Annotated in this window: 57 protein-coding genes, 1 tRNA gene and 1 riboswitch; of the genes, 46 read left to right on the forward strand and 12 right to left on the reverse strand. The window is 71.5% G+C overall.

Features of this window, described 5'->3' with window-relative positions; genetic code table 11:
* The first annotated feature begins 864 nt into the window (after window positions 1–864).
* From fdh to ACFYPG_RS00050, 10 genes are all read left to right on the forward strand, one after another.
* Window positions 865–4,137, forward strand: a complete 3,273-nt coding sequence (gene fdh / locus ACFYPG_RS00005; protein ID WP_387349150.1) for a formate dehydrogenase — start codon at window positions 865–867, stop codon at window positions 4,135–4,137.
* Window positions 4,127–5,095, forward strand: coding sequence for a 4Fe-4S dicluster domain-containing protein (locus ACFYPG_RS00010; protein WP_387349152.1), 969 nt, complete (start codon window positions 4,127–4,129; stop codon window positions 5,093–5,095). Before fdh ends, ACFYPG_RS00010 begins: the two co-directional genes overlap by 11 nt.
* The gene (gene nrfD, locus ACFYPG_RS00015) at window positions 5,092–6,240 is read left to right on the forward strand and encodes an NrfD/PsrC family molybdoenzyme membrane anchor subunit (protein WP_387349153.1); all 1,149 of its coding nucleotides are present in this window, start codon (window positions 5,092–5,094) and stop codon (window positions 6,238–6,240) included. Before ACFYPG_RS00010 ends, nrfD begins: the two co-directional genes overlap by 4 nt.
* Window positions 6,241–6,253: 13 nt before the next feature.
* Window positions 6,254–6,349: transfer RNA gene (locus ACFYPG_RS00020), tRNA-Sec, on the forward strand.
* Between the two features lie 23 nt (window positions 6,350–6,372).
* Window positions 6,373–7,677, forward strand: a complete 1,305-nt coding sequence (gene selA / locus ACFYPG_RS00025; RefSeq protein WP_387349155.1) for an L-seryl-tRNA(Sec) selenium transferase — start codon at window positions 6,373–6,375, stop codon at window positions 7,675–7,677.
* Window positions 7,678–7,679: 2 nt separating this feature from the next.
* Window positions 7,680–9,458: a selenocysteine-specific translation elongation factor gene (gene selB, locus ACFYPG_RS00030; protein ID WP_387349157.1), complete on the forward strand. Its 1,779-nt coding sequence runs from the start codon at window positions 7,680–7,682 to the stop codon at window positions 9,456–9,458.
* Window positions 9,459–9,512: 54 nt separating this feature from the next.
* Complete coding sequence (locus ACFYPG_RS00035; protein WP_387349158.1) at window positions 9,513–10,262, forward strand: hypothetical protein; 750 nt, start codon at window positions 9,513–9,515, stop codon at window positions 10,260–10,262.
* Between the two features lie 58 nt (window positions 10,263–10,320).
* Window positions 10,321–10,518 (forward strand): hypothetical protein, encoded by a 198-nt coding sequence (locus tag ACFYPG_RS00040; RefSeq protein WP_238669770.1) that lies wholly within the window; start codon window positions 10,321–10,323, stop codon window positions 10,516–10,518.
* Between the two features lie 80 nt (window positions 10,519–10,598).
* Window positions 10,599–11,876: a hemolysin family protein gene (locus ACFYPG_RS00045; RefSeq protein WP_387349160.1), complete on the forward strand. Its 1,278-nt coding sequence runs from the start codon at window positions 10,599–10,601 to the stop codon at window positions 11,874–11,876.
* Window positions 11,877–11,949: 73 nt separating this feature from the next.
* Window positions 11,950–12,135 carry a hypothetical protein gene (locus ACFYPG_RS00050; protein ID WP_036410487.1) on the forward strand — a complete coding sequence of 62 codons (186 nt, stop codon included), beginning with the start codon at window positions 11,950–11,952 and terminating at the stop codon, window positions 12,133–12,135.
* Between the two features lie 5 nt (window positions 12,136–12,140).
* On the opposite strand, the gene ACFYPG_RS00055 is transcribed toward ACFYPG_RS00050, so the two are convergent.
* Complete coding sequence (locus ACFYPG_RS00055) at window positions 12,141–12,791, reverse strand: hypothetical protein (RefSeq protein WP_387349162.1); 651 nt, start codon at window positions 12,789–12,791, stop codon at window positions 12,141–12,143.
* 133 nt (window positions 12,792–12,924) lie between these two features.
* Between ACFYPG_RS00055 and ACFYPG_RS00060 the strand changes: the two genes are divergently transcribed.
* Window positions 12,925–13,128 (forward strand): hypothetical protein, encoded by a 204-nt coding sequence (locus ACFYPG_RS00060; protein WP_355007565.1) that lies wholly within the window; start codon window positions 12,925–12,927, stop codon window positions 13,126–13,128.
* Window positions 13,129–13,133: 5 nt separating this feature from the next.
* Here ACFYPG_RS00060 and ACFYPG_RS00065 read toward each other — a convergent pair whose 3' ends face one another.
* From ACFYPG_RS00065 to ACFYPG_RS00075, 3 genes are all read right to left on the reverse strand, one after another.
* Window positions 13,134–13,610: a hypothetical protein gene (locus ACFYPG_RS00065; protein WP_387349164.1), complete on the reverse strand. Its 477-nt coding sequence runs from the start codon at window positions 13,608–13,610 to the stop codon at window positions 13,134–13,136.
* Complete coding sequence (locus tag ACFYPG_RS00070) at window positions 13,607–13,819, reverse strand: phosphatidylethanolamine-binding protein (protein WP_088989541.1); 213 nt, start codon at window positions 13,817–13,819, stop codon at window positions 13,607–13,609. The genes ACFYPG_RS00065 and ACFYPG_RS00070 overlap by 4 nt, the downstream gene beginning before the upstream one ends.
* Before the next feature lie 99 nt (window positions 13,820–13,918).
* Window positions 13,919–14,800 (reverse strand): universal stress protein, encoded by an 882-nt coding sequence (locus ACFYPG_RS00075; protein WP_387349166.1) that lies wholly within the window; start codon window positions 14,798–14,800, stop codon window positions 13,919–13,921.
* Window positions 14,801–14,912: 112 nt separating this feature from the next.
* Here ACFYPG_RS00075 and ACFYPG_RS00080 point away from each other — a divergent pair, with 112 nt between their 5' ends.
* The 16 genes from ACFYPG_RS00080 (at window position 14,913) to ACFYPG_RS00155 (ending at window position 27,507) form a co-directional block, all read left to right on the forward strand.
* A complete protein-coding gene (locus tag ACFYPG_RS00080; RefSeq protein ID WP_387349167.1) occupies window positions 14,913–15,659 on the forward strand; it encodes an SAM-dependent methyltransferase in 747 nt (248 codons plus the stop codon).
* 71 nt (window positions 15,660–15,730) lie between these two features.
* Window positions 15,731–16,903, forward strand: coding sequence for a PP2C family protein-serine/threonine phosphatase (locus tag ACFYPG_RS00085; RefSeq protein WP_387349169.1), 1,173 nt, complete (start codon window positions 15,731–15,733; stop codon window positions 16,901–16,903).
* A gap of 56 nt (window positions 16,904–16,959) precedes the next feature.
* Window positions 16,960–17,421, forward strand: coding sequence for a MarR family transcriptional regulator (locus ACFYPG_RS00090; RefSeq protein ID WP_355007560.1), 462 nt, complete (start codon window positions 16,960–16,962; stop codon window positions 17,419–17,421).
* A gap of 293 nt (window positions 17,422–17,714) precedes the next feature.
* Complete coding sequence (locus tag ACFYPG_RS00095; protein ID WP_355007559.1) at window positions 17,715–18,347, forward strand: CDP-alcohol phosphatidyltransferase family protein; 633 nt, start codon at window positions 17,715–17,717, stop codon at window positions 18,345–18,347.
* Window positions 18,344–19,288 carry a DUF881 domain-containing protein gene (locus ACFYPG_RS00100; RefSeq protein ID WP_355007558.1) on the forward strand — a complete coding sequence of 315 codons (945 nt, stop codon included), beginning with the start codon at window positions 18,344–18,346 and terminating at the stop codon, window positions 19,286–19,288. The genes ACFYPG_RS00095 and ACFYPG_RS00100 overlap by 4 nt, the downstream gene beginning before the upstream one ends.
* A complete protein-coding gene (locus ACFYPG_RS00105; RefSeq protein WP_030327710.1) occupies window positions 19,285–19,617 on the forward strand; it encodes a small basic family protein in 333 nt (110 codons plus the stop codon). The genes ACFYPG_RS00100 and ACFYPG_RS00105 overlap by 4 nt, the downstream gene beginning before the upstream one ends.
* Window positions 19,618–19,628: 11 nt before the next feature.
* Complete coding sequence (locus tag ACFYPG_RS00110; protein ID WP_387349171.1) at window positions 19,629–20,633, forward strand: DUF881 domain-containing protein; 1,005 nt, start codon at window positions 19,629–19,631, stop codon at window positions 20,631–20,633.
* A 60-nt stretch (window positions 20,634–20,693) separates the two neighbouring features.
* Window positions 20,694–21,074, forward strand: coding sequence for a glycine cleavage system protein GcvH (gene gcvH / locus ACFYPG_RS00115; RefSeq protein WP_091397961.1), 381 nt, complete (start codon window positions 20,694–20,696; stop codon window positions 21,072–21,074).
* Window positions 21,075–21,288: 214 nt separating this feature from the next.
* Complete coding sequence (locus ACFYPG_RS00120) at window positions 21,289–21,741, forward strand: FHA domain-containing protein (RefSeq protein WP_007071101.1); 453 nt, start codon at window positions 21,289–21,291, stop codon at window positions 21,739–21,741.
* 50 nt (window positions 21,742–21,791) lie between these two features.
* On the forward strand, window positions 21,792–22,493 hold the full coding sequence (locus tag ACFYPG_RS00125; protein WP_355007556.1) for a MerR family transcriptional regulator: 702 nt from the start codon (window positions 21,792–21,794) through the stop codon (window positions 22,491–22,493).
* 185 nt (window positions 22,494–22,678) lie between these two features.
* The gene (locus ACFYPG_RS00130) at window positions 22,679–23,143 is read left to right on the forward strand and encodes a bifunctional nuclease family protein (protein WP_030327706.1); all 465 of its coding nucleotides are present in this window, start codon (window positions 22,679–22,681) and stop codon (window positions 23,141–23,143) included.
* 160 nt (window positions 23,144–23,303) lie between these two features.
* Window positions 23,304–23,900 (forward strand): MerR family transcriptional regulator, encoded by a 597-nt coding sequence (locus tag ACFYPG_RS00135; RefSeq protein ID WP_355007555.1) that lies wholly within the window; start codon window positions 23,304–23,306, stop codon window positions 23,898–23,900.
* A 258-nt stretch (window positions 23,901–24,158) separates the two neighbouring features.
* On the forward strand, window positions 24,159–24,557 hold the full coding sequence (locus ACFYPG_RS00140; protein WP_355007554.1) for a group 1 truncated hemoglobin: 399 nt from the start codon (window positions 24,159–24,161) through the stop codon (window positions 24,555–24,557).
* A gap of 2 nt (window positions 24,558–24,559) precedes the next feature.
* Window positions 24,560–25,741 carry a globin domain-containing protein gene (locus tag ACFYPG_RS00145; protein WP_355007553.1) on the forward strand — a complete coding sequence of 394 codons (1,182 nt, stop codon included), beginning with the start codon at window positions 24,560–24,562 and terminating at the stop codon, window positions 25,739–25,741.
* Window positions 25,738–26,433 (forward strand): cell division protein DivIVA, encoded by a 696-nt coding sequence (locus tag ACFYPG_RS00150; protein WP_355007552.1) that lies wholly within the window; start codon window positions 25,738–25,740, stop codon window positions 26,431–26,433. Before ACFYPG_RS00145 ends, ACFYPG_RS00150 begins: the two co-directional genes overlap by 4 nt.
* Before the next feature lie 114 nt (window positions 26,434–26,547).
* Window positions 26,548–27,507 carry an SAM-dependent methyltransferase gene (locus ACFYPG_RS00155; RefSeq protein ID WP_387349174.1) on the forward strand — a complete coding sequence of 320 codons (960 nt, stop codon included), beginning with the start codon at window positions 26,548–26,550 and terminating at the stop codon, window positions 27,505–27,507.
* 54 nt (window positions 27,508–27,561) lie between these two features.
* On the opposite strand, the gene ACFYPG_RS00160 is transcribed toward ACFYPG_RS00155, so the two are convergent.
* On the reverse strand, window positions 27,562–28,218 hold the full coding sequence (locus ACFYPG_RS00160) for an NAD(P)H-binding protein (RefSeq protein ID WP_355007550.1): 657 nt from the start codon (window positions 28,216–28,218) through the stop codon (window positions 27,562–27,564).
* A 100-nt stretch (window positions 28,219–28,318) separates the two neighbouring features.
* Between ACFYPG_RS00160 and ACFYPG_RS00165 the strand changes: the two genes are divergently transcribed.
* From ACFYPG_RS00165 to gcvP, 3 genes are all read left to right on the forward strand, one after another.
* Window positions 28,319–29,386: a MerR family transcriptional regulator gene (locus ACFYPG_RS00165; protein ID WP_387350847.1), complete on the forward strand. Its 1,068-nt coding sequence runs from the start codon at window positions 28,319–28,321 to the stop codon at window positions 29,384–29,386.
* Between the two features lie 97 nt (window positions 29,387–29,483).
* Window positions 29,484–30,326 carry an NAD-dependent protein deacetylase gene (locus tag ACFYPG_RS00170; RefSeq protein WP_387349175.1) on the forward strand — a complete coding sequence of 281 codons (843 nt, stop codon included), beginning with the start codon at window positions 29,484–29,486 and terminating at the stop codon, window positions 30,324–30,326.
* Between the two features lie 106 nt (window positions 30,327–30,432).
* A riboswitch (glycine riboswitch) is annotated at window positions 30,433–30,531 on the forward strand.
* Between the two features lie 73 nt (window positions 30,532–30,604).
* Window positions 30,605–33,427, forward strand: a complete 2,823-nt coding sequence (gcvP, locus tag ACFYPG_RS00175) for an aminomethyl-transferring glycine dehydrogenase (protein WP_387349177.1) — start codon at window positions 30,605–30,607, stop codon at window positions 33,425–33,427.
* Between the two features lie 149 nt (window positions 33,428–33,576).
* Here gcvP and ACFYPG_RS00180 read toward each other — a convergent pair whose 3' ends face one another.
* Window positions 33,577–33,777, reverse strand: a complete 201-nt coding sequence (locus ACFYPG_RS00180; protein ID WP_007460326.1) for a DUF5999 family protein — start codon at window positions 33,775–33,777, stop codon at window positions 33,577–33,579.
* Between the two features lie 123 nt (window positions 33,778–33,900).
* On the opposite strand from ACFYPG_RS00180, the gene ACFYPG_RS00185 reads away from it, so the two are divergent.
* Window positions 33,901–35,121, forward strand: coding sequence for a chorismate-binding protein (locus ACFYPG_RS00185; RefSeq protein WP_387349179.1), 1,221 nt, complete (start codon window positions 33,901–33,903; stop codon window positions 35,119–35,121).
* Window positions 35,122–35,153: 32 nt separating this feature from the next.
* Window positions 35,154–35,663 (forward strand): peptide deformylase, encoded by a 510-nt coding sequence (gene def / locus ACFYPG_RS00190; RefSeq protein WP_387349180.1) that lies wholly within the window; start codon window positions 35,154–35,156, stop codon window positions 35,661–35,663.
* 161 nt (window positions 35,664–35,824) lie between these two features.
* On the opposite strand, the gene ACFYPG_RS00195 is transcribed toward def, so the two are convergent.
* Window positions 35,825–36,595 (reverse strand): TSUP family transporter, encoded by a 771-nt coding sequence (locus tag ACFYPG_RS00195; protein WP_355007547.1) that lies wholly within the window; start codon window positions 36,593–36,595, stop codon window positions 35,825–35,827.
* A gap of 183 nt (window positions 36,596–36,778) precedes the next feature.
* Here ACFYPG_RS00195 and ACFYPG_RS00200 point away from each other — a divergent pair, with 183 nt between their 5' ends.
* The 5 genes from ACFYPG_RS00200 (at window position 36,779) to ACFYPG_RS00220 (ending at window position 42,264) form a co-directional block, all read left to right on the forward strand.
* Entirely contained in the window at window positions 36,779–37,558 is a 780-nt protein-coding gene (locus tag ACFYPG_RS00200) for an endonuclease/exonuclease/phosphatase family protein (protein WP_355007546.1), read from the forward strand.
* A gap of 111 nt (window positions 37,559–37,669) precedes the next feature.
* Window positions 37,670–38,470, forward strand: a complete 801-nt coding sequence (locus ACFYPG_RS00205) for an alpha/beta hydrolase (protein WP_387349182.1) — start codon at window positions 37,670–37,672, stop codon at window positions 38,468–38,470.
* Window positions 38,471–38,484: 14 nt separating this feature from the next.
* The gene (locus ACFYPG_RS00210) at window positions 38,485–39,267 is read left to right on the forward strand and encodes an MBL fold metallo-hydrolase (RefSeq protein WP_387349184.1); all 783 of its coding nucleotides are present in this window, start codon (window positions 38,485–38,487) and stop codon (window positions 39,265–39,267) included.
* Between the two features lie 109 nt (window positions 39,268–39,376).
* Window positions 39,377–41,485 (forward strand): M14 family zinc carboxypeptidase, encoded by a 2,109-nt coding sequence (locus ACFYPG_RS00215; RefSeq protein ID WP_387349186.1) that lies wholly within the window; start codon window positions 39,377–39,379, stop codon window positions 41,483–41,485.
* Window positions 41,486–41,577: 92 nt separating this feature from the next.
* Window positions 41,578–42,264, forward strand: a complete 687-nt coding sequence (locus ACFYPG_RS00220) for a fasciclin domain-containing protein (RefSeq protein WP_387349188.1) — start codon at window positions 41,578–41,580, stop codon at window positions 42,262–42,264.
* 6 nt (window positions 42,265–42,270) lie between these two features.
* On the opposite strand, the gene ACFYPG_RS00225 is transcribed toward ACFYPG_RS00220, so the two are convergent.
* Window positions 42,271–43,266: a tyrosine-type recombinase/integrase gene (locus ACFYPG_RS00225; protein WP_387349190.1), complete on the reverse strand. Its 996-nt coding sequence runs from the start codon at window positions 43,264–43,266 to the stop codon at window positions 42,271–42,273.
* On the opposite strand from ACFYPG_RS00225, the gene ACFYPG_RS00230 reads away from it, so the two are divergent.
* From ACFYPG_RS00230 to ACFYPG_RS00240, 3 genes are all read left to right on the forward strand, one after another.
* Entirely contained in the window at window positions 43,261–43,662 is a 402-nt protein-coding gene (locus ACFYPG_RS00230; RefSeq protein WP_387349192.1) for an AAA family ATPase, read from the forward strand. The two genes, ACFYPG_RS00225 and ACFYPG_RS00230, sit on opposite strands and share 6 nt — an antisense overlap.
* Window positions 43,663–43,708: 46 nt before the next feature.
* The gene (locus ACFYPG_RS00235; RefSeq protein WP_387349193.1) at window positions 43,709–44,239 is read left to right on the forward strand and encodes a hypothetical protein; all 531 of its coding nucleotides are present in this window, start codon (window positions 43,709–43,711) and stop codon (window positions 44,237–44,239) included.
* Window positions 44,240–44,593: 354 nt separating this feature from the next.
* Window positions 44,594–45,148: a DUF6193 family natural product biosynthesis protein gene (locus ACFYPG_RS00240; protein ID WP_387349195.1), complete on the forward strand. Its 555-nt coding sequence runs from the start codon at window positions 44,594–44,596 to the stop codon at window positions 45,146–45,148.
* On the opposite strand, the gene ACFYPG_RS00245 is transcribed toward ACFYPG_RS00240, so the two are convergent.
* Together ACFYPG_RS00245 and ACFYPG_RS00250 are read right to left on the reverse strand one after the other, a co-directional pair.
* Window positions 45,127–45,927, reverse strand: a complete 801-nt coding sequence (locus ACFYPG_RS00245) for an NAD-dependent epimerase/dehydratase family protein (RefSeq protein ID WP_387349197.1) — start codon at window positions 45,925–45,927, stop codon at window positions 45,127–45,129. The genes ACFYPG_RS00240 and ACFYPG_RS00245 overlap by 22 nt on opposite strands.
* Window positions 45,924–46,739, reverse strand: a complete 816-nt coding sequence (locus tag ACFYPG_RS00250) for an alpha/beta fold hydrolase (RefSeq protein ID WP_387349199.1) — start codon at window positions 46,737–46,739, stop codon at window positions 45,924–45,926. Before ACFYPG_RS00250 ends, ACFYPG_RS00245 begins: the two co-directional genes overlap by 4 nt.
* A 210-nt stretch (window positions 46,740–46,949) precedes the next feature.
* Here ACFYPG_RS00250 and ACFYPG_RS00255 point away from each other — a divergent pair, with 210 nt between their 5' ends.
* Complete coding sequence (locus tag ACFYPG_RS00255; RefSeq protein WP_387349201.1) at window positions 46,950–47,381, forward strand: hypothetical protein; 432 nt, start codon at window positions 46,950–46,952, stop codon at window positions 47,379–47,381.
* Between the two features lie 61 nt (window positions 47,382–47,442).
* Here ACFYPG_RS00255 and ACFYPG_RS00260 read toward each other — a convergent pair whose 3' ends face one another.
* On the reverse strand, window positions 47,443–49,041 hold the full coding sequence (locus tag ACFYPG_RS00260; RefSeq protein ID WP_387349202.1) for a beta-N-acetylhexosaminidase: 1,599 nt from the start codon (window positions 49,039–49,041) through the stop codon (window positions 47,443–47,445).
* A gap of 212 nt (window positions 49,042–49,253) precedes the next feature.
* Here ACFYPG_RS00260 and zwf point away from each other — a divergent pair, with 212 nt between their 5' ends.
* The 3 genes from zwf (at window position 49,254) to ACFYPG_RS00275 (ending at window position 52,393) form a co-directional block, all read left to right on the forward strand.
* On the forward strand, window positions 49,254–50,633 hold the full coding sequence (gene zwf / locus ACFYPG_RS00265) for a glucose-6-phosphate dehydrogenase (protein ID WP_387349203.1): 1,380 nt from the start codon (window positions 49,254–49,256) through the stop codon (window positions 50,631–50,633).
* Between the two features lie 213 nt (window positions 50,634–50,846).
* Window positions 50,847–52,271 (forward strand): OFA family MFS transporter, encoded by a 1,425-nt coding sequence (locus tag ACFYPG_RS00270; RefSeq protein WP_387349205.1) that lies wholly within the window; start codon window positions 50,847–50,849, stop codon window positions 52,269–52,271.
* Window positions 52,268–52,393, forward strand: a complete 126-nt coding sequence (locus tag ACFYPG_RS00275) for a hypothetical protein (RefSeq protein WP_355007533.1) — start codon at window positions 52,268–52,270, stop codon at window positions 52,391–52,393. Before ACFYPG_RS00270 ends, ACFYPG_RS00275 begins: the two co-directional genes overlap by 4 nt.
* Before the next feature lie 32 nt (window positions 52,394–52,425).
* Here the strand turns inward: ACFYPG_RS00275 and ACFYPG_RS00280 are convergent, their stop codons facing one another.
* Window positions 52,426–53,154, reverse strand: coding sequence for an SDR family oxidoreductase (locus ACFYPG_RS00280; protein WP_387349206.1), 729 nt, complete (start codon window positions 53,152–53,154; stop codon window positions 52,426–52,428).
* Between the two features lie 88 nt (window positions 53,155–53,242).
* On the opposite strand from ACFYPG_RS00280, the gene ACFYPG_RS00285 reads away from it, so the two are divergent.
* Window positions 53,243–54,076: a patatin-like phospholipase family protein gene (locus ACFYPG_RS00285; RefSeq protein WP_387349207.1), complete on the forward strand. Its 834-nt coding sequence runs from the start codon at window positions 53,243–53,245 to the stop codon at window positions 54,074–54,076.
* Between the two features lie 45 nt (window positions 54,077–54,121).
* Complete coding sequence (locus ACFYPG_RS00290) at window positions 54,122–54,583, forward strand: peroxiredoxin (RefSeq protein ID WP_355007530.1); 462 nt, start codon at window positions 54,122–54,124, stop codon at window positions 54,581–54,583.
* Window positions 54,584–54,662 lie beyond the last annotated feature (79 nt).

Consider the following 54,662-nt stretch of genomic DNA (forward strand, 5'->3'; position numbering starts at 1 on the left):
ATGCCAGGCACCATCCACCGGCAGACCCAAGATCCCTACCAACTGACACATGTATCGGGACTTCACCACTGACAGATGTCATGGGACTGAATAGTCACGTGCGAACGGAAACTGTCCAAGATCTCAAGGATTGTGGCCGAAGCGCGGCGCGACGGCGGGTGTCGCGGTCGTGAGACGACCGGCGTGCGGCGATGGAACCCCGCGGCAGGACGGTCCGGCGCAGCGGCGAGGCGTTGAGACCGCCCGCCGACCGCCGCAGACCACCGGTGGTACGGCGTGGTGACCGGCACCGCCACCATCGACAGCCGACAGGTCTGCTAGTTGGCCAGCGCGGGTTGATGCTTCCGCCTGCTCGGCCCGCCCCAACCGCACCGCCCGGTCGCCCGTGCCGCCCGCCCGTGCCGCCCGCCCTGCCCGCCCACGCTGCCCAGCCAGCCGACCGGCTAACGCCCGCCGGCGGCGCGGCGGGAGCGGAGCGGCCGCGGCGCTAAGGCACCAGGGCAGGGCAGCACGGCAGGGCGGCAGGGCGGCAGGGCGGCACCATGGCCGGGCCGCGGTCCGGCCGGGCGGGCGGCGATCGGATGGGTGGGTGAGGCGGGGTGCGGGAACAATGGCGGTGGCGGGCTGGTTGTGGAGGGTGTCGGTGTGACTCAGTGTCCCCGGGCCTCACCTAATATCGCCCTCGCGGAATACCGTTCGGCTGGAGCCGCGTCGTGCCACTCGCCGAGAGGCGACCTGCACACCGACACCAGCGCCGCCCCCGGCCCACCAGCCGGGGGCGGCGCTGTCGTGCGTCCTCGGTTCGCGAACCTGTCTCAGTTGACCTATCTTCAGAGGGTCGCTCGCGTGGGAGGGGGTGTCGGGGTGGGTCTACGGACCTTTATCGAGGGTTGGCCGGTCTATCGCCAGCTCACCGGCCCGGACCCGCTGGGCCGGGGCGCCGCGGCGAAGTCCGATGGGTCCCGGGCGCTGACCGCCCGCACCGATGACGCCGATTCGATGGCTCGTTCTGTCTGCCCGTACTGCGCTGTGGGGTGTGGTCAGCGGGTGTTCGTGAAGGACGGGCGGGTCAGCCAGATCGAGGGTGATCCGGACAGTCCGATCTCGCGGGGTCGGCTCTGTCCGAAGGGCGCGGCGAGCAAGAGCCTGGTGACCAGTCCGCTGCGGCAGACCAAGGTCCGCTACCGCCGGCCGTACTCGACGCAGTGGGAGGACCTGGAGCTCGACACGGCGCTCGACATGATCGCCGACCGGATCCTCGCCGCCCGCGAGCAGACCTGGGAGGACGTCGACATGCAGGGCCGGCCGCTCAACCGGACGCTGGGTATCTCCAGTCTGGGTGGGGCGACGTTGGACAACGAGGAGAACTACCTCATCAAGAAGTTGTTCACCGCGATGGGGGCGCTGCAGATCGAGAACCAGGCCCGTATTTGACACTCCTCCACCGTCCCCGGTCTGGGGGCCAGCTTCGGTCGTGGCGGTGCGACGGATTTCCAGCAGGACATCGCCAACGCTGACGTCATCGTCATCCAGGGCTCCAACATGGCTGAGGCACACCCGGTGGGTTTCCAGTGGGTGATGGAGGCCAAGCGTCGGGGGGCGAAGGTCTTCCACGTCGACCCCCGGTTCACCCGCACGAGTGCGGTCGCGGATGAGTACCTGCCGATCCGGGCGGGCACGGACATCGCGCTGCTCGGTGGGGTGGTGCGCTACATCCTGGACAACGAGCTGGACTTCCGGGAGTACGTGCTCGCGTACACCAATGCGGCGACGATCGTCAGCGAGAAGTTCAGCGACACCGAGGACGGCGATGGCTTCTTCTCCGGCTTCGACCCGGAGACCGGCGCCTACGTGCAGGACAGCTGGCAGTACGAGGGGCACGAGGGTTCGTCGGGCAGTGGGCACACGGCGCAGGAACGGGACAGCGCGGCGGGGTTGACGCACGAGTCGCACGGCGCGCAGGTGAGCGGCCAGACCCGCCGCGACGAGTCGTTGCAGCACCCGCGCTGCGTCTACCAGATCCTCAAGCGGCACTTCGCCCGTTACACCCCGGAGATGGTGGAGCGGGTCTGCGGCATCTCGCAGGCACAGTTCCTGGAGTTGGCGCGGGCGTGGACGGAGAACTCCGGCCGGGACCGGACCGGCATGCTCGTCTACTCGGTGGGCTGGACGCAGCACAGCGTCGGCGTGCAGTACATCCGCACCGGCGCGATCATCCAGCTCCTGCTGGGCAACATGGGCCGCCCGGGTGGTGGGGTGATGGCCCTGCGCGGGCACGCCAGCATCCAGGGCTCGACCGACATCCCGACGTTGTTCAACCTGCTGCCCGGTTATCTGCCGATGCCGCACCACGCCGAACACCCGAGCTTCGAGGAGTGGGTGGACAGCATTCGCCATCCGGGGCAGAAGGGGTTCTGGGGTAACGCGGGGTCGTTCGCCGCCAGCCTGCTCAAGGCGTACTGGGGTGACGCGGCGACGCCGGAGAACGACTTCTGTTACGGCTACCTGCCGCGCATGACCGGTGATCACGGCACGTACCAGCAGGTGCTGAACATGATCGACGGGAAGATCAAGGGGTACTTCCTGCTCGGGCAGAACCCGGCGGTCGGGTCGGCGCACGGCCGGGCGCAGCGGCTCGGGATGGCCAACCTCGACTGGCTGGTGGTCCGCGACCTGTTCATGATCGAGAGCGCGACGTTCTGGCAGAACGGCCCCGAGGTCGCCACCGGCGAGATCGTGCCGCAGGAGTGCCGCACGGAGGTGTTCTTCCTACCCGCCGCGTCGCACGTGGAGAAGGAGGGCACGTTCACCCAGACGCAGCGGTTGTTGCAGTGGCGGGAGAAGGCCGTCGAGCCGCCAGGTGACGCCCGCTCCGAGCTGTGGTTCTTCTACCACCTGGGCCGCCGGCTGCGCGAGAAGCTGGCCGACTCGCCGCTGCCGCGCGACCGTGCGCTGCTCGACCTCACCTGGGACTATCCCACGCACGGTCCGCACGCGGAGCCGAGCGCCGAGGCGGTGCTGCGCGAGATCAACGGGTACGACGTGGCGACCGGCCGTCCGCTGTCCAGTTTCGCGGACGCCCGCGCGGACGGCTCCACCGCGATCGGTTGTTGGATCTACACCGGCGTGTACGCGGACGGGGTGAATCAGGCGGCCCGGCGCAAGTCCCGCCACCTTCAGGACTGGGTGGCCGCCGAGTGGGGCTGGGCGTGGCCGGCGAACCGGCGCATTCTCTACAACCGTGCCTCCGCCGACCCGGACGGCAACCCGTGGTCCGAGCGCAAACGCTACGTGTGGTGGGACGCGGAGAAGGCCGAGTGGACCGGCTACGACGTGCCGGACTTCGAGAAGACCAAGCCACCGTCGTACCGGCCGCCGCCCGGCGCGTCCGGGCCGGAGGGCATCGCGGGCGACGACCCGTTCGTCATGCAGGGCGACGGCAAGGGCTGGTTGTACGCGCCCAGCGGTGTCCTGGACGGGCCGCTGCCGACGCACTACGAGCCGGTGGAGTCGCCGGTGCGTAACCCGCTCTACGGTCAGCAGGCCAACCCGACGCGCAAGATGTACGCACACCCGGTGAACTCGGTGAACCCGAGTCCGCCGCAGGAGCACGCTCAGGTGTTCCCGTACGTGTTCACTGTCAGCCGGCTCACCGAGCACCACACCGCCGGTGCGATGAGCCGGACGGTGTCACCCCTCGCGGAGTTGCAACCGGAGATGTTCGTCGAGGTGTCCCCGGCCCTGGCCGGCGAGGTCGGGCTGACGCATCTGGGTTGGGCGCACCTGGTCAGCGGCCGCGCGGTGATCGAGGCGAAGGTGCTGGTGACCGATCGGCTCACCCCGTTGCGGGTGGACGGTCGGATCATTCACCAGGTGTGGTTGCCGTACCACTTCGGTTTCGAGGGTCTGGTGACCGGCGACTCGGCCAACGACCTGTTCGGCATCAGCCTGGACCCGAACGTGCTCATCCAGGAGAGCAAGGTCGGCACCTGCGACGTGCGGCCGGGCCGTCGTCCCACCGGCCCGGCGTTGCTCGACCTGGTGGCCGACTACCAGAGGCGCGCCGGGATCATCCCGGGCCAGCACGCGCCGGCCGTGACCACCGACGACGAGGGGAAGGAGCACGATGCTTCCTGACCCGAACAGCCTGTACGGTCCGCTGGACCCGGCACCCGAGGCAGGCTATGAGAACGCGCCACCGCGAATGGGGTTCTTCACCGACACCAGCGTCTGCATCGGCTGCAAGGCCTGCGAGGTCGCCTGCAAGGAGTGGAACGGCGTTCCGGAGAGCGGCCTGGACCTGCTCGGCATGTCGTACGACAACACCGGTGCGTTGACAGCGAACTCGTGGCGACACGTCGCGTTCATCGAGCAGCCCCGCCCGGCCGGGCATGGTGTCGCCCTGGCGGACGTTCTCGGGGCGCCGGTCGACGCGGACCGGGCCCGGCCGGTCGGCGCGGGACCGCAGTTCCTGGGGATGCCGGGGGCCCAACCACCGGGCCGGGGCACGGGTGTCGAGGAGCGCACGGATTTCCGGTGGTTGATGATGTCGGACGTCTGCAAGCACTGCACCCATGCCGCCTGCCTGGACGTGTGTCCGACGGGTTCGTTGTTCCGCACGGAGTTCGGCACTGTGGTGGTGCAGGAGGACATCTGCAACGGCTGCGGTTACTGCATCTCGGCGTGTCCGTACGGGGTGATCGACCAGCGTAAGGACGACGGTCGGGCGTGGAAGTGCACGCTGTGCTACGACCGGTTGGGCGCGGGGATGACTCCGGCGTGTGCGCAGGCGTGTCCGACCGAGTCGATCCAGTACGGGCCGCTGGACGAGCTGCGTGAACGCGCCGCCGCCCGGGTGACGACGCTGCACGACGGGGGCGTGCCCGAGGCCCGCCTGTACGGGCACGACCCTGACGACGGCGTGGGTGGTGACGGCGCCTTCTTCCTGCTGCTGGACGAACCCGAGGTGTACGGGCTGCCGCCCGACCCGGTCGTGACCACCCGTGACCTGCCGAAGATGTGGAAGCGCGCCGGCCTCGCCGCTCTCGCCATGGCGGCGGCGACCGTCGCCGCGTTCGTCGGAGGTTCCTCATGATCCCGTCGGGCGCCGTGGGCGACCGGTTCCGTCGCTTCCGGGAGCGGCTCGCCGACGAGAACGGTCACCGACCCTCGGTGACCACCCCCGGGGGTGACCAGGCGGTGCGGCGCAGCGGCGAACCTCCCGGCCGGCGGCGCAGGCGGCGCGGCGGTGGCGCCGAGGAACTGCGGGTGCCGGAGGCCGAGTTCACGTCCTATTACGGTCGGCCCATCCTCAAGGGGCCGGTGTGGAAGTGGGACATCGCAGCGTACCTGTTCACCGGCGGGCTGGCAGCCGGCTCGTCGCTGCTGGCCGCGGGTGGGCAGCTCACCGGGCGGCCCGCGTTGCGGCGCGCCGGTCGGGTCACCGCGTTGGCCGCCGTCAGCGCCAGCGCCGTCTTCCTGGTCAAGGACCTGGGCCGGCCGGCGCGGTTCCACCACATGCTGCGGGTGGCCAAGCCGACCTCACCGATGTCGATGGGTACCTGGATCCTCACCGCGTACGGTCCGGCGGCGGGTGTCGCCGCGATCGCCGAGGCGGCCGGTGTGCTGCCCCGGCGCGGTCTGCTCGGGCTGGCCGGCCGGGCGCTGCCGTCGATCGGGCACGCCGCCGGGCTGCTCGCCGCCGGCACCGCTCCGGCGCTGGCCACGTACACGGGGGTGTTGCTGGCCGACACGGCGGTGCCGTCGTGGCATGAGGCGTACCCCGAGTTGCCGGTGATCTTCGCGGGCAGCGCGTTGGCCAGCGGCGCCGGCGTGGGTCTGCTCGCCGCGCCGCCGGCTGAGGCCGGGCCGGCCCGCCGGATGGCGGTGGCCGGCGCGGCCCTGGAGCTGTACGGCGCGCATCGGGTGGAGACCCGACTCGGCCTGCTCAGCGAGCCCTACCGGTTGGGTCGGCCGGGTCGGTTGCTGCGCGCCGGGCGGTTGCTGACCGCCGGCGGGGTGGCGGGTGCTCTGCTGGGCCGGCGCAGCCGGGTGGTCGGGGCGCTCTCGGGGACCGCGCTGCTGGCCGCGTCGGTGCTGACCCGGTTCGGCATCTTCTACGGCGGCGTCGCCTCGGCCCGTGACCCCCGCTACACAGTGGTGCCGCAGCGCGAACGGGTCGAGGCGCGGCGAACCGCCATGGATCTTCCATCTGATCGGGCGGAGCCGCCCGCGGTGTGATCGAATGTCCGGTGGAGGCGTTCAGGCGGCTGGTGCCCCTCCCGGTCTTCAAAACCGGAGTGGTCCGGGACCCGGGCCAGGCGGGTTCGATTCCCGTCCGTCTCCGCCACACCGCTTGCAGGAGATGACGTGATGGGCGACGGCCCGGTGGACCCGCGACGTCGGGTGCCCCGTACGGACACGCTGCTCGCCGACCCGGTGCTGGCCGCCGCCACCGTGACTTTCGGCCGGGAGCAGGTCAAGGCCGTCGTCTCCCACGCGCAGGGCCGCGCCCGTCGCGGTGAGCTCAACCCCGACGAGGTACGCGACGCGGCGGTCGCCGCGTTGCCCACGCCCGGCCCCCGGGTGGTGCTCAACGCCACCGGTGTCGTGCTGCACACCAACCTGGGTCGGGCGGCGTTGTCGTCCGCCGCGGTCGCCGCGGTGGTGGCCGCCGCCGGGCACACCGACGTCGAGTTGGACCTGGCCACCGGCCGGCGGGCCCGCCGTGGCCGGGGCGCCCTCGACGCGCTGGCCGCCGCCGTGCCCGACGCGGGCGCCGTGCACGTGGTCAACAACGGCGCGGCCGCGCTGGTGCTGGCCGCCACCGTGTTGGCCGCCGGCCGGGAGATCGTGGTCAGCCGCGGCGAACTGGTCGAGATCGGTGACGGTTTCCGCCTGCCAGACCTGTTGGAGAGCACCGGCGCGCGGCTGCGCGAGGTGGGCACCACCAACCGCACCACAGTCGCGGACTACGCCGCTGCGCTCGGCCCGCAGACCGGTTTCGTGCTCAAGGTGCACCCGTCGAACTTCCGGGTCACCGGCTTCACCTCCGCCGTCGGGGTACGGCAACTGGCCACGCTCGGGGTGCCGGTGGTCGCGGACATCGGCTCCGGGCTGCTCGGCGCGGACCCGCTGCTGCCTGACGAACCGGACGCGTCCAGCACCCTGCGAGCGGGCGCCACGCTGGTCACCGCCAGCGGCGACAAGCTGCTCGGTGGGCCGCAGGCCGGGCTGCTGCTCGGTGACGTCGAGGTGGTCGACCGGCTGCGACGTCACCCGCTGGCCCGGGCGCTGCGGGTGGACAAGCTCACCCTGGCCGCGCTCGCCGCCACAGTGCACCAACCGCACAACCCGACCCGCGCGGCGCTGCACGCCGAGCCGGGTGCTCTGCGGGAACGGGTGGAGCGCCTGCGGGACCGCCTCGGCGCGGACGGCCGCAAGGCGGAGGTGGTGCCGGCCGTCGCGGTGGTCGGCGGGGGCGGCGCCCCCGGCGTGGAGTTGGACTCGTGGGCGTTGAGCCTGCCCGAGCGGTACGCGTTCCCGCTGCGCACCGGAAACCCGCCGGTCCTCGGGCGGGTGGTGCGCGGGCGACTCCTGCTCGACCTGCGCTGTGTGCCCGCCGACGCCGACGACGCCGTCCGCGCGGCGGTGCTGCGCGTACCCGGGGACGACTGAACGTGTTCGTCGTCGCGACCGCCGGGCACGTCGACCACGGCAAGTCGACACTGGTCCGGGCGTTGACCGGGATGGAACCCGACCGGTGGGCCGAGGAACGCCGCCGGGGGATGACCATCGACCTGGGTTTCGCCTGGACGGCGCTGCCGTCCGGCGCCACCGTCGCCTTCGTCGACGTACCCGGGCACGAGCGCTTCGTGCCGAACATGCTCGCCGGGGTCGGCCCGGTCCCGGCAGCGCTGATCGTGGTGGCCGCCGACGAGGGCTGGATGCCGCAGTCCGCCGAGCACCTGGCCGCGCTCGACGCGCTCGGCGTCGCGTACGGCCTGCTCGCGGTGACCCGCGCGGACCTGGCCGATCCGGGACCGGCGACGGCCCGCGCCCGCGCCGAGATCGCCGCGACCAGCCTCGGCGCGGTGCCGGCGGTGGCGGTCAGCGGCCTGACCGGCGCCGGCCTGCCAGAGCTGCGGGCCGCCCTGGACCGCCTCGCCGCCCAGTTGCCCGCGCCGGTCGTGGACGACCCGGTCCGGCTCTGGGTGGACCGCAGCTTCACCGTGCGGGGCAGCGGCACAGTCGTCACCGGGACCCTCGGCGGCGGCCGGCTACGGGTCGGCGACGAACTGGAGCTCGCCGGCGCCGACGAACCGGTCCGGGTTCGTGGCCTGCACTGCCTGGGCGAGGCCCGCCCGGAGGCGGCGGCGGTCGCCCGGGTCGCGGTCAACCTTCGGGGTACGCCGCGCGACCGGCTCGGCCGGGGCGACGCGCTGCTCACCCCGGGCCGGTTTCACCACACCGACCTCGTCGACGTCCGGCTCACCGGCGACCCGGCCGGCGACCTGCCGGCCACCCTCACCCTGCACGTCGGGTCGGCGGCGGTGCCGGTACGGGTGCGCCCGCTCGGCCCGGACACCGTCCGGCTGCGGCTGGCCCGCCCGCTGCCGTTGCTGGTGGGTGACCGGGCGCTGCTGCGGGACCCGGGCCGCCACCACGTCAGCGGCGGGGTGCGGGTGCTGGACGTGGCACCGCCACCGCTGGGCCGACGGGGTGCGGCCGCCGCCCGCTCGCAGGTCCTCGCCGAGTTGGACGGTCGACCCGACCTGGCGGGGGAGCTGCGCCGTCGCCGACTGATCCGGGCCGGCGCGTTGATCCGGATGGGTGTGCCGGTGCCTACCGGGCGGGACAGCCCGGCGTGGGCAGCCTCGGTGGCCGGTGACTGGCTGGCTGACCCCGCACACTGGCGGCAGCTCGGCGAGCGGCTGACCGAGGAGGTCGCCCGGCACGCGCGGGAGCACCCGTTGGAGCCCGGAATGCCGGTGGACGCCCTGCGTCAGCGCCTCGCCCTGCCCGACCGGGTGCTGGTCGAGGCGCTGGTCCGGCCGCCGCTGCGGATCCACGCCGGTCGGGTCGGTGCGGCGAGCGCCAACGCGCTGCCCGAACCGGTGGCCCTGGCCGTGAGCCGGGTCCGCGCCGAGTACGGCGACCGGCCGTTCCGCGCCCCGGAAGCGGACCGCCTCGTCGACCTCGGCCTGGGCCCCCGGGAGATCGGCGCCGCGGTGCGGGCCGGGGCTCTGCTGCGGCTGGCCGACAACGTGGTGCTGCTGCCCGACGCGCTCGACGACGCGGTCCGGGTGTTGGCCGGGTTGCCGCAGCCGTTCACCCTCTCCGCGGCCCGGCAGGCGTTGGACACCACCCGCCGGGTGGCGGTGCCCCTGCTGGAACTGCTGGACCGGCGGGGCGCGACCCGCCGGCTGCCCGACGACGCCCGGATCGTCGTCACCTGAACGCGCGCCCCTTGCGGGACTGACAGGGTGGCGTCGACATGCGACGGTGGGCTGATGGTCGAGGTGATGGCGTCCCGGGCGCTGCCGTTCGGTGGCCGCTGGCGGGAGATCATCCCGGTGGTGCTGCGCTGGGCGCTGCCGGTGCTCTGGGTGCTGTGGGCCGCTCTGGCGTGGTGGGTGGAGCCCCGCCAGTCGACCGAGGCCCAGCTCGACCGTGATCTCGCGACCGGCCAGGTGGTGGCCTTCCAGCGGGCGTCCGGCTGGGCCGACGACGGCGCGTACTGGGGGAGCCGGCCTCGACCGCAGTCTGCGACGAGCGGTGGGATGCTCGTCTGGTCCGTGCCCAACGGCCAGAGCCGGTACACCCTTGACGCAACGCCCGGCTGGGATTCGTACCTGGCCGAGCCGGACCCGTCGGCGGGTGCCCCGCCGAGCTGGCGGGACGCCCAGCTCGCCGCCATTTCCGCTGCGGGGAGCGCGGACGGTGACCCCGGGCAGCGGATCGGGAACGCCGCGGGTCTGCTCGCCGGTGTGCTGACCGTGCTCTGGCTGGGCCGATTGATCGGTGGCGCGCCGCCGCTGGTCGGCACCCGGTGGTTCTGGTTCTGGGTCGGGCTGCTGCCGTTCGGGGCGGGTGTGTTGGCCTGGACCTACCGGGAGCTGTGGAGACCACCGCCGGTGCCGGTGCCTGACCGGGGCTCGGGGTGGCGCGGGCTCGGCTGGCTGATCCTCGCCGCGGTCGGCATCAGCCTCCTGGTGTCCGTTGCCCGCATCGTGTTCGGGACGACGGTGGTGCCGGGCTGAGCCGCCGATGCCGGGCCAACCGGCCCCGAGGTCGGCGATGGTCACCTACGGTGACGCCATGGACCCTTCGGCGGTCTGGCGGGACCGGCAGCACAAGTGGCGGATCGAGGCGTACCGGGCGCCGGACCTCCGTTTCGCCATCTACGCCACCAACGGCCCCACCGAGTCGGTGCCGCTGTGGCTGTTCGGCATGTCGGCCCTGGCCCGGTGGCTGATGACCCACGCCATCTCGCTGGACGACCTGGAGGTCGACTGAGCGGGGGCGCGGTCGCAAACACCGCCCACGCCGCGCCCCGCTGCGGTTGAGTGACCTCAGGCGGCGGACGGGGGCACGCGATGGGCAGTCAGCTCGGGCAGTTGGTGTTGGTGGCCGTGCTGGTGCTGGTCAACGCCGCGCTCTCCGGCAGCGAAATGGCGCTGGTGACCTTGCGGGAGGGCCAGTTGCGGCGGCTGGGCCGGCGCAGCCGCGCCGGTGACCGGTTGGTGCAGCTGTCCCGCGACCCGAACCGCTACCTGGCCACGATTCAGCTCGGCATCACCCTGGCGGGATTCCTCGCCTCGGCGGCGGCCGCGGTGTCGTTGGCCTCTCCGCTGGTCGGGCCGTTGGGTTTCCTCGGCGCGGCGGCGCGTCCCGCCGCGGTTCTGCTGGTGACCGTGCTGCTGACCTTCGTCACGCTGGTGCTCGGTGAGTTGGCCCCGAAGCGGCTGGCCATGCAGCGGGCCGAACGTTGGGCGCTGCTGAGCGCCGGCCCGTTGGATCTGTTGGCTCGGGTGTCCCGGCCGGCGGTGTGGCTGCTCAGCCGGGCCACCGACGCGGTCGTGCGGCTGGCCGGTGGTGACCCGCGGGCCAACCGGGAGGAGATGACCGAGGAGGAGTTGCGGGAGATGCTGGCCAGCCAGCGCGGCCTGTCGGCCCAGCAGCGGGAGATCCTGACCGGCGCGTTCGACATCGCCGGCCGGACGCTTCGGGAGATCCTGGTCGCCCGGCGGGAGGTGACGACGCTGCCCGCCGATCTGGCCGCCGACGAGGGCGTCCGGCGGCTCGCCGCCGCCGGCCGGTCCCGCGCTCCCGTCACCGGCCCCGGCGGCCTGGACGAGGTGATCGGGGTGGTGCACATCCGTGACCTGGTGCGGGCCGGCACCGCTGAAGTGGGTGAGCGGGTCCAGGCGCCGCTGCTGCTGCCGGTGACCCTGCCGGTCGCCGACGCGATGCGTCAGCTGCGCCAGGAGCATCAGCAACTGGCCCTGGTGGTCGACGAGCACGGGGGCATCGACGGCATGATCACCATGGAGGATCTTCTGGCCGAGGTGGTCGGTGAGCTGTACGACGAGACCGACCGTGACGTGCACGGGGTGATCCGGGAACCGGACGGGTCCCTGCTGGTGCCCGGTGACTTCCCGCTGCACGACCTGCCCGACCTGGGGGTGCGGCTGAGCTTCCCGTTGTCCCGGGACTACACGACAGTGGCTGGTCTGGTGCTGGCCCGACTGCGGCACCTGCCGGACTCCCCGGGTGAGACGGTGCGGCTGCCCGGTCTGACCCTGCAGGTGGTGGAGGTCGCCGACCGGGCGGTGCGCCGGGTACGCCTCTGCGGGTTCGTCACCGAACGCTGAGCGTTCACCCAGAAGGTTGACAAAAGGTCTAAACCGGCAAAGCGGGGAACGCGGTACGCCTACGGTGCCAGACGTGAAGGACCGAGGGTTGCGTACGTTCGTCACGGTGCTGGCCGGCCTCGCGGTGATCTACTTCGGCAGCGCCGGCCGCAGCCCCGAGGAGGGCCGTGGCATCTCCGGCGGGGTCGTGGTCCTGGCGCTGCTCGCCGCGTTGCTGGTGTGGCACCTGACCCGCCCGGGCGACAAGACGGTCAAGTGAGCGCCTCAACGGGCGGCGACACGGGTGACCTCACCGGCGGACTCCTCACCCAGCGCCACCCGTACCAGCGCTGACGCGAGCCGGCCGAAGTCCGGTCCGTCGACGAGACCGGCGAGCCGGTCCGGGGACCCCGGCAGGCCCAGCCGCTTCGCCCCGGCCAGGGCCCGACGGTCGGCGTACGGGCGCACGTCCGACCAGACCGTCTGCGCCTCGCGCAGGTAGATGTCCGCGCCGGTGGGGCCGATGCCGGGGAATTCGGTGAGCCGCCGCCGCAGCCCGGCCGGGTCGCCCTGGGCCTCCCGGTGCAGGCGTCGCAGGTCACCGTGCCAACGGTCCAGGCACAGTCGGGCGCCGGTGCCGAGCATGGTGGCGGTCCGCTCGTCGTAGCGGCGGTAGTGGCCCCGCCCCAACGCGTCGACGCGCTCCTGCCAACTGGCCGCCTCCATCGCCTGTGGGGTGCGGTAGCCGGCGGCGAACAGTTCCCGCGCCGCGTCCACCGCCACGCACGCGCGGATCCGGGTGCTCAGCAGCGTGGTCAGCACCAGCAGCTGGTACAGCGGCCCCGGCCGGTCGGCGAGCCGGATGCCGGCCTCCTCCGCGTACGTGCGGCCACGCCGGTCGAGTAACACCCGCACCACACTTCGATCATTGCCCACCCGGTCGGGTTGCCCACTTGAGGAGCCGCTAGCCGTCGCACCGCTGGCCGAGGCCGGAATGCCATCGGGGCGGGCGGGTATGCCGACTGTGGAGGCGGCTTCTGCCGTCTGCCGTACCGGAGGGAGACACCCCGTGACGAACCCGCAGCAGCAGGAGTTGCGCCGCAACGCACTGGGCGCTACCAGCCAGGACAACAAGGGCCCCGCGCCGGGCGGGCATCCGGCCAACCGCGGCTCGTCGCGCGGTGACGCTGGTCGCCCGGTGCCCAAGGGGCAGGTGTCGCCGTACGGCCCGGCCGGTGAGCCGGTGGCCGAGGACGACAGCGACACCCGCTGACGGACCTAGCGACCGCGGCCTGGCGGCCGTCGCAACCTGTTCCAGGTGGCGGCGGCCGCCAGCCCGTAGGCGATGTGCGGGATGATGTCGGAGATCCAGTCGGAGCGCCGCCACGTACGCGGGTCGCTGATCCCGAGCACGGTGATCGACCCGTCTGTCATGGTCATGACGCCCGCGCCGAGCAGACCGGTGGCCACCGGCAACGGCTGACGTCGACCACCGGCGTAGAGCGCGAACCCGACGCCCGCGGCGACGCCCAACCCGTAACCGATCAGCGGACCGAGGCCCGAGCGGCGGTTGGCCGCCCGGGCCCCGTTTCCGAGGTCGACGTGCGCGATCCCGGCCAGCCGGTCGACGGTCTCCTGGGGGACGTCGCTCTCCGGCCGTCCCCGCAGTGCCATGTCCAGGTAGCTGACCACGTTCAGCGCGGTGCTGCCGACGGCGCCTGCGATCGCGCCGTCGGCCACGTCGACCGTCCTCACTTCGGGTCGCCCGGTTCGCGTTCGCTCTTCGGGCCGTACGTCCGGTCGCCGCGCACCACGCCCCGTTGACCGCGATCCTCCTGGAGGATCCTGTTCGCGACCTGGTTGGCCTTGCCGTCGGGTACTCGGCGTCCGGAGTCGTCGATCGCGTTACGCAACCGCGCGCGCTGCTTGTCGTAGGCGTTACTGCCCGGCCGTGGTCCTGGCATCTGTGCCTCCTTCGTCGGTCTGGGCACCTGGTGCTGCCCGCCGTCCGCTGGGCGTACCGCGGCCGTCTACCCGTCTGGCGGCGGACCAACCCCGGCGCACTACCGGGGCGCGCGGACCACGACCACCGGGCACTGCGCGTGGTGCAGCATCGACTGGCTCACCGACCCCAGCAGCAACCCGGTCACCTCGCCGCGCCCGCGCCCACCGACGACCGCCAGTTGGGCGGAGCGGGACGCCTCGGCGAGCACAGTGCCGGGTCGGCCGTGCACCACCTGGCAGGTCAACCGCAGACCCTGGTGGGCCTCGGTGAGCCCGGTCAGCCACCCGGCGAGCATCCGTTCCTGTTCGCCGCGCAGCTTCGCCTCGTCGTACACCAGGGGTTGCATGTCGCCCGGGCCGCTGCTGCCGGGATGTCGGTAGGCGTGCACCGCCTTCAGCGGCACGCCGAGTGACACTGCGGTCTCGGCGGCGAAGTCCGCCGCCAGCCGGGAGGCGTCCGAGCCGTCCACGGCGACCAGGACCGGCTCGTCGGGGCGTTGCGTGCCGCGCGCGACCAGCACCGGGCAGTCGGCGTACGCGGCGACCTGCACCGCGACCGAGCCGACCAGCAGCGCGGAGAAACCGCCCAGCCCGCGATCGCCGAGCACCATGAGCGCGGCGGTGGGGGACTCGCCCACCAGCACCGCGGCGGCCTCACCGTCGATGATCTCGCCGGAGATCGTCAACCCGGGCACTGTCGCCTCGGCCTCGCGCACCGCGGCCTCGACGAGTTCCTCGGCCCGGTGGCGCAGCCCACCGCCGGGAGGCGCGTCCGGGGCGGGGGCGACGGGTACGTGCAGCAGCGGCCAGATGAAGCCGTGCACGACCCGCAGTGGTCGGTGCCGGCGGGCCGCCTCGGCGGCGGCGAGGCGCACGGCGCGCAGCGCCGACTCCGAGCCGTCGACGCCGACCACCACCGCCGCGTTGTTCGCCGAGTTCACGGCCCACCTCCGCTCGCGGCCAGTATCGCGGGCCCGGACGCCCCCGCGTCGCGATACCGCCGAGCGCGTCCCGGTCGGTACGCTGGCGACGACCGGGGAGGGAGCGCCGCCGATGGGTGAACCAGACCAGCCGAGCACCGCTCGCATGATCGACTTTTGGCTCGGCGGGCAGCATCACTTCCCCGTGGACGTGGCCGCCGCGAACGCGTTCGAGCAGGCGTACGGGCCGTGCGCGCCGGTGTTCCGCGAGCTGCGGGCGTTCCTGGGCCGGGCGGTGCGGGCCATGGCCGAGCAGGGCGTGGACGGGTTCCTGGTGTTCGGCGCCGGAGTGCCGACGATGGGCAACGTGCACGAGGTCGCCGCCGACGCGACGGTGCTCTACACCGACGTCGACCCGGTCACCATCCGACTGGGACAGAGCATCCTCGCCGGCAGCGACCGGGCCGGCTACGGCTTCGGCGACGCGACCGACATCGGCACCGTCGACCCGGCGCAGCTGCACCGTTTCGTGCCGGGGTGGGGTCGGCGGCCGGTCGGAGTGGTCTTCCTGGGGTTGGCCGCGTTCCTCGACGACGCCACGCTGACCCGCACCCTCGACGAGCTGTACGCTGCCGCGGCGCCGGGCAGCCTGCTCGCTGTGGACTTCGACACCGAGGAGCTGGCCGGTCACCCGCAGGCGCTGGCCATGATGGGGCCGCAGTTCCGGATGCGTCCACCGGCGGCGTTCGCGCCCCTGCTGGGTCGGTGGGCGCCGACGGCGGACGGGATCGTCCCGGTTGCCGAGTGGCGTCCGGAAGGTCCGCCGGCGGAGGTGCCCGACGCGTTCCACGGTGTGCTGGCGACCCGCGCGGGTGACTGACCGCGCCGATCACCCGTCCGGCGGCGTCCGTATGATGCTTGCCCTACAGCAAGCTTCTGGGGAGGGCGACGATGGTAGACGCGCCGGACGTGGTGTCGCGCGCGTTGCGCGAGGCTCCGCCCGACCAGTTGGCGGAGGCGGCGGACCGGGCGATCCGGTCCGCGATGGGCGCGCTGCGCACCGACGTCTTCGTCGCCGACTACCGGATCAGCGGCCTGTGGCCGGTGCTGGATCCTGACCTGCCGGCGGCCGGTTTCCTGGCCTGCCACACGATGGCGCAGCGCTGCTTCAGCAGCCAGCAGCCGGTCCGCGATGGTGAGGGCCCCTGCCGGCTCTACCTGCCGTTGACCGTGTGGGGGGAGCGGCTGGGTGTGCTGCTGATCGAGCTGCCGGCCGTACCGAACGCGGCGGTCACCGGTCGGGCGACGGACATCGCCGGCGCTCTGGCGGTGGCGATGCGCGCGGCGGACCGGGAGACCGACCGCTACCGGCGGGCCCGCCGTCGGGAGCGACTGACGATGGCCGCCGAGATGCAGTGGGACCTCCTGCCCGGTCGTGGTGTGTCGCACCACGCGTTCGACCTGGCCGGCCAGCTCGAACCGGCGTACACGGTGGGTGGCGACCACTTCGACTGGTCGTTGGACGGCGACCGTCTCACCGTGACGGTGCTCAACGGCGAGGGCAACGGGCTGGCGGCGTCGCTGTTGACAGCCGTCACTGTCAACGCGATGCGCAACGCGCGTCGCTCCGGTGGCGGCCTGGTGGAGCAGGCCGAGCTGGCCTCGGACACGGTCTTCTACCAACACCGGGGCGCCCGGTACGTGGCCACCCTGCTGCTTGAGGTGGACACTCGCCTCGGCCGGGTGCGGGCCGTCGACGCGGGCTCGCCCCACCTGTTGCGGATGCGCGGGTCCACTGTCGAGCCGATGAAACTCGATCAGCAGCTGCCGCTGGGCATGTTCGCCGAGACCCGCTATGAGCTTCAGGAGATGCAACTCGTCCCCGGTGACCGGCTCTTCGTCGTCAGCGACGGGGTGTGGGCCGCCGAGCCGCCGGGCCAGGAGCCGTACGGGCAGCGGGCGATGGCACGTTCCCTGCGCGCCACGCGGTTGCAGCCGCCGGCCGAGGCGGTTGGTACGGTGATGCGCGAACTACACGCCTATCACGCAGATTCTGATCTGCGTGACGACGCCGTCGTGGTCTGTCTGGACTGGCACGGTCCACGCGAGCGGAGCATGGCGTGAGTTTCGCCGCCGCATTGCCGGGCGGGCACCAGCGCGACAACGGCAGGGGACATCAGGTGGACCGACCTGCGGATCTCGCCACGGCGATCACCACGGCCGCCGAGACGCTGATCGCCGTGCTGGAGTCGGCCGGGTCGCGGCACCAGGTGCCGCCCACCCAGCTGAGGGTGCTCACGCTGATCAGCGGTCGTCCGGAGACCAACGTCAACGGCCTGGCGGAGCTGCTGGACGTGGTGCCCTCGTCGGCGAGCCGCCTGTGCGACCGGTTGGAGGCGACCGGGCTGCTGCGTCGGGTGGCCGATCCGCGTGACCGGCGTGAGGTGCGGTTGGTGCCGACCGCTGCGGCGCTGACCCTGCTGGGGGAGTTGGCCGAGCGGCGGCAGCGCGCGGTGCAGGCGGTGCTGGACCGGATGCCGGCGCGGATGCAGCACGAGCTGCTGCTGGCGCTGGCCGGGTTCGCTCGGGCGGCGACGTCGGTGCCCGAGCAGCAGACCGATCCCGCCGTCCAGACGGCCTGAGCGCCACCCCTCTTCCACTAGTATCCTAGGACGCTCTACGCGTGGTGATCCACGCCACAGTGCGACACCGCCGCACCGGCAGCACGCAGCGGCGGCCGGCCAGCGAGAGGAAGCCCGATATAGTGGCAGCGCACCTACCCGGCCCGCGATCATCGAGATCGCGGGCCGTATCAGGGCAGGGGGCCCCACCCGGGGCCGCAGGGGAGAGCCGGCGCTGGTCGGCCCGACAGCGCGTACGACCCTCAGCCGCGCCCGGCGCCGGCCGGGGGCCCGCGTGCCGTGGAGGAGGATCGGTGTCGCGTCGGCCGGCTCGGGCAGAGCAACCGCGGGACACCGGTGACGAGACTCCCGGCAACCAGGTCCTCACCCTGCCCAACCTGATCAGCTTCGGGCGGCTGCTGGGCGTGCCGCTCTTCCTCTATCTGTTCCTGGTGGCGCGGGCCGACGTGGCGGCGGTCGTGGTGCTGGCCATCGGGGGCACCACCGACTGGGTCGACGGCTGGATCGCCCGCCGCCTGCACCAGGTCAGCCGCCTGGGCGAGTTGCTCGACCCGCTCGCCGACCGGCTCTACATCCTCGCCACCCTGATCGCCTTCACCGCGCGGGAGGTGGTGCCGTGGCAGTTCACCGCGGCGCTGCTGGCCCGTGAGGTGCTCCTGCTGGCCTCGCTGGCGGTGCTGCGTCGTTACGGCTACGGTCCGCCGCCGGTGCACTACGTGGGCAAGACCGCCACGTTCCTGCTGCTCGCGGCGTTCCCGGTGCTGCTGTTGGCCAGCGCGGCCACCGACGTGGCGACGGCGGCGAGCGCCATCGGTTGGGCGTTGGCCTGGTGGGGGCTGGTGCTGTACTGGGTGGCCGGCGCGATGTACGTCGTGCAGGCGGCCCGGCTGGTGCGCGCGGCGCGCGGTCCGGGAGCGGCGGCGTGAGCGCGCCTCGGCTGGGAAAGCCCGGCCAGGACCGGGTGTACGCGCCGGACTTCCTCACCGAGCTGTTCCGCAACCCGCTGGATCCGGGGTACGCGGACGCGGCTGCCGCCCGTCGGCGCTCGGCGGAGTCCGCTCCGGCGCGCGGGTGGCGGGCCTTGCCGGCACGGTCGGTGAGCCTGGTCGTGGTGGTGATGCTCGGTTTCCTGTTCGCGGTCGCGTACCGGCAGACGATGGCGGACGAGCCGGGGCGCAGCCAGGCCCGTTCGGGTCTGGTGGCGCAGATCAAGGAGCGGGAGCGCCAGACCGATCGGTTGTCCACTCGGGCGGACCAGCTGCGCGAGGAGGTCAGTCGGCAGCGGGACGCGGCGTTGACCGGTTCGGCCGCCGCCCGGTTGCGCAACCTGGAGGCGAGTACCGGGTTGGGCCGGGTCCGCGGTGATGGTGTGGTGGTGCGGTTGGCGGACGCGCCGGACAAGGCGGACGCGGTCACCGGTGCCGGCGCGGGGCCGCCGCGGGTGCTCTACAGCGACCTGCAGGGTGTGGCGAACGCGTTGTGGAGTGCTGGCGCGGAGGCGATCGCCATCAACGGGCAGCGGTTGACGTCGACGTCGACGATCCGGTCGGCGGGTGAGGCGATGCTCGTGGATTTCCGGCCGGTGACCGGGCCGTACGAGGTGTCGGCGATTGGGCCGGGTTCGATGCGGCGCAAGTTCGAGGACAGCCGGAATGCGGCGCTGATGCGGAAGGTCGCGCAGGGGACGGGGTTGTCGTTCGGTGTGCGGGAGGCGGATGACCTCACCCTGCCGGCGGCGCCGGAGCCGCAGCTACGCTACGCCAAGCCGTCGGTCAGTCCGAGCCCTTCCGCGTCGGGTGTCCGTTCCGGCAGTCCCGGGTCGTCCGGTCCGCGGACGACTGTTAGCCCCTCCGGAGGTGGCCGATGATCGCGGTGTTGGCGTTGCTCGCCGGTGTGGTGCTGGGCGTGTGGCTTGATCCCACGGTGCCGGCGGCGTTGCAGCCGTACCTGCCGATCGCGGTGGTGGCCGCGTTGGACGCGGTTTTCGGTGGGGTGCGGGCCCGGTTGGACCGCATCTTCGACGACAAGCAGTTCGTGGTGTCGTTCATTTCGAACGTGCTGGTGGCTGGTCTGATCGTGTATCTGGGTGACCAGTTGGGGGTGGGTGGGCAGTTGTCCACCGGTGTGGTCGTTGTGTTGGGGGTGCGTATCTTCGGCAACGTGGCGGCGATCCGTCGGCACCTGTTCCGGGCGTAGGTTGGGTTGCGATGAGTGACGAGCAGACCGACACGGGGACCGGGTGGCCGCAGCCGGTGGGTCCGGTGCGGCCGGGTGGGCCGGCGGGTGAGCCGGATCCGCGGCCGGATGCGCCGGATCCGGATGAGTTGAGCCCGTTGGCGCCGCAGGCGCCGGCGGATGACGAGCCTGTGGCGGAGCCAGGTGTGGAGCCGGTCGACGATGGTGCGACGGTGGACCTGAGCGCGGTGTCGCGGTCGGGGGAGCAGCCGGTTGCGGGTTCCGACGGGTCGGCGGCGCCGGTGACGGAGTCGGCGGCGCCGGTGGTGGCTGGCCGGTCCCGGTGGAGTGCGGCCGGGGTGATGATCGCCGCGTTGTTGGCGTTGCTGGGGTTCACGTTGGTCGTGCAGTTGAAGACGACGTCGACGGACCCGACTCTGGGTGCCACCCGTCAGGAGGACCTGGTCCGGATCCTGTCGGATCTGGATGCGCGGGAGAATCGCCTGCAGCAGGACATCCGGGCTCTGGAGGACAGCCAGCGGCAGTTGCGCTCGGGTGAGCAGGGTCGTCAGGCGGCGTTGGATGAGGCGACGCGGCGGGCGGACGAGTTGGGCATCCTGGCGGGGACGTTGCCGGCTGTGGGTCCGGGGTTGACTGTGCAGTTCGACGCCGGTGTGAAGCCGATTTCGGCGAACCGGGTGTTGGACGCGGTGCAGGAGCTGCGCGGTGCGGGCGCCGAGGCGATGCAGATTTCCGGTGGGGATCGGGCGACGGTGCGGATCATCGCGTCGACGTACTTCCTCGATGGGGAGAACAACGCGTCGTTGATCGTGGAGGGGCGTCGGTTGTCGGGGCCGTACACGATCACGGTGATCGGTGATCCGGCGACGATGCGTACGGCGTTGAACATTCCTGGTGGGGTGGTGGCGTCGGTCCGGGGTGACGGCGGTAACGTGACGTTTGGGGAGCGTGAGGTTGCCGAGGTTTCGGCGCTGCACGTGCCGATCAAGTTGGAACACGCCCGTCCGGTCTCCTGACCGGCGCGGCCGCGCCGGACCCGGGTGGTCCGGGGCACCGATGGATGAAGGACGCGTCTGGTGATTCCCGAGGATCTGCGATACACCGCCGAGCATGAGTGGGTGGCGGGTGACGGCACGGCTTCGGTCCGGGTCGGCATCACCCACTTCGCGCAGGACGCGCTCGGTGACATCGTGTACGTGCAGTTGCCCGAGGCGGGTGCGGTGGTCGCGGCCGGTGACTCGTTGGGTGAGATCGAGTCGACCAAGAGCGTGTCGGAGATCTACGCGCCGGTGGCCGGTACGGTGGCGGCGCGCAACGATGCGTTGGCTGACACGCCTGAGCTGATCAACACTGATCCGTACGGTGAGGGTTGGTTGGTGGAGATCACGCCGAACGATCCGACTGCGACGGATGGGTTGCTGACGGCGGCCGCGTATCAGAAGATCACCGAAGGCTAAGTGTGCTTGATCCGGTGCGCGGGATGTCTGCGCGCGTCCGGTTGCCCTGCATTTCGGCGCTGGCTAGGCTCGCCCAGTCGACCGAGAACCCAATAGTTGAGCGTTGCGGAATTGCCTTCCCGGGCACGGGGAGCCAGCCGCCGGGTGTTCAAGTGCCCGGCGGCCAGACCCGCCATTACCCGACGCCGACCGAACAGATCCGTGAGGTGGTCCCATGACGCGGCCAGACGACGAGTTCCCCCCACTCGACGTCACTTCGACGCTCAATCTCGGTTCGCTCGACGAAGTGCTGGAGGGGCCGGATACCGATGTGGTGCCGAGCCGGATGTCCGGTTCGTTGCCGCCGGGTATGGCGCTGCTGGTGGTTCGTCGAGGCCCGAATGCGGGTGCCCGGTTCCTGTTGGACCACGATGTGACGACCAGTGGCCGGCACCCGGACAGTGACATCTTCCTGGATGACGTGACGGTGTCGCGTCGGCACGCGGAGTTCCACCGTGATGGTGGGACGTTCACGGTGCGGGACGTGGGTAGCCTGAATGGCACGTACGTCAATCGTGAGCGGGTCGAGGCGGCCACGTTGAGCAATGGTGACGAGGTTCAGATCGGTAAGTTCCGGGTGGTGTTCATCGCCGGTCCGCGCCCGGAGGAGGAGGCCGGCCGGGGGTGAACGAGCCTGCGGCCTCCATGTCACCCGGGGCGGCTCGGTCTGAGCCGCTGATGAGCATCGGTGAGGTGCTTGGGCAGTTGCGGGTGGATTTTCCGGATACCACGATTTCGAAGCTGCGGTTTCTTGAGGCCGAGGGTTTGGTCGAGCCGCAGCGGACGGCGGCGGGTTACCGGAAGTACAGCTGGGACGATGTGGCGCGGTTGCGGTTCGTGTTGACCGCGCAGCGGGACAGGTACCTGCCGTTGCGGGTGATTCGGGAGCAGTTGGCCCAGTGGGATTCGTCCGGTGAGCAGCCGGAGCGGTCGCGGCCGGCGTTGGTTGCGGTTGGTCCTGATGGTGCGGTGCCGGGTCGTGAGTTCGCGGAGCCGGCCGAGTCGTCGCAGGTGCGGCTCGGCCGGGCGGATCTGGTGGCGCGCAGTGGGATCGACGAGTCGACGTTGGTGGAGTTGGAGCGGCTCGGTGTGCTGGTGTCGGATCCGCCGGGTTGGTATGACGGTGATGCTCTGATCATCGCGTCGGCGGTGGCGGGGTTGGCGGCGTACGGGTTGGAGCCGCGGCACCTGCGGGGTTATCGGACGGCGGCGGACCGGGAGGTCGGTTTGTTCGCGCAGTTGGTGGCGCCGTTGGCGCGGCAGAGTGATCCGGCGGCGCGGGCGCGGGCGGCGGAGACGGCGCGGGAGTTGGTGGCGTTGTCGGAGCAGTTGCACGCGGCGTTGGTGCGGGTGGGGCTGCGGTCGACGTTGGGTCGGTGAGGGTGCCCGGTGGGTGGCGGCTGAGCGGAAAGATCTCTTCCGGGAAGCGTGCCGTAGGCTTGCCGGGGTAACCCCTTTTCGGCGCGGGCGTGGTGCTGTAGCGCATGGGACGGCCGTGTTGCGGTCCGTGTACCGTGCAGGGAAAGGCGCGGTGCGGCGTAGGTGACAACGACACGGAGGCGGCGGTGCGCGAGCTGAGCGTGGTCGGAGTTCGGGTGGAGCTGCCCAGCAACCAGCCGATCGTCCTGCTCAGGGAGGTCGAGGGGGACCGCTATCTGCCGATCTGGATCGGCGCGGTCGAGGCGACGGCTATCGCTTATGAGCAGCAGGGGGTCAAGCCGGCCCGGCCGTTGACGCATGACCTTCTGCGGGACGTGTTGGCGGCGTTGAAGGCGCCCTTGCAGGCGGTGGAGATCACCGAGCTGAAGGAGAACGTCTTCTACGCTGATCTGTTGATCGGCGATGGGGTGCGGGTGTCGGCGCGGCCGAGCGATTCGATCGCGTTGGCGTTGCGGGTTGGTGCGCCGATTCGTTGTGCGGAGCAGGTCCTCAGCGAGGCGGGGATCGTTATCCCTGATGAGCAGGAGGACGAGGTGGAGAAGTTCCGCGAGTTCCTGGAGCAGGTGCGTCCGGAGGATTTCGCGGGCTGAGGTGTGCCTGGGCTCTGTTGGTGATCTTTCTCGGTGGCTGCGCGGCGTGTCGCGTCGGTTCCTCCGTGGTAACCCCTGACGGTGGCGATAGGGTTTCCATGTCGAGGGGTGCGCGTCGGAGGAAACGATGCGTCGCCACACTGACGGGGAGGTTGTCCGGATGCACGAGCCGCGGGATTCCGATCCGGGTGCAGAGTTCGACGAGTCGGGTGCCTCGTCGCCAGGTGTGGCGGCTGAGGGTGACGGTTCGGTTGGTTACCGAGGTGTGACGGCCTGCCATGCGGTGGGCATCAGTTACCGGCAGTTGGATTACTGGGCGCGGACGACGCTGGTGGTGCCGAGCGTTCGTGATGCCTCGGGTTCGGGGACGCAGCGGTTGTATTCGTTCCGGGACCTGGTGGTGTTGAAGGTCGTGAAGCGGTTGTTGGATGCGGGGGTGTCCCTGCAGAACATCCGTAAGGCGATCGAGGCGTTGCGGTCGCGTGGTGTGGAGGATCTGGCGGGGATCACGCTGATCTCTGATGGGACGACGGTGTACGAGTGCCGGTCTCCGGAGGAGGTGGTCGACCTGTTGCAGGGTGGCCAGGGGGTCTTCGGCATCGCGATCGGTGGGGCTTTCAAGGAGATCCAGGGGTCGTTGTCGCATCTGCCGGCGGAGCCGGCGACGAGCGGCCCGGTGGAGCCGGTGGTGGCGGCGGGCCCGGATCCGGTGGGTGACGAGTTGGCGGCGCGGCGGGCGCGGCGGCGCGCCGGCTGACAGTTCGATCTTTCGATTTTTTCCGGTTGTTTTCTCGCGACCGTCGGTGACGGTGGCGAGGGTTGATCGACCGTGTCGGTCCACTGTGGATACTGTGGGTGTCGTGTCGGTCGCCCACTGTGGAGATACCCATCGGTAGTGGTGACGCAGCGTGTCGTCGTGTTGTCGGGAATCCGATAAGGGGGCGCTGACCGGGGGCGGTTGACACGCTATGGTCCCTCACGGTTCTGGACCCTTCACCCCCCGGAAGGAACGACCGTGACGGTTACGGAAGAGACTGTTCCCGCCTCGCACTACGACCGCATTGGCGGTGCCAGTTCGGTCAAGGCGGCGGTTGAGCTGTTCTACGACAAGGTGCTCGCGGACCCGGAGTTGGCGGGCTATTTCGCTGGCGTGGACATGGCGGGTCAGCGGCGGCATCTGGCGTTGATGTTGACGGTGGTGCTGGGTGGCCCGAACGAGTACACGGGTCGCGGGTTGGACGAGGCGCACCAGCCGTTGAACATCACGGCGGGCCACTACGCGAAGGTGGGCGAGTACCTGACGGTGACGCTGACCGAGCTCGGAGTGCCGGCGGACGTCATCGCCGATGTGCAGACGGTGCTGGGGCAGGTGCAGGGCCAGGTGGTGGCTGCCGGGAACAGGTCGGGCGTCTGAGCGTGGACGCCGCTCGCCTCAAGCAGAGCTGGTCGGTGGTCGCCGGTCACGGCGACCAGGTGCCGCTCTACTTCTACTCGACGTTGTTCCTCGCCCATCCCGAGACGCGGCAGATGTTCCCCACGAACATGGCTGGTCAGCGGGATCGCCTCGTGACCGCGTTGGGTCACATCGTGTCCAACGTGGACCAGGTGGATCGGCTGGTTGGTTTCCTGCAGGATCTCGGCGCGGATCACCGCAAGTTCGCGGTCCGCGCGGAGCATTATCCGGCGGTCGGTGAGGCGCTGGTGGCGACGTTGCAGCATTTCCTCGCCGAGCAGTGGACCGACGAGTTGGCTGCGGACTGGACGGCGGCGTACGGGTTGGTCGCCCAGGTGATGGTGGAGGCCGCGCAGGCCGCTGAGGCGGTCAATCCGCCGTGGTGGGTGGCGGAGATCGTGGCGCATGAGCGGCGGGCGTTCGACGTGGCGGTGTTGACGGTGCGTCCGCAGTATCTGTTGCCGTTCACGCCGGGTCAGTCGATCGGGGTGTCGCACCCGTCGGTGCGGTCGTGGCGGTACTACTCGCCGGCGAACGCGCCGCGGGCGGACGGCACGTTGGAGTTGCATGTGCGGGCCGCGCCGGGTGGTGCGGTGTCGTCGCGGCTGGTGTACGGGTCGGCGGTGGGGGATCCGGTCCACCTGGCGGCGCCGGTGGGGGACCGGCTGGGGTTGTGGGCGGCGGGCTCCAGTGACCTGTTGCTGTTGGTGTCGGGTACCGGCTGGGCGCCGATGAAGGCGTTGGTGGAGCAGGTGGCCGCGGAGGGTTCCCGCCGGCGGGTGGACCTGTATGTGGGGGCCCGGTCCCGTAGCGAGTTCTACGACAGCGATGCGATCGACAAGTTGGCGTCGTCGTATCCGTGGTTGACGGTGACGTACGTGGTCGGTGCCGACATGCACCGGCCGGGGGAGTTCGTGCAGGCGGTGGACCGGGCGTTGGCCGACGGTGACTGGCGGTCCCGGCACGTGTTCGTGTGTGGGTCGGACGAGATGGTGTCGCACGCGGTGCGGACGTTGGTGCAGGCGGGCTACCACGCGGGTCAGGTGCACCACGAGGGCCTGGGCGCGCAGTGGTATGGCCCGGCGTGGCGCACGGCGGTGCAGCAGTCGGCTGCGGGTGGCACTTCGGGAGGTGGGCACAGGTGAGTGCGACGCCGATCAGTCGGTATGACGGGGTGCAGGTGTCCGGCGGTGTGCAGGTGCGGATGACCGCCGACCGGGTTCGGCGGTGGGAGTTCGGTGCGGCGTCGTTCGCTCGGCGTGGTTACGACAACGCTGATGTGGACCGGTTCCGGGTGCAGGTCGCTGACGAGTTGGACCTGTTGGCGACGCAGATCGCGACGTTGCGGGCGGAGAACGAGCGGCTGACCGACCGGGTGGAGTTGCACCGGCACGGGGTGATCCCGAGTACGGGGGCGGCGGCGAAGCTTCCGGCGGCGCGTGAGGTGAATCTGCTGTCGGCGGCGCAGCGGGAGGCCGAGCAGATAATCGCGCAGGCGCATGACTACGCGCGTCGGGTCGCCGAGTACGCCCGGGTGCAGTACGAGAGTTACCTGCACGCGGCGGAGGCGGAGGCGAAGCAGGAGGCGGAGCGGGCGGTGGCGGAGTACCGCAGCGCGGCGGGGTCGAGCTTCGACGACACGGTGGCGACCCGGGAGGCGTTGCGGATCTTCGGCGAGATGATGGTGTCGCACATGCAGGCGGCGGCGCGGCATCTCGACGACGGCAGTGAGCAGTTGGCGCGCACCATGGATCGGATCGCGGCGGAGACGCCGGGGGCGCCGTTCGTGGGTGGTGTGGTGGGTCAGTCGGCGTTGCCGCGGCACCAGCAGCGCTGAGTCGCCGGGTGGGGTGCGCTGACGTGGACCCCACCCGGTGCGCTGGCGGCGGTGGCATAGTCGGAGGGGTCAGGCGGGGCTGACCGGTGGCCCGCCCCGGGGGGAGGTGCCATCGTGTCGGTATCACCGTCTCCATCCGGCGGATCGGCGGACCCGCTGACCGCGTTGGAGGCGTCGGCGTGGGCGCTGGCGGCCGCTGTCGGCACCATGAGTGACGCCCTGTCGGCCCCGCTCGCCGAGGTCCTCGCGGCGTCGCCGCACCGCAGCGCGGTACTGGAAGCGGCCGGTCTGCTGTCCTGGGACGGCGGGACGCCGGTCGCGCACCCGTCGCTGGTGCCTGCCGACGGGCCGACCGGGCGCAGCGCGGTGCAGGCGCGGTTGAGTTCGCTGCGGCAGGCGGTCGCCGCGGCGGCGCAGGAGCCTTCCGGTGGGGGTGGCGCGGGCTGGGCGCAGGTCGACGACGAGGTGTTGCTGCATCAGGGTCGGGCGTCGGCGGCGACCGGCCGGGCGTTGGCGACCCGGGTGGTGCCCGAGTTGGCGGGGCTGGCGGAGCGCTTGGACTCGGCGGATGCCCGGGTGCTGGACGTGGGCACCGGCGTGGCGGCGTTGGCTGTCGCCCTGGCCCGCGCGTTGCCCCGGGTGTCGGTGGTGGGCATCGACGTGCTGCAGCGGGCGTTGGACCTGGCTCGCGGGGAGTTGGCCGAGGCGCGCGACGTCGCGGACCGGATCAGTGTGCGCCGGCAGGACGTCGCGGACGTGGCCGAGCCGGATGGGTACGACCTGGTCTGGGTGCCGGCGCCGTTTCTTCCCCAGCAGACGTTGGCGCTCGCGTTGCCCCGGTTGGTGCAGGCGCTGCGACCCGGTGGCTGGCTGGTGGCTGGCACCAATCCGCCGGCCGGGGACCCGTTGCGGGCGGCCGTCGACCGGTGGAACGCCGTCCGCAACGGCGGCAACGCCTTCGACGCCGACCGGATGGCGGCGGTGCTGGCGGAGGCCGGGTTGGGTGACGTTCGGCGTTTTCCGACGGTCCCCGGTGGGCCGGTGTTGGTCGCCGCGCACCGCCCCGGCGGCTGAGGGTCACACCTGGCGGGTGGGTGTCAGCCGAGCCCCTGCGGCGCGACGGGTCGGTCAGCTGGCGGCGGCGCGGACGGCCTCGACGATCGGGGTGGGTCCGTCGACGAGTTCCAGTGTCGCGCCGGTGGTGCCCGGTTCGTCGAGCAGCGCGGCGAGGACGTGGGCGACGTCGGTGCGGCTGATCGCGCCACTACCGGCGTGTGGGGTGAGGGTGACCCGCCCGGTGGGTGGGTCGTCGGTGAGCCGGCCGGGTCGCAGCACCGTCCAGGCCAGGTCGCGGCGGCGCAGGTCGTCCTCGGCGGCGCGTTTGGCGCGCAGGTACGCCGCCCACACGTCGTCGGTGCCGGGGGCGGGTGGTGTGTCCACGCCCATGGAGGAGACGAGCAGGTAGCGGTGGACGCCGGCGTGGGTGGCGGCGTCGGCGAGCAGCGCGGCGGCGGCCCGGTCGACGGTGTCCTTGCGGGCGGCGCCGCTGCCGGGACCCGCGCCGGCGGCGAAGACCACCGCGTCGGCGCCGTGCAGATGCTCGGCCACCTGTTCCGGCGGTGTGTGTTCCAGGTCGCAGACGACGGGGGTGGCGCCGGCGGCGCGTAGCGTCGCGGTCTGCTCAGGGTTGCGGATGAGGCCGACGGCGGTGTCGCCGCGCCCGACGAGGTGGCGTTGCAACAGTAGGGCAATCCTGCCGTGGCCTCCGGCGATGACGACGCGCATGCGCCCAACCTACCGGCGTCATCGGCTTGACCTTGACCTTCGGGCAACCCTGAGCCTGGTGGGTGCCGGTCGCCGTGACCGGCGCGAGGAGGATGTCGACGTGGGGCTGATGACCATCGGGGCGTTCGCCCGGGCGGCGAGGCTGACGCCGAAGGCGTTGCGTCTGTACGACCAGGGTGGGCTGTTGGTGCCGGCCGCTGTCGATCCGGAGTCCGGTTACCGGCTCTACGACCCGGCTCAGCTGCCGGTGGCGCGGCTGGTCGCCCAGTTGCGTCGGCTCGGTATGCCGCTGGCGACGATCCGGGTCGTGTGTGACCTGGAGCCGGCAGCGGCGGCTGACGCGGTCACCGCGTACTGGCGGCAGGTCAGCGCTGACACCGCGGCCCGCGCCCGGCTCGCCACCCTCCTCGTGGACCACCTGTCTGAAGGGGGTACCACCATGTCTGACCCGGATCCCACAGTTGTCGTTCGCTTTGCCGCCGGTTGTGACACCGGGCTGGTGCGCGACAGCAACGAGGACACCGCGTACGCCAGCGAGCGGTTGCTCGCCGTGGCCGACGGGATGCGGGGGCCCGGCGGCGCGGCCGCCAGCGCCGCCGCCGTCGACGCCCTGAAGCCGTTGGCCCTGACCGACGTGCCGGGCGCGGACCTGCTGACGATGCTGGGCGGCGCGGTGAGCGCCGCCGACAGTGCCGTGCACGGGTTGGCCACCGACACCGACCAGCCCGTCACGACGCTGACCGCGCTGCTGCTCAGCGGTTCCCGGCTGGCGCTGGTGCACGTCGGTGACACCCGGGCCTACCTGCTGCGCGGCGGTGAGTTGTCGTTGCTCACGCAGGATCACACCTGGGTGCAGACCCAGGTTGATCAGGGTCGGCTCGACCGGGACCAGGCCGCGACGCATCCGCAGCGCGCGGTGCTGGTGCGTGCCCTCGGTGGCGGCCGGCAGGTCGAGGCGGATCTGGCGCTGCGTACCGCGGTGCCGGGTGACCGGTACCTGTTGTGCTCCGACGGGCTGTCCGCGGTCGTCGACCGGGCCGGGTTGGGGTCGGCGTTGGCTGCGACGGACGATCCCGAGGACACGGTGCGGGCGCTGATCGATCTGGCGCGGGCCGAGGGGGCCCCGGACAACATCGCCTGCGTCGTCGCCGACGTCCTAGCCGCATAACCGTCATCGCCGCATGGCCGTCGTCCGCGCCGGGTGGGGCCGCCCACCCGGCGCGGGCTCGGCGTCAGCGGCCCGGTTGAGGCAGCATGGAGAGGTGATGGAGAGCTTCGACGCGTTGCACTCGCTGGTGGCCGGTGGCGGGGTGGTGGTGCTCAGCGGCGCCGGCCTGTCCACCGAGTCGGGAATTCCGGACTACCGGGGGCCCAGCGGGGTCGCGCGGCGGCACACGCCGATGACCTTCCAGGCGTTCACCCGCGATCCCCTCGCGCGGCGCCGCTACTGGGCGCGCAGCCACCTGGGCTGGCGGCTGATCGCGGGCGCGGCGCCCAACGCCGGGCACCGGGCGGTGGCCGGGTTGCAGCACGCCGGGCTGGTCGACACGGTCATCACCCAGAACGTCGACGGTCTGCACGGTGCGGCCGGCAGCCCGTCGGTGATCGAGTTGCACGGCCGCCTCGACGAGGTGACCTGCCTGGACTGCGGCAACCTCACCTCCCGGGAGGAACTGCACCGGCGGTTGCGCGAGGCCAACCCGGAGTTCGTGGCCCGCGTCGCCGCCGTCAACCCGGACGGTGATGTTGATCTCCCCGATGAGCAGGTGGAGGCGTTCCGGCCGGTGGACTGCGGGATCTGCGGCACCGGGATGCTGAAACCAGACGTGGTGTTCTTCGGTGAGACGGTGCCGCCGCAGCGGGTGGCGCGGTGTTTCGCGGCCGTGGAGCAGGCCCGCGCGTTGCTGGTGCTCGGGTCGTCGTTGACGGTGATGTCCGGGCGCCGGTTCGTGATTCGGGCCGCGAAACGGGGCATCCCGGTCGCGATCGTCAACCAGGGGCCGACCCGGGGTGACGATCACGCCACCGTGTGCGTCGACGCGCCGCTGGGCGCGGTGCTGCCGCAGCTGGCCGCGCGGGTCGGCGCCGGGACGCCGCTGGGGGTCTGACGGGCCAGCCCCGGATGGGCACCCCGGCCAGGAGGGGGAACATCAGCCCCCCGGGGGTAGGACATCTGCCGGAAACACCGACGCTGGTAGCGTTGACCACGCCGGTAACACCCACGTGGGAGAGACCGCCCGACAGCACGCAGGGCGGCGCCGAAGGGGCAAATCCTCCCCGGAACCTCTCAGGCAAAAGGACCTCGTGGGCAGGCGCTGTGGAGTGCCCCTGTGGGTGCGACAGAGGGGGAGGCCGACACGTCGACCTCGCCCCGGGAGCGCCCCCTATGACCGTAGAGCAGTTCGCCACCCGTCACATCGGTCCCGGCCCCGACGATGAGCGTCGGATGCTGGAGGTCGTCGGGCACGACTCGATCGACGAGCTGATGGACGCCGCGATCCCCGAGGTGATCCGCTGGCACGGCACCCTCGACCTGCCCGCGGCGGCCACCGAGGCCGAGACGATCGCCGAGCTGCGGGCCCTCGCGGCGCGTAACACCGTCGCCGTCTCCATGATCGGGCTCGGGTACCACGGCACGCACACCCCGGCCGTGATCCGCCGCAACGTCCTCGAAGACCCGGCCTGGTACACGGCGTACACGCCGTACCAGCCGGAGATCAGCCAGGGCCGGTTGGAGGCGCTGCTGAACTTCCAGACCATGGTCACCGACCTGACCGGCCTGGCCACCGCGAACGCCTCCATGCTCGACGAGGGCACCGCGGCGGCGGAGGCGATGACCCTGGCGCGGCGGGCTTCCAAGAGCAAGAGCGGCGTGTACGTCGTCGACGCCGACGCGTTGCCGCAGACCATCGCGGTGATCACCAGCCGGGCCGAGCCGCTCGGCATCGACGTGCGGGTCCTCGACGTGCAGCGTGACGAGTTGCCGGCGGAGTTCTTCGGCCTGCACCTGCAGTATCCGGGGGCGTCCGGTGCGGTACGCGACCACGCCGGCCTCGTGGAGGCGGCGCACGCCGTCGGCGCCCTGGTGACCGTGGCGGCGGACCTGCTGGCGTTGACGCTGCTGCGCGCACCGGGGGAGATCGGCGCGGACATCGCCGCCGGCACCACCCAGCGTTTCGGCGTACCCATGGGCTTCGGTGGGCCGCACGCCGGTTACCTGGCGGTGCGGTCGGGCCTGGAGCGGATGCTGCCCGGGCGCCTGGTCGGGGTGTCGCGCGACGCGGACGGCAACCCGGCCTACCGGTTGGCGTTGCAGACCCGTGAGCAGCACATCCGCCGGGAGAAGGCGACCAGCAACATCTGCACCGCGCAGGTGCTCCTGGCTGTGATGGCCGGCATGTACGCCGTCTACCACGGCCCGGACGGGCTGCGCGCCATCGCGACGCGTACCCATGCGATGGCGGCGCGGGTCGCGGCCGGGTTGCGCGCCGGTGGGGTGGACGTCGCGGACGTCGCGTTCTTCGACACCGTCACCGCGACCGTGCCCGGGAGGGCCGCCGAGGTGGTGGCCGCCGCCGCGGAGCGTGGTGTCAACCTGCGGCTGGTCGACGCCGACCGGGTGGGGGTGTCCTGCGACGAGACCACGACCGACGCGCACCTGGCGCAGGTGTGGGCGGCGTTCGGGGTGCCCGCGTTCGACGCCGACGCGGACGCGGCGCTGCCCGTCGACCTGATTCGCGGCAGCGACTTCCTCACCCACCCGGTGTTCCGCAGCCACCACTCGGAGACGGCGATGCTGCGCTACCTGCGGCGGTTGTCGGACTTCGACTACGCCCTGGACCGGGGCATGATCCCGCTCGGGTCGTGCACGATGAAGCTGAACGCGACCACCGAGATGGAGCCGGTCAGCTGGGCGGAGTTCGCGAACATCCACCCGTTCGCCCCGGACGCGCAGACCGCCGGGTACCGGGAGATGATCGGTCAGCTGGAGTCGTGGCTGGCCGAGGTGACCGGGTACGACGCGGTCAGCGTGCAACCCAACGCCGGATCGCAGGGTGAGCTGGCCGGCCTGTTGGCGATCCGCTCGTACCACGCGTCGCGGGGGGAGACGCACCGCGATGTGTGTCTGATCCCGTCGTCGGCGCACGGCACGAACGCGGCGTCGGCGGTGATGGCCGGGATGCGGGTCGTGGTGGTGACCTGCGACGACGACGGCAACGTCGACCTCGTCGACCTCGACGCGAAGATCGACAAGCACCGCGACGCGCTCGCCGCGATCATGGTGACGTACCCGTCCACGCACGGTGTGTACGAGACGGGCATCGCGTCGCTGTGCGCGAAGGTCCACGACGCGGGCGGGCAGGTGTACGTCGACGGGGCGAACCTCAACGCCCTGGTCGGGTTCGCCAAGCCCGGCAAGTTCGGCGCGGACGTGTCGCACCTGAACCTGCACAAGACGTTCTGCATCCCGCACGGCGGCGGCGGCCCGGGGGTGGGCCCGGTGGCGGTGCGCGCGCACCTGGCGCCGTTCCTGCCCGGTGACCCGCTGGGCGCGCACGTCGACGCCACGCCGGCGATCTCGGCGGCGAAGTACGGGTCGGCGGGGATCCTGCCGATCCCGTGGGCGTACCTGCGGATGATGGGTGCCGAGGGGCTGACCCGGGCCACCGGTGTGGCGGTCCTCGCGGCGAACTACGTGGCGGCGCGGCTGCGGGGGCACTTCCCGGTGCTGTACGCCGGCAACAAGGGCCTGGTGGCCCACGAGTGCATCCTCGACCTGCGGCCGTTGACGAAGGCGACCGGGGTGAGCGTCGACGACGTGGCGAAGCGGCTGATCGACTACGGCTTCCACGCGCCCACGATGTCGTTCCCGGTGGCGGGAACGCTGATGGTGGAGCCGACCGAGAGCGAGGACCTGGCCGAGCTGGACCGGTTCTGCGACGCGATGATCGCGATCCGCGCGGAGATCGAGCAGGTGGGTTCCGGGGCGTGGCCGGCGGGGGACAATCCCCTGGCGAACGCGCCGCACACCGCGGCGATGGTCAGCGGTGACGAGTGGTCGCACGCGTACCCGCGGTCGGTGGGCGCGTACCCGGCCGGGGTGGACCGGGCCGGGAAGTACTGGCCGCCGGTGCGGCGCATCGACGGCGCGTACGGCGACCGGAATCTGGTCTGCTCGTGCCCGTCGCCGGAGGCGTTCGAGGACTGACGACGCCGCAGCCGGTCGAGACTGACGACGGCGCGCCGGGGCGGGCGGTACGGCCTGCCCCGGCAGCCGCTGCGACCTGGGCGGGGACGTCCCTTACCGGGGGACTAGCCTGGGTCGACGGCGGCTAAACGGTGACGCTGAGTGGTCGGTCAGGCCACGAGAGCGTGGCGGGCGGGACCGCGGTGCGGTGCGATGCTGCTGCCGTCAGGAAGCAGCTCGCCGGTGTCCTCGAAGACGATGACGCCATTGCAGAGCAGGCTCCAGCCCTGCTCACGGAAGCAGGCGAGGACCCGCGCGGCTTCCCGGTCGGTGGCTTCAGCGGAGGGGCAGGTCGGTTGGTGCTGGCACATCGGGTTCTCCGGACTGTGGGGGCACTGTGTCATGGTTCACATGACCAGTGACGCACAGTACCAAGCGAAAGTGTCCAGCATCGAGCAGGTGCCCGCCTGGTGCACGGGAAATCCACTGAACGGATGAGGAAGGTTGGACCGTACGGCGTGGAAACGCTCCCAAAGGTGTTCGCTGCGAGCAGCGGCCCGGCTGCGACTGTCGATGTACCCGCCGCGCCGGCCGCGTGCCGGGGCGCGCTGACCGAACGCGCCCGTCTGCACTGGTCCCTCGGCGACGGCGGCGACCCCGCGGCCCTCGCCGAGGAGTTCCTCGCCGCGCACGGCCTACCCCTGCACGACCTGACCCGACCCGCCACCGGCCAGCACGGCGCCGGGGTCTGCGGCGCGGCGCTGTACCTGTCCGCCGCCGCCGGGGCGCTGCTGGCCGGCGCACCCACCGGGGCGCCCGAGCCCGCACCGGCCCTACCCGACCTCGTCGTCGTGGTCTACCAGCACGGCCCCACCCGGTTCACCCGGCCCGGACCACCGCCACCGTGGTGGCTGGGCGACTGGGTCGAGAGCTGGACCCCCGGCCAGCACGCCGACGCCGTCGACGCGGTCCGCGCCGCCATCGGCCGCGGCGACGTCTACCAGAGCAACCTCGTCGGCCACGCCGCCGCCCCCTACAGCGGCGACCCGCTGCCCGCCCTGAAGCGCCTCGGCGCGCTGCCCGGCGCCCGCTACGGCGGCGTCCTCACCGGCGACGGCTGGGCCATCGGCTGCGCCTCCCCGGAAACCCTCGTCGAGGTCACCGACGGGCAGGTGATCACCCGACCGATCAAGGGGACCCGCCCGGCCACCGCCGCCGGCCGCGCCGAGCTGCTCGCCAGCGCCAAGGAACGCGCCGAACACATCATGATCGTCGACCTGGAACGCAACGACCTCGCCCGCATCGCCCGCACCGGCACCGTCACCGTCGACGAACTGTTCGCCGTCCGCCGCTGGTGCGACCTGTGGCAGGCCGAGTCGACGGTGCGCGCCGCCGCCGCCGACGGCCTCGGCCTCGCCGACCTGCTGCGCGCCACCTGCCCCGGCGGCTCCGTCACCGGCGCCCCGAAACTCGCCGCCCTGAGCCAGATCAGCGCCCTCGAACCCGTCGGACGCGGCGCCAGCATGGGCGCGCTGGGCTGGGTCACCCCGGGCCACGTCGACCTGGGCCTGACCATCCGCACCGCCGCCGCCGACGGCCAACGACTGCACACCTGGGCCGGCGGCGGCATCACCTGGGACAGCGACGCACACGCCGAGGTCGCCGAGGCCGCCGCGAAGACCACCCCGATCCGCGCCACCCTGGCCGGGCGCTGACCGCGGCACCGCACGGCGATACGCTGAACCCCATGACCATGCGGCCCATCCGGATCATCGGCGACCCTGTCCTGCGCACCGGATGCGAACCGGTCACCACCTTCGACGCCGAGCTACGCGCCCTCGTCACCGACCTGATGGACACCCTGCTCGGCGCCCCCGGCCGCGCCGGCGTCGCCGCACCGCAGATCGGCGTCAGCGCCCAGGTGTTCGTCTACGACGCCGACGGGCACCGCGGCCACCTCATCAACCCCACCCTCGAACTGTCCGACGAACTCCAGGACGACGAGGAGGGCTGCCTGTCCATCCCCGGGCTGTACTTCCCGACCGTGCGGGCCCTGCACGCCACCGCCCACGGCGTCGACCAGCACGGTGAGCCACTGACCATCACCGGCAGCGGGTTCCTGGCCCGCGCCCTGCAACACGAGACCGACCACCTGGGCGGGCGGCTCTACGTCGACACCCTGCGCGGCGACACCCGCCGCCGCGCCCTGCGCGAGATCCGCGCCGGACGCTTCGACTCACCCAGCCGACGCGGCTAAGGCCGGTTTCGTAAGGGCGGTCGAGCCGAGGCGGAGTCCGGGCGGCGATCCGGCAAGGCGCGGTTGCGTCCGGATACCGGTGTTGTATCCGGACGCAACCGCAACGCCGCCGGTCGTCGTCCGGGCCCGCCGCAGGCCGGCCAGTTCTTACGAAACCGGCCTTAGCTCACCCACTGGTCGTGGCCCAGCTTCGCGACCAACGCCACCACCACCACCAGCAACACCACCCGCACGAACCCGGAGCCGCGGCGCAACGCCATCCGCGCCCCCAGCACCGCGCCGGCGATGTTGCACACGGCCATGCCCGCGCCCAGCAGCCACCACACGTGCCCGGTCGCCGCGAACACCACCAGCGCGCCCAGGTTCGTCCCCGCGTTGACGACCTTCGCCATCGCCGAGCCGTGCACGAAGTCCGCGCCCACGAGGGCGGTGAACGCCAACACCAGGAACGTGCCGGTGCCCGGGCCGATCAACCCGTCGTACAGGGCGATCCCCACCCCGGCCACCGCGATCACCGCCGCCACCCGCACCGTGGTGCGCTTCGCCGGCACCGCGACCGCTCCCATCCGGGGACGCAACAGCACGAAGACCGCCACCGCCACCAGCACCACAAGGACGACCGGCCGGTACGCCGACGCCGGCACCGCCCCGGCCAGCGCCGCGCCCACCCCCGCGCTGAGCACCGCGAGCCCCGCCGCCGGGCCCGCCACCCGCCAGTCGACAGTCGTCCTGCGCGCGTACGTCGCCGCCGCCGTGGCCGTGCCGAAGATCGCGGCCAGCTTGTTCGTGCCCAGCGCGGTGGCCACCGGCAACCCCGGGGCGGCCACCAACAACGCCGGCAGCAGCAACAACCCGCCACCACCGACCACGGCATCGACCCACCCGGCCATCGCCGCGGCGGCCAGCAGAGTACTCAGCGTCACGGCGTCCACGGGCGGCAATTCTGCCCACCCGCCACGCCGCAACGGGCACCGAGTGGTCAGCCTCACCCGCTCACCGACCCCGCGTACGCCGCAACCACACCCCCAACGCGCCGATCGCCACGAACACCAGCACCGAACACAGCAACACCTTCACCACCCGGCAACCATGCCACGGGCACGTAAGGTGCAGGAGTGCGCCTGGCCACCTTCAACCTGCTGCACGGACGGTCCCTCACCGACGGGCTCGTCGACTCCGACCGACTCGCCGCCGCGATCGGGGCCCTCGACGCGGACGTGCTCGCCCTTCAGGAGGTCGACCGCGACCAACGTCGCAGCGGCAACCTCGACCTCACCGCCATCGCCGCCCGCGCCCTCGGCGCACCACACCACCGCTTCGCCGCGGCCGTCGTCGGCACCCCCGGCGAACAGTTCCGCCCTCTGCGCCACGAAGACGACGGCCACGGGGAGCCCTGCTACGGCATCGGCCTGATCAGCCGACACCCCGTCCGCAGCTGGCAGGTCACCCGACTCAAGCCGGCACCGGTGCGCTCACCGGTCTACGTGCCCGGCCCCCGCGGCGGTCTCATCCTGCTGCACGACGAGCCCCGCGTGATCCTCGCCGCCGTCCTGGACACCCCGCACGGCCCCCTCACCGTCGCCGCGACCCACCTGTCCTTCGTGCCCGGCTGGAACGCCCGCCAACTACGTCAGACCGTCCGTGCCCTGCGCGCGCTACCGGGGCCCCGCGTCCTGCTCGGCGACCTCAACCTGCCCGCCGGAGCGGCCCGGCTCATCTCCGGCTGGCACCCCCTGGGCCGACGCCCCACCTACCCGTCCGGGCAGCCCCGCGTCCAACTCGACCACATCCTCGCCGACCGACACGCCCTCGCCGCCCTCCCACCGGTCCGCGCGGTCACCGCGCCGTCGTCCACCATCAGCGACCACCGCCCCCTGCTGGTCGACCTCGGCTGACAACCAGCCCTTCGGGATGTGCCGCCATCGTGGGCAACGAATGTCTAGGGTGGGCTCACCGACACCACCGCCGTTGCGCCATCGCCACCCCCGACACCAACGGAGCTGACCATGAGCGACACGCCGGACACCATCGTCCTCATCCACGGGTTCTGGGTCACCCCCCGCAGTTGGGAACACTGGGTCACCCACTACCAGGCCAAGGGCTTCCAGGTGCTCACCCCCACCTACCCGGGGCTGGAAGGCGAGGTCGAGGCGATCAACGCCGACCCAAGCCCCCTGGAGACGCTGACCGCGCCGCAGGTCATCGACCATCTCATCGAAGTCGTCGCCGCGCTGCCCAAGCCGCCGATCATCATGGGCCACTCCGCCGGCGGGGCGTTCACCCAGGTACTGCTCGACCGGGGGTACGGCGCCAGCGCCGTCGCCCTCAACTCGGCGCCCACCGAAGGCGTCAGGAACATCCCGTTCTCGCAGCTGCGCTCCACCTTCCCGGTGCTGCGCAACCCCGCCAACCGGCACCGCGCCGTCGGGTTCACCTTCGAGCAGTGGCACTACGCCTTCACCAACACCTTCGACGAACAGACCGCCCGCGCCCTGTACGAGCGCTACGCCATCCCCGCCGCCGGCGGCATCCTCTGGGACAGCGTCCTGGCCAACCTGCTGCCCGGCCCCCAGGACATCGCGGTCGACTACCACAACGACCAACGCGCCCCGCTGCTGTTCATCTCCGGCTCCGAGGACCACATCATGCCGCCCAGCGTGCAGCGCTCCAACGCCGCGCACTACAAGGGCGACACCATCACCGAGGTCGAGCTCTTCGAGGGGTACGCGCACCTGCTGCCCGCCCAGCAGGGCTGGCAGCGCATCGCCGACGTCGCCCTCGACTGGGCCCTGCGGCACGCTCGGTGAGCACCGCACACCCGATGCGGATCACCCATATCGGTGGTCCCACCACGCTGATCGAAATCGGCGGGTGGCGGCTGCTCACCGACCCCACGTTCGACCCGCCCGGGCGGCGCTACACCTTCGGCTGGGGTACCTCGTCGCGCAAAATCACCGGCCCGGCGATCCCCGCCGCCGACATCGGGCCAATCCATGCGGTGCTGCTCAGCCACGACCACCACGGCGACAACCTCGACCACAACGGCCGGGCGCTGCTGAGCGCTGCGGGCACGGTCATCACCACCGTGCCCGGGGCACGACGGCTCGGCCCCGACACCCGGGGCCTGCGCGCCGGGCAGCGCACCCGGCTCACGCAGCCCGGACGGCCGACGATCGACGTGACCGCCACGCCGTGCCGGCACGGTCCGCCACTGAGCGGCCCGATCGTCGGCGCCGTCATCGGCTTCGTCCTGCGCTGGGCCGGGCAACAACACGGCGCGCTCTGGATCACCGGCGACACGGTGCTGACCCGCCGGGTACGCCAGGTCGCAACCCGCATCCGGGTCGGCACGGTGCTGCTGCACCTGGGCGGAGTGCGATTCCCCGTCACCGGTCCGCTGCGCTACTCGATGACGGCCCGGCGGGCCGCGAAACTCTGCGCCGCCCTGCGACCCCACACCGCGATCCCGGTGCACTACGAGGGCTGGCAGCACTTCCAGGAACCCCGCGAGGTCATCGAGCGCGCGTTCACCGCCGCGCCGCCTCTGGTACGCGACAGCATCCGCTGGCTCCCACCGGGTGAGCCCACCACCATCAACGCCTGAGGGCGGGGGAGCGGACCGCCAAGTCGCAAGATTCCCTCAAGATCATTGCATCGACGGACTTCGACGATCATGCTGGTCGACACGCCACGATCAACTCGTCGGAGGCCACATGAGACGCCAGCGACAAACCCTCATCGCCGTGTCCACCCTCATCGCCCTCACCCTCACCACCGCAGCCACCCCCGCCAACGCCCACACCGCCGCACCACCCGACCAGGTCACCGCCCTCACCGCCCACCAGGCCGACGGATACACCACCCTCGCCTGGCAACCCGTCGACGGCGCCACCGACTACCAGATCGAACGCACCCCCGTCGACGCCGACAACACCCCCACCGGCGCACCCACCATCGTCGGTATCTGGCGACCCAACCGCCAGATCAACCAACAGGCACCCACCTTCGCCGACGCCGGCTACAACCCCGGCGACACCTTCCAATGGCGCGTACGCGCCCGCACCGACACCACCGAACAGCCCTACTCCGACCCGGTCACCGCCACCACCACCGCACCCTGGGGCAACCCCACCACCCCCGGCGAGCAACTGCGCACCGGCTGGGAAACCACCCACGCCGCGCAGTACACCAGCGACACCGACGAGTACGCCTACACCGCCGCCATCGACGCCCTCAGCGACCGCGTACGCGTCGTCGAACTCGGCCGCACCGTCCAGAACCGACCCATCAACATGATGGTCATCGGCCACCCCACCCCGGCGGCCACCCCGCAAGCCGTCGCCGCCACCGCACCAGTGGCCATCAACTGCAACGTGCACGGCAACGAACCCGGCGACCGCGAAGCCTGCCTCATCATGGCCCGCCAACTCGCCTTCAGCACCGACCCCCGCATCACCGACCTGCTCAGCCACACCACCGTCCTGATCGTCCCCACCATCAACGGAGACGGCCGCGCCAACAACACCCGCGGCAACTCCACCGGCCAGGACCTCAACCGCGACTACTCCCTGATCCGCCAACCCGAGACCGCCGCGTACATCAAAATGGTCCGCGACTACCGACCCGTCGCCGGCTACGACGGCCACGAGTTCGGCAACTCCCGCGCCGGCGACCTGCCGATGCTGCCCCCACGGCACCAGAACGTCGCCCAACCCATCTTCGACCAGTCCCAGGACATGATCGAAGGCCACATGTACGCCAAGGGCGCCGAAGCCGGCTGGTGGGCCTGCCCCTACGGCTGCGAAGGCGGCGGCAACGTCGGCCTCAGCGAGGAAACCATCCTGCGCAACACCCTCGGGCTCAAGAACGTCACCAACTCCCTGCTGGAACTGCGCAGCGCCGGCGGCCAGACCCGCCCCGACGAGGGCAACACCGCCAACAACCGGCGCCGCAAGACCTACTCCGCCCTGTGGACGTTCCAGCAGTTCCTCGACTACCACCGCGCCGACCGCGCCGACATCCTGAAAGCCCGCAGCGAAGCCATCGAAACCCAAGCCGCCAACACCGGCCGGCTGGTCTTCCGCGGCTCCCGCCCCATCCCCGCCCACCCGGCACCGCACCCCGGCGACAGCCCACCACCACTCGACGCGCCCCCCGCCGACCTGATCCTCGACAACCCGCCCTGCGCCTACAAACTCACCGACGAGCAGTACAACGGCGCCCGCACCGACGGACCCGGTGGCGTCGGCACCACCGTCGCCCAGCGCATCGCCGCCCACGGCTGGAAGGTCATCAAGACCGAGGACGGCTACTACGTCCCCCTCAACCAACCCGAACGCGGCCTCATCCCTCTGCTCCTCGACGGCAAGGGCGTGGAGAAGCTGACCGACGGCGAACGCGTCTATCCCACCCTCACCGGCCGCCGCAACGGACCCCTGACCGTCACCGGCTTCACCTGCGCCGACGACGCCACCATCAACGGCCCGGTCACCGTCCGGGCCGGCGCGGCACTCGTCGCGACCGGAACGACCATCAGCGGCCCGGTCACCGCCACCGGCGCCGCCGGCATCCTCCTCGCCGACGGCACCATCAACGGCCCGGTCCAGATCGCGAAGACCACCAACGCGGTCTCCGTCATCGACGTCACCATCGCCGGCCCGGTCAGCCTGACCGGCAACACCACCGGCACCGACGCACCCCTGCTGGTCGGCAACACCATCCGCGGCCCACTCAACTGCACGGCAAACAACCCCGCCCCGACCAACCTGGGCGTGGCCAACACCGTGCACGGCCCCCGCACCACCCAGTGCGCGGCACTGTGACCGACAACTAGCGAGCCATCACGCCGGCGGCGCGGACCCGACACCCGCGCCGCCGGCACCCCACCAGCAACACCGCACCCGTGGAGGCCGCCGTGTCGCACCCCGCCACCGCACCGCGACACCGACGATCCCGCGGACCGCACGGCGCTCGACGCGTCCGCCGGACGCTCGGCCTGCTCCTGCCGACCCTGCTGCTGGCCGCCTGCACCGGCAGCCCGGCAGCCCCCCGCACGGACGCCGCGCCCGCCAACACCGCACCCCAGCCCACCGGGCCACTCTGCGCCGCCCTGCCCACCGGCACCGACCCCGGCAACCCGAGCTTCCTCGCCGGGCAACCCGTCGAGGCGGCGCTGCGCTGGATCCCCACCCTCACCACGTTCGAAGCGGCACTGCGCACCAGCGGCGTCCTCAACGACCTACCCGCCGGCGAGGGCGTCACCCTCCTGGCGCCCTCCGACGACGCCTTCGCCGCCACGTTCTCCGAGGACAACTGGGACGACCTCATGACCCACCACACCGACCAGCTCCGCACCCTGCTGAAAGCCCACCTCATCACCGGAAACCACCCGATCGCCGACCTCACCACCGCCGGCACCGCCACCACCCTCGACGGCGTCACCGTCACCGTCACCCGCACCGGGCCCACCGCCCGCCTCGGCGACCGCGCCGACACGGTCTGCGCCGACTACCAGGCCACCAACGCCCGCATCCACCTCATCAACGCCGTCCTCGGCCCCCTGCCCGTCACCGCCGACGGCACCGGCCACCGCGCACACTGACCACCCTCACCCCGGCGGCACCAGACCCGCCAACGCGCGGTTGGTCCGATTGGCGCGGACCGCGTCACGCTGCTGCCCGGCCGTCACCTCGATGTACGTCTGCGACGACGCCAACGACGCGTGCCCCAACAACCGCATGATCTCCGCCGCGCTCGCACCGTCCTCCGCCAACCGGGTCGCGAACGTGTGCCGCAGCGCGTGCAGCCGCGCCCCCCGCGGCACCCGGTCACCGATACCGGCCCGCCGGTAACACGACTCGACGAGATACTGCAGGCCACCACGGCGCAACGGCTCACCACGCCGATCCACCAGAAACGGCGAGTCGGGGCGTACCGACCGCGAACCGAAGCGCCGCACCCGACTGTCCAGGTAGTCCCGCAGCACCCGGTCCAGATCCGCCTCGATCGGCACCACCCGAGGCCGCCCACCCTTGCCCGCCACCTCGACCCGCCGCTCACCGGGCCGACCGCCGAGCGAGTCGACGCGCAACGCCAGCAACTCCGACAGACGCAGCCCGGCGCAGAGCGCCACCGCCAACACCGCCACGTCCCGCTCCGGCCACGGGTCGCGTTGCCGGCCCTCGTCCCGCGCGGCGGACGCGAGCAGCACCTCGGGGGTGTCCGCGCCGCGCAACGGCTTCGGCTGGGGGAGTAGCGCCCGAGGCCGCCCAACCGCCGGCATCGGATTGCCCGCCACGAACCCGTCAGCGACCAGGAACGTGAAGAAGTTGTTCCAGGTGGACCAGGCCCTGTGCACCGACGCGGGCGCCCGGGGGGCGGCGAACCGGGCGAAGGCCGCGCGCATCACCCGGGGGGAGAGGTCGGTGATCGACAACGCGTCCAGGGGTAGGGGAGGGGTGGCATCCTCCGCGACCAGAGCCGCGATCGTTCGCAGATCCCTGCGGTACGCGGCCAGGGTGTGCGGGGAGGGCTTACGGGTGGCCCGCGCGGTCAGGAACTCCTCGATCAGCACCCCGAGCGATTCGTCCCGTTTGTCATGCATAAGGGATATTATGCAGCATTTTCGGGTTTCCTGGAAGCAAGGAGGGGGAGTGCGGTGACCGAACCGCGGCGCTACGTCCTGACCGGAGCCCAGGGAACCGGCAAGACCACACTGGTCGAGGCGCTGGGCCGCCGCGGACACCCGGTAATCCGGGAGGCCGGGATCGACCGGATCGCCAGCGCGGGGACCTACCGCACGTACCGTGCCCGGTATGACGTCACCAGCCGCCACCTGTCCCGACTGTGGCCGATCCGGCCGGCCGACTGTGTACCGGGAGCCCGACGAGCCCATAGGTTGGGTCTGCCCCGAGGGGCACACGTGGCAGGCGGCCGACCATCCTGGGTGGGCTCCCTGGGCAACGCCAACCGTCGTCGCCGGAGGCAGCGATGCGGATGACGCGTCGGTTTCGACGGACCCCGCGGACTTCGTCAGGGACGGTCGGGTGTGGCGGATCGGCACGGCCAGCGACGTCGCCTGGCTCGCCGACCGCACCACACTGGGTGTCGCGATTACCGCGGCGATTCCGCCAGTATTCGCTGCATACGCCACCTTCTACCCGCCCGACGGCGTCAGCTTCGTCGACCACGAGCGCGCCGTGGTCGACGAACTGGCCGCGTACACCCCGGACCAGCCGTGGTGGCTGGGCTATCTCCAGACCGGCGCCCACGACGTCGTCTTCCCGCGTGCTCCACGGGTGTCCCTGTACGGGGACTGGTCCTACGTGCTGGTCGAAGCCGGACCCGAGCAGGCCCTGACCTGGCGGACCGGTCACATGCGCGGCAACGGGCCGCTGCCTGACCTGTTGTTTCCGGCGGATCGCTCCTGGCTGATCTCCGCCCTCTGGGACGACACCTGGACTGACATCGGCGCCAGCGCCGCCCTCGTCGCGGCGCTGCACCACAATCCGCTGGTCAACGCCCGCCGCGTCGGGCCCGATGACGACGCCCTGCCGCCAGGGCTGATGCGCGAGTAGTGGCTGCTTGCCCACGGTGAGGGGACCACCAAACAAGTCTACTTTACATAATGTGCATTATCGAACTTTACGTTGGTGGGTCGGAAGTAGTCGAGAAGGGCCTGAGCCTGCCGCGCCCGCGCCTCGATCAACGAGATCCGCGAGGCATCATGGAACGTGTCTGACCATCGTGGTCCAACGCGGCCAGATCCGGTTCTCTACCCGGACGTTGCTCGCGCGGGCAGTCTCGACCGCATTCTGCAAACCGAGTTCGATGAAGTTGCCCCGCTCCTGCGTGCCCTTCCCGACGCAGCACCCGGTTGGCGTTTCGTGGGAGCGAGAGTGCACGACGGCGCGCGCACCGCCACTGCCCTCATGGGCACCAACGAGCGGATCTTCCTGATGCAGTTCTGCGCGGGTGGAGTCTGCCTGGCGCGGGGCAACACCGACGATCTGCACGCGGTGGCCGGCGCGATGCGGACCTGGCAGTCAGGGTCGCGACTTCGGGAGCTGGGTCGCGATTGGTCGTTCGTTACCTTCAGCCCTCTCGCTGAGGCGCACGAGCGTGGCGACGCCGCCGAGTACACCTGGCGGCAGTACCACAAGAACGCCCGTCGGGCTCCGCAACTGCTCCGCCTGCATTCCTTCATCACAGTGGCCATCCGCGAGCCCCGGCTGCGCCTGCTGATGCCCTTCTTCAGTCATGGGGCCCTCGGCTTCAGCAGAACCGCTGGCTTTCCCTACAGCGGCGACTGCCCCTGGGTCGAACCACTGGACGGCGATCGGTACCGGGTGGCGGCGGCAGACCGCCGATGCGAGTGGGGAATCGCTGATGCTGCTCGCAGTGTCGCTCTGGTTCTGGCTGGGCTGCCGGATTGGACTTCAACGCATCGGGTCAGCGGTCGCGTTCAGATGTGCTTGAGGGAGTAGTCCGCGTTGGTATAGGCGCCTCCCTGCGGCGCGCGGGAGTCGACGTGCTCCTCGGCGCCCGGCACGTGGGCGGCGTGGTCTTCCGCGTTGTCGACCGGCGTGTAGCCGAGATTGATGCCCGCGTCCAGGCTCCAGAATCGGCGGGTGTTCGCCGACACGGCGTAGGCGGTCACAAAGGAGACGGCAGGCGCGGTGCTGGCCGCCCGGATGAAACCCGCACAGTCGCGTGGGCTGAGCCACGTGGCGAGATATCGCGCTTCATCTGGGCTGTCCTCTACGCTCCCGATGCGCAGGCACACCACGGACAGGGCGAATTTGTCCGCGTACAGGCGGCCAAGCGCCTCGATCGCTACCTTGCTCACGCCGTAGAAGCCGTCCGGTCGGACTGGATCATCAGGGTCCACGACCTTCCCGACCGGATAGAAGCCGGTGACCCGGTTGCTGCTGGCCAGGACGACTCGGCCGACCCGCTGCCGGCGGGCAGCCTCGAGCACGTGGAACGTGCCCAGCACGTTGCCGTTCAACAGGTTGGCCAGCGGTGCCTCGTCCGGCACGCCAGCGAGGTGAATCACGACGTCGGCACCCTCGAACGCCGAGACCACGGCGTCGAGGTTGGCCAGGTCCAGGCAGATGACTCGTTCCGTCGGCGACTGCGGGGTCAGCGGGTCGCGATCGATGAGGACAAGCTGACGGGCCTCGTTACGTAGGGCTTCCCGAACGATGGTGCCGATGCGACCGGCTGCGCCCGTGACGACGACGGTGCCGAGAGATGGAGTCATGGCGGCAGTGTCCTCTCCCCTACCGACACGTCGGCGGTCGTACGGCGCAGCCAGTCCTGGGTGAGTGAGCGCAGCAGGGTGGGTTGTTCGTACGGCAGGTAGTGCCCGGCCCCGTCGATCACGCTGTAGGTGCCGCGCGAATAGTGGCGCATGGCGTGGAACTGGTCGGCGTACCCGACGATGCGGTCCTGCCGGCCGGTGATCACGCTGACCGGGCTGTCGAAGACGACCTCGGTGTTCTCGTCGGGTAGCGCGTAGTCGGGGCCGCTCTGCAACTCCTGTTGGAATGTCGGGTCACCGGGGCCGCCGGAGTTCAGTGCGGCGAGCACCGTCGCGACGACCCCTGGGGTGCGGTGACCCAGGGCGGCGTCCAGATGTGGGTGCAGTTCGGTGGGAGCGGCGTCGAGCCAGCCCGGGGGTGCTTCGAGTGGTGGGTCGTCGGGCAGGTTGCGGCTGTGGCGGGCGATGGTGACACCGGGGCAGACGAGGAGCAGGCCGCGGACGAGGTCGGGTCGTTGGCGGGCGATGCCGGCGGCCAGGTACGCGCCGTAGGAGCCGCCGGCGAGCAGGGCTGGCGTGTCGAGGTGGTGGTCGAGCCAGGCGCAGACGGTGTCCAGCACTGCCTGGGAGGTGGGTGGGCAGTGTGCGGGGGTGTCTCCGTGGCCGGGTAGGTCCAGGTAGATCTCTCGTAGGCCGGTGCCGGCGAAGGCGGGGTGGAAGGCGGCGGCCGTGGCGGCGCGGCTCATGCTGAACATGGGGAGGCACACCACCGCTGGTCCGGTCTCCGCCGTGTGGTCGAACGCCAGGTTCATCGGGAGTCCTCGTTGGGTTTGTCGGCGGTGGGGTTCAGGTTCACCGTCTCATGCCGGGCGGGCCGCGGGTGAAACTGGTCTGCGTCTTCGGTGGGTGGTGTCTACAGTGGTGCGCTCCGGCCACTGCCCGTTCGCCGCGAACGGCGGGGCCGCACATCACCACGGGGGAACGCCTTGACGAGTAAGTCTGTCCGTATTGTGGTTGGCCTGGTGGCGACCGTCGGCCTCGTTGTGGGCTGCCAGCCTGCCGAGAAGGAGAATGCTGGGGCCGCCGCCCCGCCGTCGCCGACCGTGGCGCCGAGCCCGACCGTCGACGTGGCGGCGAACAGCAAGCAGGTCTGCGACGCCAGTCTCGTTTTTGTGAAGAAGCACTACGTCGCGATGGCTGATGATGCGATCGCCGCGATCGACAAGCCGGTCAGCGCCAAGGAGGCGGGCGCGAAGGTTCGCGGCCACTACACGGCGCTGTTGCAGGACCTCAAGACGGCGGCGCCGACCGCTGCCGATCCGCAGGTGCGCACCGCGTTGGAGACCCTGGCCGCCGGGGTGGAGAAGCACCTGGCCGGTCCGAAGGCCACCGAGATCGAGGCGCCGGATCTCGACCCGCCGCTGAAGGCGTTGGACACCGTCTGCGGTCGCTGAGCGTCGTGGGCACCGGCCGGGTCGGCCGGTGCCCACGAACCGGGTGCGCCGGGGGTACGGGTCAGATCCAGGGCACCTGTGGGGACGGGTAGAAGTCGACCTGTTGCAGTCGCCAGCGGGGTGCCTGCTCCCCCAGTCTGGTGCGGAATGATTCCCAGTCGTGGCTGGTGGTGGTTGACCAGCCGAGTTCGGCGATCGCCGGTAGGCGGGGGAAGGCCATGTGTTCGATGTCGTCGAGGGTGCGCAGCGTCTCGGACCACAGTGGGGCCTCGACGCCGAGGATGGCGTTCTCGCCGATGCCGGTGACCCGGGTGGCGGGGTCCCAGCCGTACGCGTCGGACACCTCGATCAGGCCGGCCCAGCGTAGGCCGAGGCGGGTGTTGGCGTCGTACTTCATGTCGAGGTAGGCCTTGTTCGCCGGTGACATGACGACTTTGGTGCCGCGGGCGGCGGCCGCGACGAGGCTGGCGTTTGTGGTGCCGGTGCCCCAGAACTGGGCGACGTCGTCGGTGGAGGTGTCGGCCTGGGTGATTTCGTTCCAGCCGTAGGCGCGTTTGCCGTATTTCGTGACCAGGGGCAGGACCCGGTTCATGAAGGTGCGGTAGTCCTCGTCGGTGGTGGCGTGGGCTTCGTCGCCGCCGATGTGCAGGAATGGTCCGGGGGTGATGGCGGCGATTTCGCGGATGACGTCCTCGACGAAGCGGTAGGTGAGGTCGTCGTTGATGCAGAGGGAGCTGTAGCCGACGGCGATGTCGGTGCGCGGGGGCGGTGCGACGCCGTCGCAGTTGAGTTCGGGGTAGGTCGACTGGGCGGCGTTGGTGTGCCCGGGCATGTCGATCTCGGGGATGATCGTGATGTGTCGTGCGGCGGCGTAGGCGACGACGGCTGTGTAGTCAGCCTTGGTGAGGTATCCGGGGCCGACGCCGTCGACTCCGGTGCCGGGTCCGCCGCCGACGGTGGTGAGGCGGGGCCAGGAGTCGATCTGGATGCGCCAGCCCTGGTCGTCGGTCAGGTGCAGGTGCAGGTAGTTGATTTTGTACTGGCTGAGCAGGTCCACGTAGGCGGTGATGTCGTCGACGGTGTGGAAGTGGCGTGCGAGGTCGAGCATCGCGCCGCGGTAGGCGAAGCGTGGGTAGTCGATGATTCGTCCGCCGGGGATTGTCCAGGTGGTCCGCTGCCGGTCGGGTGCCTCGATCTGGGCGGGGAGCAGTTGGCGCAGGGTCTGGGTGCCGGCGAACAGCCCGGCGGGGGTGTTGGCGCGGATCGTGACGCTGCGGCGGGTGACGTCGAGTTGGTAGCCCTGCTGGCCGATGCGGTCGTCGGCGCCGCCGATGAGCAGAGCGATCTCGGGTAGCGGGGTGGAGCGTACGGGCAGGACGGGCAGGGCGTGGCCGGTGGCGGGGCGCAGTGTGGTGGCGAGTTGGTGGCCGATGTGCCGGGCGGCGGCTGAGCCGGGGGTGGTGCGGATGACGGTCAGGGGGGTGATGCGGAATGTGTTGTGCGCGTCGGGGTGGGTTTCGACAGGTGCGGGGATGACGTCGCTGAGGTGTCGGGCTGGTGCGGTGGGTGTCGCGGCGGCGGCGGGTGTTGCGGGCAGGGTGACGGGTAGCGCGAGTGCGGCTATGGCCAGCAGCCGTGTGGTGGTGTGTCGGCGACGCACGGTACCTCCAGGCCTCGTCGTGATCGACGATTGTCGATTAGAGGGGCAGGTTACCGGCGTCTCGCCTGCACTGTAAACCTTCCTTAAGATAGGGGCGCGTCGAGACAGTGCTGTCGCCGACCTGACGTACACCGCACGCTGGGGAATTCCGGGAGTGGTCGTGCCGTTGTCCGTTCGGAAGATCAGGTTCGGATGATCGAATGGGAAGTGCCATGCACATGCGCTCAGACGCGGTAGTGCTGTTCGGCGTCACGGGAGACCTCGTCTCGAAGAAGCTGTTTCCGGCGCTGTACGAGTTGACCCGGCGCGACCGTCTCGACGTTCCGGTGATCGGTGTGGCCCGCTCCCCCTGGGACGATCAGCAGTTGGTCACCATGGCCCGCAAGTCGGTCACCGAGGCCCAGGACGAGATCGACGACGAGGCCTTCGACCGACTGGCGGACAACCTCTCGATGATCTCCGGCAACTACGCGGACCCAGCGACGTACCAGCGGCTGGCGCAGCGGCTGCGCGACGCCGAGCGGCCGGTCTTCTACCTGGCGATCCCTCCGGCGGTGTTCGGCTCCGTCGTCGAGGGCCTGGCGGCCGTGGGTCTGGCCGACCGGGGTCGGGTGATCGTGGAGAAGCCGTTCGGGCGTGACCTGGAGTCGTCCCGCGAGCTGGATCGCACAGTGGGCGCGGCCTTCGCGCCGGAGCGGGTGTTCCGCATCGACCACTACCTCGGCAAGGAAGCCGTCGAGGGTCTCTACGCCTTCCGGTTCGCCAACCGGCTGTTCGAGCCGCTGTGGAACAACGAGCACATCGACAACATCCAGGTGACGCTCGCCGAGGCCTTCGGCACCCAGGGCCGGGCCGGCTTCTACGACACCGTGGGCGCGACCCGGGACGTGTTGCAGAACCACATCCTGCAGGTCGTGGCGCTCATCGCGATGGAGGCGCCGGCCAGCGAGGACACCACGGCGTTCCGGGAGGCGGAGGCCGCGGTGCTGCGGCAGATCGCGCCGCTGTCGCCGGACTCCACCGTCCGGGGGCAGTACGCGGGCTACCGCGGCGAGCCGGGCGTGGCGGCGGATTCGAACACGGAGACGTTCGTGGCGACCCGGTTGACGGTCGACTCCCCCCGGTGGGCGGGTGTGCCGTTCTACCTGCGTGCTGGCAAGTCCCTGGCGGGGACGGCGACGGAGGTCGTTGTCGAGTTCAAGCAGCCGCAGCGCTCGCTGATCCCGGCCGAGCGGGGTCAGGCCACCGCCGCGAACCTGCTGCGGTTCCGGCTCGGGCGCGGCGACGGCATCACCATGTCGATCCAGGCGAAGAGCCCGGGTGCTGAGGTGGCGAGCCGTCCGGTGGACCTGTCCGTCGACTTCGGCGCGGCGCTCGGTCGCCGCCAGGAGGCGTACGAGCGGCTGCTCGACGACGCGATGGACGGGCAGCACCTGCGCTTCGCGCGTGCCGAGACGATCGAGCAGGAGTGGCGCATCGTCGAGCCGATCCTGGATCTGCCGACGGCGGTGCGGTCGTACGAGAAGGGCAGCTGGGGTCCGGCGGACGCCGACGCGCTGGCCGGCGGCTGGCACCTTCCGGACCTGCGCTAGTCGCGGCCGGAGCTGACGAAGGCGGCGTGGCCGACTTGTCGCGGTGTCCCGACTGTGGGCAAGCCGAGTCGGTCACGGGTGCGTGGCGCGGTCGCTGACTGACCGCTCAGCTCAGCGGAACGACCGTCCGGCGACGGTGAGGTTTGCCGCTTACGCGGGGTGTGGGCACGTTGGGGGCGACGTTTCTCGTCCTCGTCGGAGAGGAAGCAGCTCATGCTTTCCGCACTCGATCGTCGGCACACCGTCGCGCCGCCCGGCTACAGCCGGTGGCTCATCCCCCCGGCGGCGTTGGCCATCCACCTCTGCATCGGTCAGGTCTACGCGACCAGCGTCTACAAGAACTCGCTGATCGCCCACTTCGACACCAGCCAGACGGCGATCGGGGTGATCTTCAGCATCGCGATCGTGATGCTCGGGTTGTCAGCGGCGGTCGCCGGGACCTGGGTGGAGGCGAACGGGCCGCGCAAGGCCATGTTCGTCTCGGCCTGCTTCTGGGCGGCGGGTTTCCTGGTGGGCTCGCTGGGCATCGCCACGAAGCAGCTGTGGCTGCTGTATCTGGGCTACGGGCTGCTCGGCGGCATCGGGCTGGGCATCGGCTACATCTCCCCCGTCTCCACACTGATCAAGTGGTTCCCGGACCGGCCAGGGCTGGCCACCGGGTTGGCGATCATGGGGTTCGGTGGTGGGGCGATGGTCGCCTCTCCCCTGTCGCGGCAACTGTTGTCGTTCTACGACGCCGGCTACGACCCGGCCAACGCGGGGTCGACGGCGTCGGGCAGCGCCCTGGTGTGGCTGTTCGTGACGCTCGGCCTGGGCTACTTCGTGATCATGATGTTCGGCGTGGCGAACGTGCGGGTGCCCGCGGAGGGCTGGCGGCCGGCCGGCTTCGACCCCGCCAGCGTGGCGGCGAAGCCGCTGGTCACCACGGCGAACGTGTCGGCGGCGAACGCGGTGAAGACCCGCTCGTTCTGGCTGCTGTGGGTGGTGCTGTTCTGCAACGTGACCGCCGGCATCGGCATCCTGGAACAGGCCAGCCCGATGATCCAGGACTTCTTCCGCGACAACGGCACCTCCGCGGTGACCGTCGCGGCGGCCGGCGGGTTCGTGGGTCTGCTGTCGCTGTTCAACATGGCCGGGCGGTTCGCGTGGTCGTCCACCTCGGACATCATCGGCCGCAAACCGATCTACCTGGTGTACCTGGGTGTCGGCATGGTGCTCTACGCGCTACTGGCGCTCGTCGGGCAGACTTCGACCGCCCTGTTCGTGCTGTTGGCCTGCGTGATCCTGTCGTTCTACGGCGGTGGCTTCGCGACAGTGCCGGCGTACCTGCGGGACCTGTTCGGCACCTTCCAGGTCGGGGCGATCCACGGTCGGCTGCTGACCGCCTGGTCGGCGGCCGGGATCGCCGGTCCGCTGATCGTCAACGGGTTCCTCGACGCGCAGGGCGAGCCGGGCTCGCTGACCGCCGCTGCGTACCGTCCGGCGCTGTTCACGATGGTGGGCGTGCTGGCCGTGGGCTTCGTGGCGAACCTGCTGGTGCGGCCGGTGCCGCAGCGCTACCACGAACCGTCGACGGAGCAGAACGCCGACCATCGCGCGGATGAGGACACGACGGCCCAGAGGAGTGGTACGCGATGAGTGACGACAGCCGATCCGGGCAGCAGGCCCGGTTGTGGGTCTCCTGGTTGGTGGTGGCGGCGCTGCTCGGCTACGGGGTGGCGCAGACGGTCATCACGGCGGCGAAGCTGTTCACCCACTGAGCGGTGAGCCGGGGCGCGCGGCGCGCCCCGGCTCACAGACCGCCGGCGACCCGCAACACGGTCCCGGTGGTGTACGAGGCGTCCGGGCCGAGCAACCAGGCGATGGCGGCGGCGATCTCGTCGGGTTCGCCGGCGCGGCCCAGCGGGATGCGACCGACGGCGGAGTCGGCGCGGTCCGGGACCCCGGAGTCGGCGTGGATGTCGGTGCGCACGATGCCGGGGGCCACGGCGTTGACCCGGATGCCCTTCGGGGCGAGTTCCTTGGCCAGGCCGACGGTGAGGGTGTCGGTGGCGGCCTTCACGGCGGCGTAGTGCACGTACTCCCCCGGGCTGCCGAGGGTCGCCGCCGCCGACGAGACGTTGACGATCGCCCCACCGTCGGTGAGCCGGTGGGCGGCCTGCTGGGCGCAGAGGACGTAACCGACGAGGTTGACGTCGACGACCCGGTGCAGGTCCTCGACGCGCAGCTCGGTGAACGGCCCGATCAGGCTGGTGACGCCGGCGTTGTTGACCAGGCCGGTGAGCGGGCCGAGCTGCGCGGCGGCGTCGAACAGGGCGTGCACCTGATCGGGGTCGGTGGTGTCGGCGCGTACCGCGATGGCCTGTGCGCCGGCTGCCCGCAGGTCGGCCAGGACGGCGGTGGCGGCGGCGTCGTCGCGGCGGTAGCACAGGGCCACGTCGTGACCGGCGGCGGCGAGCCGCCGGGCGGTGGCCGCGCCGATGCCCCGGCCGCCGCCGGTGATGACGGTGACGGGTGCCACGGTGCCTCCCGGGGAGTCTGACGGCTGCGCGATGCTCGTGCCGACGCTACCGTGACCGGCGCGGGACGGTCGTCGAGAGGAGGGTCACATGCGGCGCGCGTTGGTGCTCGGCGGTGGCGGGGTGACCGGGGTGGCCTGGGAGTTGGGGCTGCTGGCCGGGTTGGTCGAGCGGGGTGTGCCGGTCACCGAGGCGGATCTGGTGGTGGGCACGTCGGCGGGTTCGATGGTCGGCGCGCAGGTGTGCTCCGGGTTGCCCGTCGAGCGTTTCTACACCGAGCAGTTGGCGCCGTCGTCGAGTGAGCGGGCGGCACGGTTGGGCTTCGCGGCGCTGGCGCGGCTCGTTTGGGCCGGTGGGCGGACCCGCGATGCGGTGCGCTCGCGGGCGCGGATCGGGGCGATGGCGGTGGCGGCGCGTACCCAGTCGGAGGCGTCGCGACGGGTGGTGATCGAGGCCCGTCTGCCGGTCCGGGAGTGGCCGCGGCGGCGGCTGCTGATCACGGCGGTGGACGCGTCGTCCGGTGAGTTCGTGGTCTTCGACAGCGGCAGCGGGGTGTCCCTGGTGGACGCTGTGGGCGCGAGTTGCGCGGTGCCCGGGGTGTGGCCGCCGGTGACGATCGGCGCGCGCCGCTTCGTCGACGGTGGGATGCGCTCGACGGTGAACGCTGACCTGGCAGCGGGCGCGGGCGCGGTGCTGGTGCTCGCGCCGACGTCGGCGGCGTTCGGGCCGATGCCACGGCTGTCGGCGCAGGTGGACGCGTTGCGGGCGGCCGGGTCGCGGGTGGTGGTGCTGACGCCGGACGCGGCGGCGCGGACGGCGATCGGCCGCAACGTGCTGGACCCGGCGCGGCGCGCGGGCGCGGCGCGGGCCGGGCGGGCCCAGGCCGATGTGGTGGCCGACGAGGTGACGACGCTCTGGGCGTGATCGCTTACGCTCACCGCGCGGTCGATCAGACGATGGAGGTGCGCGATGGCGGGTGTGGGTGTCGGCGACGTGGTGCAGGATTTCGAGCTGCCGGACGAGACGGGCACGCCGCGGCGGCTGTCGGAGTTCCTGGCGGCCGGACCGGTGGTGCTGTTCTTCTACCCGGCGGCGATGACCCGGGGGTGCACGGCGGAGAGCTGCCACTTCCGCGACCTCGCGGCGGAGTTCACGGCGCTGGGCGCGACGCGGGTGGGCATCAGCCGCGACCCGGTGGCGAAGCAGGCCGAGTTTTCGAAGCTGCACGGCTTCGACTATCCGCTGCTGTCGGACGCCGACGGCGCGGTGGCGCAGCAGTTCGGGGTCAAGCGGCGGGTGCCGTTGGGGCCGTTGAGCATGAAGCGCATGACGTTCGTCATCGGCACCGACCAGCGGATCATCGAGGTGATCCACAGCGAGGTCAGCATGAACGAGCACGCGGACCGGGCGCTGCGGGCGCTGGGCGGCTGAGCGGGCGTCAGCCCCGTGCGGCGGGTGTCGCAGTCGGCTGGTATCAAGACAGCAATCAAACAGGTGTACGGAAGAGGGT

It is taken from the genome of Micromonospora sp. NPDC005553 (assembly GCF_042871765.1).
Lineage (GTDB): Bacteria > Actinomycetota > Actinomycetes > Mycobacteriales > Micromonosporaceae > Micromonospora.

Excerpts from the sequence above, each read along its gene's own strand:
- ACFYPG_RS00185 (WP_387349179.1), top strand. The coding sequence starts at position 33,901 with ATGAGGAAGGTTGGACCGTACGGCGTGGAAACGCTCCCAAAGGTGTTC.
- ACFYPG_RS00225 (WP_387349190.1), bottom strand. The coding sequence starts at position 43,266 with ATGCATGACAAACGGGACGAATCGCTCGGGGTGCTGATCGAGGAGTTC.
- ACFYPG_RS00125 (WP_355007556.1), top strand. The coding sequence starts at position 21,792 with ATGAGCATCGGTGAGGTGCTTGGGCAGTTGCGGGTGGATTTTCCGGAT.
- def (WP_387349180.1), top strand. The coding sequence starts at position 35,154 with ATGACCATGCGGCCCATCCGGATCATCGGCGACCCTGTCCTGCGCACC.
- ACFYPG_RS00040 (WP_238669770.1), top strand. The coding sequence starts at position 10,321 with ATGGACCCTTCGGCGGTCTGGCGGGACCGGCAGCACAAGTGGCGGATC.
- ACFYPG_RS00085 (WP_387349169.1), top strand. The coding sequence starts at position 15,731 with ATGGTAGACGCGCCGGACGTGGTGTCGCGCGCGTTGCGCGAGGCTCCG.
- ACFYPG_RS00045 (WP_387349160.1), top strand. The coding sequence starts at position 10,599 with ATGGGCAGTCAGCTCGGGCAGTTGGTGTTGGTGGCCGTGCTGGTGCTG.
- ACFYPG_RS00205 (WP_387349182.1), top strand. The coding sequence starts at position 37,670 with ATGAGCGACACGCCGGACACCATCGTCCTCATCCACGGGTTCTGGGTC.
- ACFYPG_RS00285 (WP_387349207.1), top strand. The coding sequence starts at position 53,243 with ATGCGGCGCGCGTTGGTGCTCGGCGGTGGCGGGGTGACCGGGGTGGCC.
- ACFYPG_RS00110 (WP_387349171.1), top strand. The coding sequence starts at position 19,629 with ATGAGTGACGAGCAGACCGACACGGGGACCGGGTGGCCGCAGCCGGTG.
- nrfD (WP_387349153.1), top strand. The coding sequence starts at position 5,092 with ATGATCCCGTCGGGCGCCGTGGGCGACCGGTTCCGTCGCTTCCGGGAG.
- ACFYPG_RS00245 (WP_387349197.1), bottom strand. The coding sequence starts at position 45,927 with ATGACTCCATCTCTCGGCACCGTCGTCGTCACGGGCGCAGCCGGTCGC.
- zwf (WP_387349203.1), top strand. The coding sequence starts at position 49,254 with ATGCACATGCGCTCAGACGCGGTAGTGCTGTTCGGCGTCACGGGAGAC.
- ACFYPG_RS00270 (WP_387349205.1), top strand. The coding sequence starts at position 50,847 with ATGCTTTCCGCACTCGATCGTCGGCACACCGTCGCGCCGCCCGGCTAC.
- ACFYPG_RS00010 (WP_387349152.1), top strand. The coding sequence starts at position 4,127 with ATGCTTCCTGACCCGAACAGCCTGTACGGTCCGCTGGACCCGGCACCC.
- ACFYPG_RS00240 (WP_387349195.1), top strand. The coding sequence starts at position 44,594 with ATGGGCACCAACGAGCGGATCTTCCTGATGCAGTTCTGCGCGGGTGGA.
- ACFYPG_RS00070 (WP_088989541.1), bottom strand. The coding sequence starts at position 13,819 with ATGCCAGGACCACGGCCGGGCAGTAACGCCTACGACAAGCAGCGCGCG.
- ACFYPG_RS00210 (WP_387349184.1), top strand. The coding sequence starts at position 38,485 with ATGCGGATCACCCATATCGGTGGTCCCACCACGCTGATCGAAATCGGC.
- ACFYPG_RS00215 (WP_387349186.1), top strand. The coding sequence starts at position 39,377 with ATGAGACGCCAGCGACAAACCCTCATCGCCGTGTCCACCCTCATCGCC.
- ACFYPG_RS00135 (WP_355007555.1), top strand. The coding sequence starts at position 23,304 with ATGCACGAGCCGCGGGATTCCGATCCGGGTGCAGAGTTCGACGAGTCG.
- ACFYPG_RS00230 (WP_387349192.1), top strand. The coding sequence starts at position 43,261 with ATGCATAAGGGATATTATGCAGCATTTTCGGGTTTCCTGGAAGCAAGG.
- selA (WP_387349155.1), top strand. The coding sequence starts at position 6,373 with ATGGGCGACGGCCCGGTGGACCCGCGACGTCGGGTGCCCCGTACGGAC.
- ACFYPG_RS00080 (WP_387349167.1), top strand. The coding sequence starts at position 14,913 with ATGGGTGAACCAGACCAGCCGAGCACCGCTCGCATGATCGACTTTTGG.
- gcvP (WP_387349177.1), top strand. The coding sequence starts at position 30,605 with ATGACCGTAGAGCAGTTCGCCACCCGTCACATCGGTCCCGGCCCCGAC.
- ACFYPG_RS00250 (WP_387349199.1), bottom strand. The coding sequence starts at position 46,739 with ATGAACCTGGCGTTCGACCACACGGCGGAGACCGGACCAGCGGTGGTG.
- ACFYPG_RS00120 (WP_007071101.1), top strand. The coding sequence starts at position 21,289 with ATGACGCGGCCAGACGACGAGTTCCCCCCACTCGACGTCACTTCGACG.
- ACFYPG_RS00170 (WP_387349175.1), top strand. The coding sequence starts at position 29,484 with ATGGAGAGCTTCGACGCGTTGCACTCGCTGGTGGCCGGTGGCGGGGTG.
- ACFYPG_RS00275 (WP_355007533.1), top strand. The coding sequence starts at position 52,268 with ATGAGTGACGACAGCCGATCCGGGCAGCAGGCCCGGTTGTGGGTCTCC.
- ACFYPG_RS00035 (WP_387349158.1), top strand. The coding sequence starts at position 9,513 with ATGGTCGAGGTGATGGCGTCCCGGGCGCTGCCGTTCGGTGGCCGCTGG.
- ACFYPG_RS00160 (WP_355007550.1), bottom strand. The coding sequence starts at position 28,218 with ATGCGCGTCGTCATCGCCGGAGGCCACGGCAGGATTGCCCTACTGTTG.
- ACFYPG_RS00290 (WP_355007530.1), top strand. The coding sequence starts at position 54,122 with ATGGCGGGTGTGGGTGTCGGCGACGTGGTGCAGGATTTCGAGCTGCCG.
- ACFYPG_RS00105 (WP_030327710.1), top strand. The coding sequence starts at position 19,285 with ATGATCGCGGTGTTGGCGTTGCTCGCCGGTGTGGTGCTGGGCGTGTGG.
- ACFYPG_RS00180 (WP_007460326.1), bottom strand. The coding sequence starts at position 33,777 with ATGTGCCAGCACCAACCGACCTGCCCCTCCGCTGAAGCCACCGACCGG.